61 protein-coding genes, 3 tRNA genes and 1 riboswitch (2 of these 65 running past the window's edge) are annotated in these 57,671 nt (G+C 37.9%); of the genes, 4 read left to right on the forward strand and 60 right to left on the reverse strand.

Annotation, left to right across the window (positions count from 1 at the left end):
• The 23 genes from AB5M32_RS04610 to AB5M32_RS04720 form a co-directional block, all read right to left on the reverse strand.
• Nucleotides 1-107: the beginning of an NAD(P)H-dependent glycerol-3-phosphate dehydrogenase gene (locus tag AB5M32_RS04610; RefSeq protein WP_081128057.1), read on the reverse strand. Its footprint begins 919 nt before the window's first position; 107 of the gene's 1,026 nt are visible here — the first part of the coding sequence; the start codon lies at nucleotides 105-107; the stop codon falls past the left edge of the window.
• Between the two features lie 43 nt (nucleotides 108-150).
• Entirely contained in the window at nucleotides 151-981 is an 831-nt protein-coding gene (lgt, locus tag AB5M32_RS04615) for a prolipoprotein diacylglyceryl transferase (protein WP_010718555.1), read from the reverse strand.
• 14 nt (nucleotides 982-995) lie between these two features.
• The gene (hprK, locus tag AB5M32_RS04620; RefSeq protein WP_010718556.1) at nucleotides 996-1,934 is read right to left on the reverse strand and encodes an HPr(Ser) kinase/phosphatase; all 939 of its coding nucleotides are present in this window, start codon (nucleotides 1,932-1,934) and stop codon (nucleotides 996-998) included.
• A 191-nt stretch (nucleotides 1,935-2,125) separates the two neighbouring features.
• Entirely contained in the window at nucleotides 2,126-2,476 is a 351-nt protein-coding gene (locus tag AB5M32_RS04625; RefSeq protein ID WP_010737969.1) for a phage holin family protein, read from the reverse strand.
• Entirely contained in the window at nucleotides 2,476-2,784 is a 309-nt protein-coding gene (locus AB5M32_RS04630) for a PspC domain-containing protein (RefSeq protein ID WP_010718558.1), read from the reverse strand. The genes AB5M32_RS04625 and AB5M32_RS04630 overlap by 1 nt, the downstream gene beginning before the upstream one ends.
• 216 nt (nucleotides 2,785-3,000) lie before the next feature.
• The gene (gene liaX / locus AB5M32_RS04635; protein WP_178285820.1) at nucleotides 3,001-4,572 is read right to left on the reverse strand and encodes a daptomycin-sensing surface protein LiaX; all 1,572 of its coding nucleotides are present in this window, start codon (nucleotides 4,570-4,572) and stop codon (nucleotides 3,001-3,003) included.
• 241 nt (nucleotides 4,573-4,813) lie between these two features.
• Nucleotides 4,814-5,458 carry a hypothetical protein gene (locus AB5M32_RS04640; protein ID WP_034699165.1) on the reverse strand — a complete coding sequence of 215 codons (645 nt, stop codon included), beginning with the start codon at nucleotides 5,456-5,458 and terminating at the stop codon, nucleotides 4,814-4,816.
• Nucleotides 5,459-5,714: 256 nt separating this feature from the next.
• A complete protein-coding gene (gene phoU / locus AB5M32_RS04645) occupies nucleotides 5,715-6,392 on the reverse strand; it encodes a phosphate signaling complex protein PhoU (RefSeq protein ID WP_010718561.1) in 678 nt (225 codons plus the stop codon).
• Nucleotides 6,393-6,404: 12 nt separating this feature from the next.
• Nucleotides 6,405-7,163 carry a phosphate ABC transporter ATP-binding protein PstB gene (pstB, locus tag AB5M32_RS04650; protein ID WP_010718562.1) on the reverse strand — a complete coding sequence of 253 codons (759 nt, stop codon included), beginning with the start codon at nucleotides 7,161-7,163 and terminating at the stop codon, nucleotides 6,405-6,407.
• Between the two features lie 15 nt (nucleotides 7,164-7,178).
• Nucleotides 7,179-7,985: a phosphate ABC transporter ATP-binding protein PstB gene (gene pstB / locus AB5M32_RS04655; protein ID WP_010718563.1), complete on the reverse strand. Its 807-nt coding sequence runs from the start codon at nucleotides 7,983-7,985 to the stop codon at nucleotides 7,179-7,181.
• 14 nt (nucleotides 7,986-7,999) lie between these two features.
• Entirely contained in the window at nucleotides 8,000-8,884 is an 885-nt protein-coding gene (gene pstA, locus AB5M32_RS04660; RefSeq protein ID WP_010718564.1) for a phosphate ABC transporter permease PstA, read from the reverse strand.
• Nucleotides 8,884-9,804 (reverse strand): phosphate ABC transporter permease subunit PstC, encoded by a 921-nt coding sequence (pstC, locus tag AB5M32_RS04665; protein ID WP_010718565.1) that lies wholly within the window; start codon nucleotides 9,802-9,804, stop codon nucleotides 8,884-8,886. The genes pstA and pstC overlap by 1 nt, the downstream gene beginning before the upstream one ends.
• Before the next feature lie 117 nt (nucleotides 9,805-9,921).
• Nucleotides 9,922-10,776: a phosphate ABC transporter substrate-binding protein PstS gene (locus AB5M32_RS04670; RefSeq protein WP_010718566.1), complete on the reverse strand. Its 855-nt coding sequence runs from the start codon at nucleotides 10,774-10,776 to the stop codon at nucleotides 9,922-9,924.
• Nucleotides 10,777-11,125: 349 nt separating this feature from the next.
• The gene (gene cls / locus AB5M32_RS04675; protein WP_178285818.1) at nucleotides 11,126-12,574 is read right to left on the reverse strand and encodes a cardiolipin synthase; all 1,449 of its coding nucleotides are present in this window, start codon (nucleotides 12,572-12,574) and stop codon (nucleotides 11,126-11,128) included.
• A 348-nt stretch (nucleotides 12,575-12,922) separates the two neighbouring features.
• The gene (gene ftsX, locus AB5M32_RS04680) at nucleotides 12,923-13,807 is read right to left on the reverse strand and encodes a permease-like cell division protein FtsX (protein ID WP_278250225.1); all 885 of its coding nucleotides are present in this window, start codon (nucleotides 13,805-13,807) and stop codon (nucleotides 12,923-12,925) included.
• Nucleotides 13,800-14,486, reverse strand: a complete 687-nt coding sequence (ftsE, locus tag AB5M32_RS04685) for a cell division ATP-binding protein FtsE (protein WP_010718569.1) — start codon at nucleotides 14,484-14,486, stop codon at nucleotides 13,800-13,802. The genes ftsX and ftsE overlap by 8 nt, the downstream gene beginning before the upstream one ends.
• Before the next feature lie 104 nt (nucleotides 14,487-14,590).
• A protein-coding gene (gene prfB / locus AB5M32_RS04690) for a peptide chain release factor 2 (RefSeq protein WP_178243920.1) occupies nucleotides 14,591-15,689 on the reverse strand; the annotation gives its coding sequence in 2 pieces (ribosomal slippage) (nucleotides 14,591-15,616 and nucleotides 15,618-15,689; 1,098 coding nt in all).
• A gap of 145 nt (nucleotides 15,690-15,834) precedes the next feature.
• On the reverse strand, nucleotides 15,835-18,369 hold the full coding sequence (gene secA, locus AB5M32_RS04695; protein ID WP_178285816.1) for a preprotein translocase subunit SecA: 2,535 nt from the start codon (nucleotides 18,367-18,369) through the stop codon (nucleotides 15,835-15,837).
• A 215-nt stretch (nucleotides 18,370-18,584) separates the two neighbouring features.
• On the reverse strand, nucleotides 18,585-19,145 hold the full coding sequence (gene raiA, locus AB5M32_RS04700; RefSeq protein ID WP_010718572.1) for a ribosome-associated translation inhibitor RaiA: 561 nt from the start codon (nucleotides 19,143-19,145) through the stop codon (nucleotides 18,585-18,587).
• Nucleotides 19,146-19,278: 133 nt separating this feature from the next.
• Complete coding sequence (locus AB5M32_RS04705; RefSeq protein ID WP_178285814.1) at nucleotides 19,279-19,968, reverse strand: ComF family protein; 690 nt, start codon at nucleotides 19,966-19,968, stop codon at nucleotides 19,279-19,281.
• Nucleotides 19,955-21,331: a DEAD/DEAH box helicase gene (locus AB5M32_RS04710; RefSeq protein WP_178285812.1), complete on the reverse strand. Its 1,377-nt coding sequence runs from the start codon at nucleotides 21,329-21,331 to the stop codon at nucleotides 19,955-19,957. Before AB5M32_RS04710 ends, AB5M32_RS04705 begins: the two co-directional genes overlap by 14 nt.
• Nucleotides 21,332-21,507: 176 nt before the next feature.
• Nucleotides 21,508-21,831, reverse strand: coding sequence for a PTS sugar transporter subunit IIB (locus tag AB5M32_RS04715; protein WP_010718577.1), 324 nt, complete (start codon nucleotides 21,829-21,831; stop codon nucleotides 21,508-21,510).
• 95 nt (nucleotides 21,832-21,926) lie between these two features.
• On the reverse strand, nucleotides 21,927-22,214 hold the full coding sequence (locus AB5M32_RS04720; RefSeq protein ID WP_368024349.1) for a hypothetical protein: 288 nt from the start codon (nucleotides 22,212-22,214) through the stop codon (nucleotides 21,927-21,929).
• Nucleotides 22,215-22,348: 134 nt separating this feature from the next.
• On the opposite strand from AB5M32_RS04720, the gene AB5M32_RS04725 reads away from it, so the two are divergent.
• The gene (locus AB5M32_RS04725) at nucleotides 22,349-22,990 is read left to right on the forward strand and encodes a YigZ family protein (RefSeq protein WP_178287256.1); all 642 of its coding nucleotides are present in this window, start codon (nucleotides 22,349-22,351) and stop codon (nucleotides 22,988-22,990) included.
• Nucleotides 22,991-23,087: 97 nt separating this feature from the next.
• Here the strand turns inward: AB5M32_RS04725 and AB5M32_RS04730 are convergent, their stop codons facing one another.
• From AB5M32_RS04730 to AB5M32_RS04860, 27 genes are all read right to left on the reverse strand, one after another.
• Nucleotides 23,088-23,795 (reverse strand): GntR family transcriptional regulator, encoded by a 708-nt coding sequence (locus AB5M32_RS04730; protein WP_010718580.1) that lies wholly within the window; start codon nucleotides 23,793-23,795, stop codon nucleotides 23,088-23,090.
• Nucleotides 23,796-24,051: 256 nt separating this feature from the next.
• Nucleotides 24,052-24,222 carry a hypothetical protein gene (locus AB5M32_RS04735; protein ID WP_010718581.1) on the reverse strand — a complete coding sequence of 57 codons (171 nt, stop codon included), beginning with the start codon at nucleotides 24,220-24,222 and terminating at the stop codon, nucleotides 24,052-24,054.
• 120 nt (nucleotides 24,223-24,342) lie between these two features.
• Nucleotides 24,343-24,414 (reverse strand) — tRNA-Gln (locus AB5M32_RS04740).
• A 6-nt stretch (nucleotides 24,415-24,420) separates the two neighbouring features.
• Nucleotides 24,421-24,501, reverse strand: a tRNA-Tyr gene (locus tag AB5M32_RS04745).
• Nucleotides 24,502-24,588: 87 nt separating this feature from the next.
• A complete protein-coding gene (locus AB5M32_RS04750; RefSeq protein ID WP_010718582.1) occupies nucleotides 24,589-24,822 on the reverse strand; it encodes a DUF2969 domain-containing protein in 234 nt (77 codons plus the stop codon).
• A gap of 83 nt (nucleotides 24,823-24,905) precedes the next feature.
• Nucleotides 24,906-25,793, reverse strand: coding sequence for an ROK family protein (locus tag AB5M32_RS04755; protein ID WP_025480524.1), 888 nt, complete (start codon nucleotides 25,791-25,793; stop codon nucleotides 24,906-24,908).
• An 80-nt stretch (nucleotides 25,794-25,873) separates the two neighbouring features.
• Nucleotides 25,874-26,371: a GNAT family N-acetyltransferase gene (locus AB5M32_RS04760; protein ID WP_368024350.1), complete on the reverse strand. Its 498-nt coding sequence runs from the start codon at nucleotides 26,369-26,371 to the stop codon at nucleotides 25,874-25,876.
• Nucleotides 26,358-26,627 carry a membrane protein insertion efficiency factor YidD gene (yidD, locus tag AB5M32_RS04765; protein WP_010718585.1) on the reverse strand — a complete coding sequence of 90 codons (270 nt, stop codon included), beginning with the start codon at nucleotides 26,625-26,627 and terminating at the stop codon, nucleotides 26,358-26,360. The genes AB5M32_RS04760 and yidD overlap by 14 nt, the downstream gene beginning before the upstream one ends.
• Nucleotides 26,628-26,807: 180 nt before the next feature.
• Nucleotides 26,808-26,984 carry a DNA-directed RNA polymerase subunit beta gene (locus tag AB5M32_RS04770; protein WP_010718586.1) on the reverse strand — a complete coding sequence of 59 codons (177 nt, stop codon included), beginning with the start codon at nucleotides 26,982-26,984 and terminating at the stop codon, nucleotides 26,808-26,810.
• A gap of 12 nt (nucleotides 26,985-26,996) precedes the next feature.
• Nucleotides 26,997-28,298 (reverse strand): UDP-N-acetylglucosamine 1-carboxyvinyltransferase, encoded by a 1,302-nt coding sequence (murA, locus tag AB5M32_RS04775; RefSeq protein ID WP_010718587.1) that lies wholly within the window; start codon nucleotides 28,296-28,298, stop codon nucleotides 26,997-26,999.
• A gap of 104 nt (nucleotides 28,299-28,402) precedes the next feature.
• Entirely contained in the window at nucleotides 28,403-28,636 is a 234-nt protein-coding gene (locus tag AB5M32_RS04780; RefSeq protein WP_010718588.1) for a DUF1146 family protein, read from the reverse strand.
• 448 nt (nucleotides 28,637-29,084) lie between these two features.
• Nucleotides 29,085-29,936, reverse strand: a complete 852-nt coding sequence (locus AB5M32_RS04785) for a hypothetical protein (RefSeq protein ID WP_242697129.1) — start codon at nucleotides 29,934-29,936, stop codon at nucleotides 29,085-29,087.
• A 144-nt stretch (nucleotides 29,937-30,080) separates the two neighbouring features.
• Nucleotides 30,081-31,589 (reverse strand): hypothetical protein, encoded by a 1,509-nt coding sequence (locus tag AB5M32_RS04790; protein ID WP_256736321.1) that lies wholly within the window; start codon nucleotides 31,587-31,589, stop codon nucleotides 30,081-30,083.
• Between the two features lie 218 nt (nucleotides 31,590-31,807).
• Entirely contained in the window at nucleotides 31,808-32,230 is a 423-nt protein-coding gene (locus tag AB5M32_RS04795) for a F0F1 ATP synthase subunit epsilon (RefSeq protein WP_010718593.1), read from the reverse strand.
• A gap of 13 nt (nucleotides 32,231-32,243) precedes the next feature.
• The gene (gene atpD / locus AB5M32_RS04800; protein WP_010718594.1) at nucleotides 32,244-33,650 is read right to left on the reverse strand and encodes a F0F1 ATP synthase subunit beta; all 1,407 of its coding nucleotides are present in this window, start codon (nucleotides 33,648-33,650) and stop codon (nucleotides 32,244-32,246) included.
• A 22-nt stretch (nucleotides 33,651-33,672) separates the two neighbouring features.
• Nucleotides 33,673-34,575: a F0F1 ATP synthase subunit gamma gene (locus AB5M32_RS04805; RefSeq protein ID WP_010737986.1), complete on the reverse strand. Its 903-nt coding sequence runs from the start codon at nucleotides 34,573-34,575 to the stop codon at nucleotides 33,673-33,675.
• Between the two features lie 13 nt (nucleotides 34,576-34,588).
• Nucleotides 34,589-36,145, reverse strand: coding sequence for a F0F1 ATP synthase subunit alpha (gene atpA, locus AB5M32_RS04810; protein ID WP_010718596.1), 1,557 nt, complete (start codon nucleotides 36,143-36,145; stop codon nucleotides 34,589-34,591).
• Nucleotides 36,146-36,167: 22 nt separating this feature from the next.
• Entirely contained in the window at nucleotides 36,168-36,710 is a 543-nt protein-coding gene (atpH, locus tag AB5M32_RS04815) for an ATP synthase F1 subunit delta (protein WP_034699144.1), read from the reverse strand.
• On the reverse strand, nucleotides 36,697-37,221 hold the full coding sequence (gene atpF / locus AB5M32_RS04820) for a F0F1 ATP synthase subunit B (protein WP_010718598.1): 525 nt from the start codon (nucleotides 37,219-37,221) through the stop codon (nucleotides 36,697-36,699). Before atpF ends, atpH begins: the two co-directional genes overlap by 14 nt.
• Nucleotides 37,222-37,430: 209 nt before the next feature.
• Nucleotides 37,431-37,646, reverse strand: coding sequence for an ATP synthase F0 subunit C (gene atpE / locus AB5M32_RS04825; protein WP_010718599.1), 216 nt, complete (start codon nucleotides 37,644-37,646; stop codon nucleotides 37,431-37,433).
• Between the two features lie 50 nt (nucleotides 37,647-37,696).
• Nucleotides 37,697-38,416, reverse strand: coding sequence for a F0F1 ATP synthase subunit A (atpB, locus tag AB5M32_RS04830; protein ID WP_010718600.1), 720 nt, complete (start codon nucleotides 38,414-38,416; stop codon nucleotides 37,697-37,699).
• A 300-nt stretch (nucleotides 38,417-38,716) separates the two neighbouring features.
• Nucleotides 38,717-39,181 (reverse strand): SsrA-binding protein SmpB, encoded by a 465-nt coding sequence (gene smpB / locus AB5M32_RS04835; RefSeq protein WP_010718601.1) that lies wholly within the window; start codon nucleotides 39,179-39,181, stop codon nucleotides 38,717-38,719.
• Between the two features lie 39 nt (nucleotides 39,182-39,220).
• A complete protein-coding gene (gene rnr, locus AB5M32_RS04840; RefSeq protein WP_178285808.1) occupies nucleotides 39,221-41,587 on the reverse strand; it encodes a ribonuclease R in 2,367 nt (788 codons plus the stop codon).
• A gap of 2 nt (nucleotides 41,588-41,589) precedes the next feature.
• Nucleotides 41,590-42,339 (reverse strand): carboxylesterase, encoded by a 750-nt coding sequence (locus AB5M32_RS04845; protein ID WP_178285806.1) that lies wholly within the window; start codon nucleotides 42,337-42,339, stop codon nucleotides 41,590-41,592.
• Nucleotides 42,340-42,559: 220 nt separating this feature from the next.
• A complete protein-coding gene (gene secG, locus AB5M32_RS04850) occupies nucleotides 42,560-42,796 on the reverse strand; it encodes a preprotein translocase subunit SecG (RefSeq protein ID WP_010718604.1) in 237 nt (78 codons plus the stop codon).
• A 279-nt stretch (nucleotides 42,797-43,075) separates the two neighbouring features.
• Nucleotides 43,076-43,351, reverse strand: coding sequence for a GNAT family N-acetyltransferase (locus AB5M32_RS04855; RefSeq protein ID WP_010718605.1), 276 nt, complete (start codon nucleotides 43,349-43,351; stop codon nucleotides 43,076-43,078).
• A 71-nt stretch (nucleotides 43,352-43,422) separates the two neighbouring features.
• The gene (locus AB5M32_RS04860) at nucleotides 43,423-44,418 is read right to left on the reverse strand and encodes an alpha/beta hydrolase (RefSeq protein WP_010718606.1); all 996 of its coding nucleotides are present in this window, start codon (nucleotides 44,416-44,418) and stop codon (nucleotides 43,423-43,425) included.
• Between the two features lie 213 nt (nucleotides 44,419-44,631).
• A riboswitch (PreQ1 riboswitch) is annotated at nucleotides 44,632-44,676 on the forward strand.
• A 23-nt stretch (nucleotides 44,677-44,699) separates the two neighbouring features.
• On the opposite strand from AB5M32_RS04860, the gene AB5M32_RS04865 reads away from it, so the two are divergent.
• Entirely contained in the window at nucleotides 44,700-45,674 is a 975-nt protein-coding gene (locus AB5M32_RS04865) for a nucleoside hydrolase (RefSeq protein WP_094940502.1), read from the forward strand.
• Nucleotides 45,675-45,679: 5 nt separating this feature from the next.
• Nucleotides 45,680-46,246, forward strand: a complete 567-nt coding sequence (locus AB5M32_RS04870; protein WP_010737992.1) for an ECF transporter S component — start codon at nucleotides 45,680-45,682, stop codon at nucleotides 46,244-46,246.
• A gap of 167 nt (nucleotides 46,247-46,413) precedes the next feature.
• Here AB5M32_RS04870 and AB5M32_RS04875 read toward each other — a convergent pair whose 3' ends face one another.
• From AB5M32_RS04875 to rpoN, 8 genes are all read right to left on the reverse strand, one after another.
• Nucleotides 46,414-47,550 carry an ArgE/DapE family deacylase gene (locus AB5M32_RS04875; protein WP_178285805.1) on the reverse strand — a complete coding sequence of 379 codons (1,137 nt, stop codon included), beginning with the start codon at nucleotides 47,548-47,550 and terminating at the stop codon, nucleotides 46,414-46,416.
• Nucleotides 47,551-47,722: 172 nt separating this feature from the next.
• Nucleotides 47,723-48,748, reverse strand: a complete 1,026-nt coding sequence (locus tag AB5M32_RS04880) for an alpha/beta hydrolase (protein ID WP_178285804.1) — start codon at nucleotides 48,746-48,748, stop codon at nucleotides 47,723-47,725.
• Between the two features lie 259 nt (nucleotides 48,749-49,007).
• Nucleotides 49,008-50,306: a phosphopyruvate hydratase gene (gene eno, locus AB5M32_RS04885; protein ID WP_010718611.1), complete on the reverse strand. Its 1,299-nt coding sequence runs from the start codon at nucleotides 50,304-50,306 to the stop codon at nucleotides 49,008-49,010.
• 115 nt (nucleotides 50,307-50,421) lie between these two features.
• Nucleotides 50,422-51,177, reverse strand: coding sequence for a triose-phosphate isomerase (tpiA, locus tag AB5M32_RS04890; RefSeq protein WP_010718612.1), 756 nt, complete (start codon nucleotides 51,175-51,177; stop codon nucleotides 50,422-50,424).
• A 155-nt stretch (nucleotides 51,178-51,332) separates the two neighbouring features.
• A complete protein-coding gene (gene pgk / locus AB5M32_RS04895; RefSeq protein WP_010718613.1) occupies nucleotides 51,333-52,523 on the reverse strand; it encodes a phosphoglycerate kinase in 1,191 nt (396 codons plus the stop codon).
• Between the two features lie 110 nt (nucleotides 52,524-52,633).
• Entirely contained in the window at nucleotides 52,634-53,635 is a 1,002-nt protein-coding gene (gene gap, locus AB5M32_RS04900; RefSeq protein WP_010718614.1) for a type I glyceraldehyde-3-phosphate dehydrogenase, read from the reverse strand.
• Between the two features lie 40 nt (nucleotides 53,636-53,675).
• Nucleotides 53,676-54,767, reverse strand: a complete 1,092-nt coding sequence (locus AB5M32_RS04905; protein WP_172595671.1) for a sugar-binding transcriptional regulator — start codon at nucleotides 54,765-54,767, stop codon at nucleotides 53,676-53,678.
• A 152-nt stretch (nucleotides 54,768-54,919) separates the two neighbouring features.
• Complete coding sequence (gene rpoN / locus AB5M32_RS04910) at nucleotides 54,920-56,251, reverse strand: RNA polymerase factor sigma-54 (protein WP_010718616.1); 1,332 nt, start codon at nucleotides 56,249-56,251, stop codon at nucleotides 54,920-54,922.
• 59 nt (nucleotides 56,252-56,310) lie between these two features.
• Here rpoN and AB5M32_RS04915 point away from each other — a divergent pair.
• Nucleotides 56,311-56,382 (forward strand) — tRNA-Arg (locus AB5M32_RS04915).
• Nucleotides 56,383-56,596: 214 nt separating this feature from the next.
• Here AB5M32_RS04915 and AB5M32_RS04920 read toward each other — a convergent pair.
• Nucleotides 56,597-57,208, reverse strand: coding sequence for a hypothetical protein (locus AB5M32_RS04920; RefSeq protein ID WP_178285803.1), 612 nt, complete (start codon nucleotides 57,206-57,208; stop codon nucleotides 56,597-56,599).
• Between the two features lie 354 nt (nucleotides 57,209-57,562).
• Nucleotides 57,563-57,671, reverse strand: the final stretch of a protein-coding gene (locus AB5M32_RS04925) for a GrdB-related putative oxidoreductase (protein ID WP_178285802.1). Its footprint extends 410 nt past the window's final position; only the last 109 of its 519 coding nucleotides appear in the window; its start codon lies beyond the right edge, outside the window; the stop codon is at nucleotides 57,563-57,565.

The following is a 57,671-nucleotide window of genomic DNA, read 5'->3' on the forward strand; positions in this document are numbered from 1 at the left end:
GATTGACGATGTCCCCATAGGCGAACATCATGTCCATTTTCAGCAAGAACTTGCGCAAGAGCTGTCCCCCATGAGCCAGCTCCTAAGACTGCCACCCTATATTTCATTTTACCACTCCTGCTATTTTTTTCATTTTTTTAGCTCTGTAAATTAGATAATCATTTGATTTTTACCAAAAGTGCGATCGTAATCTGGTAGATTTCCTTTTTTTCTACGCCAGATAAACAGAATAATTGTCCCAACGAATAAAAAGGCTGACAACAATTGGGAGATACGAATAACACCTAAGAAGTATAAACTATCTGTCCGTAATCCTTCGATAAAAAAGCGCCCGAAGCTGTACCACATCACATAAACAAGTAAAACTTCTCCTTTTTTCAGTAAATGCTTTTTGTTTCTTAAAAATAGGAGTAGGATAAAGCCAATCAAACTCCAAACGGATTCATATAAAAAGGTTGGTTGACGATAAAATCCTTCAATGTACATATTATCAATTATGAATCTTGGGATATGAAGATTTTCTAAAAAGATTCTCGTCGTGACAGGGCCATAAGCTTCATGATTCATAAAATTTCCCCAGCGCCCAATTGCTTGAGCGAGTAGGACACTTGGTGCTGCTATATCTAAAAATGTCCACATGGAAATAAAGTGGTATTTGGTAAAGAAGTATAAAGTAATGGCACCTGCGATTAATCCACCATAAATAGCTAACCCGCCAGAACGGATATTGAATATTTGAATAGGATCAGCTATATATTGTGGTAAATCAAATAAAATATAGTACAACCGTGCGCCAATAATTGAAAGTGGCAATCCCCACAACATAAAATCAGTGACATCCTCAGATTTTAAGCCAACTCGTACGGCTTCACGGCTACTTAGCCACATGGCAATAATTATTCCCGATACAATGATCAAAGCATACCAATAGATTGGTATTCCTAAAAGATTGAACGCTACCCGATCGATTTGCGCTATCATGTTTCCACTCCTTGCTATTGTGCCCCTGAATTTTCTTCGATCAGACGACTTAATCTTTCTTCAAACGTTTTTGTTGCATCAAATCCCATCGTTTTTGCTCGGAAATTCATTGCTGCGACTTCGATGATGATGGCCACGTTTCGTCCAGTTTTGACAGGTATTTTTATTTGTGGAATCCCCACTTCTGCAATTTCCACAGAAGTATCTTCAGAACCTAGTCGATCATATTTTTTGTCCTTCGCCCAGGCTTCTAAATAAACGGCTAACTGCACTTGCATTGAACCACGGACAGCACTTGCTCCAAACAAGTTCATGACATCAATGATTCCGATCCCTCTGATTTCTATCAAGTGTTCTAAGATTTTTGGTGGTTCACCAATGACTGTCAGTTCATCTTGTTGATAAACATCTACTCGGTCATCAGCAATCAGGCGATGACCACGTTTGATTAATTCTAATGCGGTTTCACTCTTACCAATTCCGCTATCCCCTTGAATGAGTACACCTAACCCATAAACATCGACTAGCACACCATGAACGCTCGTTCTAGGAGCTAAACGTCCATCTAAATAACTAGATAATTCTCCAAGCAAACGGGATGTGGAGATTGGTGAACGTAAGACAGCCATACCGTATTCGTTGGCTGCTTGAATCATTTCTTCAGAAGCTGGAAGCCCCCGAGAAATAATGAATGCTGGCATATCCTCACTGCACAATCTTCTCATGATCATCAGTCTTTCTTCCGGCATCATCCGTTCAGCAAAGCTAATCTCTTTGCTCCCAAATAATTGTAAACGATCATGTGAATAATAATTAAAATAACCGGTCAATTCTAAACCAGGTCTTGAGATGTCACCAGTTACGATAACACGCTCCAAACTCTTTTCATCACCAGTCACTATTTCTAATGATAATTTTTCTACTAATTGGCTTACTTTTACAACTTCTGCCATTCGTGCTACCTCATTTCTATTAGAGTGTTCCTTCCCATTTTATCATTGTCTGACAAAAAGTACTACCAAATAAAAAAAACGTTTTTATTTTAAATTCACTTTTTTTATAAAACAAAGAAAAAAGGTACAACCAGGGAATTTAAAACATTTCCCATGGATGTACCCTTTTAGTCATTATCGATTGTTCACGTTTACCTTCTACTATTGTGTTCACTGACAATCATATTCACCACTGACATGATCACAGCAATCAAAAAAGCTGAACCAAAGGAAGCAAAATTAAAATTAGATGCTCCAACAAAAAAGGAAGTCATCTTCAAGATTGCCGCATTGATGACAAATGTGAACAAGCCCAGTGTCACTAAAGTGAATGGTAGTGATAAAATTGTTAGAATAGGTTTAATGAACATATTCAAGATGGACAATACGAAACTTGCTAAAATAGCTGTCCAAATACTATCTACATAAATCATCGTCGGAAAAATCACTGCCAGAGAGATGAACGTCAACGTATTCACGATGAGGCGCTGAAGATAAGACATTAGAAGTCACTCCATTCGTCATCATTGACCTTTTCCGCCTCTTTACGTTTTTTTGTTTGTTCATGATGATAATTATTATTTTGATAATATTGGTTTTCATGCCCATAACGAGTCTGTTTGTTTCGTCCAGAAGGGATGAGCAAAGCCAATAAAATATATAAGATAACTGGACTTCCAAATGCCACTAAGCTTAGGAATACATAGATCACACGAACTACCGTTGGATCAATTCCAAGATATTCTGCGATCCCAGCTAATGTACCAGTCAAAACAATATTTTTATTTGATTTTGTCAATTTTCTTTTCATTTTACTTTCACCTCTGTTCTATTCATTTTAATGGAAGAAAAAGAGTGTGACAATAGATAAACTGTTCATTCTCACTACACTTTTTCTCCAAAGATTTTTGCTTTTCCTCGTTAAAGGAACGAATGACCAAGTATCATCGTTTAATAGTGAACGTACATCCCACTTATCAATCCTGCTTTCGATTGTTAGAATAAGCTAACTCACCGGTTGATTACTTTATTGATCCGTATCTTTCAAATAAATACTACCAGTCGTAGTCGATAATTGGATTCTAGCTACTTCATTTTCAGAGAGACGACGGAACTGTAGTAATTGATTGGTCCGTTCTTTTTTTTCACGGATTACTTCATAATCAGTCAGGCGGCTGTTGATGCTGCCTAAACTTGTTTTCGCATTACCTTCCATGCCAATTCCTGTTGGTAAAGCTACTTTGACATTGCCATTGACTGAACTTGCTTCAATTTTTTTCAAATGTTCTTCTTTCATTGTCAACCGTACATCCCCATTAACGAGAGAAACGGAAAGATTTTCAGGGGTTGTTCCTACAGTGACCGTACCATTCACTGTTTCGATGATCGAATCTAAGATTGCACCTGATTGAACATCGATATTCCCATTAACACCTTCAATTTCAAGCATGGTTGCTTGTAATTTTTGAATGGCGATATTTCCATTTGTCGATTTGGTGTACACATCTTTACCTTCTAAGTCGTTAATCGTAATATTCCCATTTAACAATTTGATTGCTGTATGGTCATATACTCGTTTTGGTAAATAAAAGACTAGATCCGCACGTACACGTTTATTTGGAATTTGGAATGAGACATGCTCATCATTGACTTCAATTTGACTACGTTCTAAGAATGCCTCGAATGGTTCTGCATTCATTTTACCGTATAATTTGATTTTAGCTTCAACTTTCACATCTTCACTTTCCCAAGTTTTCAATGTGACATTTCCGTTTGCAGCTTTGATATCAAGAATACTTGCTGCAGGTGCTTCATAATAAAATTCGTGTTCAAATTTTGTCGTTGCGATACCTGGTACACGTAGATTGACATCTTTCCATTCCATGTTTTCATTAACTGTTTCCGATACCGTTTGGAATGTCTTCCGCAAAAACTTGCCTAGCTGAGAACCAGCTTCAGACATTTTTTCTCCAACTTGGTTCAATGTATCGTTGGCTTGTTCTTTCCAGTCATCCGGTAACTCAAATTTATCAGCAATTGTTTCTTTCTTTTCTGTCCATTGGTTTTTGCGAATATCTTTTAATTCTGCTTCTAATTTCAATTGTTCTTCTGTTAATTGTTCACTCGCAGCTTCTAATTCCTTGATCTCAGATTCAAGAGTCTTTCTTTGGAGAAGCTCATCTTCTGTTAGTTCATCCAATTCTTCTTTGGTATTCAGCTGCATCAATGTTTCCTGTTTGTCATTGCGTGCCGCCTTATTTTGTGCTAACTTTTCATTCACTTCGTCTAAATGAGCCGACGTTTGATTGGCTTGTGTTGCTAACTCATCTAAGATACGTTCCAAATTTTCTTGATCTTCTTTTTCATTTTGTTTTGGATCGGCATTAAAATGGATTTCTTCTGATGTGCCATTTTCCAATTCATCGATCAATTGAGTTGCTTGATCTTTTTCTTTATGACTAGCAGTTACTTTATCTGCTTCTTTTGCGATTTGCTTTTCATCTTTCTCAGTTGCCATGCTTTCTAATAAATCTAAGCCCTCTTCAGTGGAAAGGATCCCTTTTTTAACTAAGTCTAAAATACGTTCTCTTTCTTTCATGGAAATTGCCTCCTTAAGCAAATATAGTTTGCAAGCTTTTCCTTACATTCATATTATGCACGGAATGGAAGAAAAAGTCATAGGACTTAAGTTGTAACTTTTTCTCCAACTTGAGTTACTGAACGATTTACTTCCCATTGAACCAGCCAATAATGCTTTAAAAACAATATTTCTTTCCCTTTTTATGGCAAGAAATATTGTTTTCTAATTTTTTATGAATTATGTATGAATATTATAGATATTAAAAAAGCAATTGGATAAATGACCATAAATAGCGTATAACACGAAACAGGATAACTAGTAAAAATATATTTCCGACAATAAAACGTCCCATATTCCCAATGCTTTCTTTTAAATTACTAAATGTAAACCGACGCAAAAAACGTGGCATTGAATGATAGCCGTTTCGCTTCAAACGAAACTTTTCTTCATAGGTTAGTTCAAGCATATCATAATAAACAATTTGAAGTGGTTCACGCGGAAAAAAGGACTTGGAGAATCCAACCATCAATGTATACTGTTTATTCCTTGACGGCAAATTACGCATACCAGTTTTGTTAATCCTGACACTCTTGTCTTCAAGATCATTATAACTATACTCTGCTTCTTGGATCTTAACGATTTTTGCTTCTGGTTGATTTATCTCTAGATATTTTTGATAGACCTCTGGAAATTTTTGCTTTTGCAGATAAAGATAAATACCTCCCCCAGCAATGATTATCATCAGTAAAACATTATAAAGCAAATGTTCCTGAAAGATGCCTGTATAAGCCAGAACAATCACGAGTACGAATGCTAAGATTAGAATTCGCTTCCAATAATAACTTTGATACATTCTTTTGATTGTGCGCTCATAATAAGCAAAATCTTGCTCAACAAATTTCATCTTCTTTCACTCCTTTTCATCTCTATGCTCTTATTATAATTGAACGAGTTGAAAAAACAAAGACTAGTCGCTGAATTTCGATTATACAAATGACAATTAGTCTTGACCTTTTTCTCTCAGAGAAGTCAGCAATATTCACTCTAAGTCTTCAAGTTACAAAAAAACCGAAGAATTCCTAGGATATTTCCTATTTTGGAATTTTTCGGCTTATTTCTTATAACTCACACGTTGATCGTTACTTTCCAATCTTCAAGAGTTAGAAAATTTCGTTATGATTTGAGTTTAATTCGGTGATTTTTCCTGTAGCTAGATACACGATCCATTCACAAATATTCGTTACATAATCGCCAATCCGTTCTAAGTAGCTGGCAACATTTAGATAATCTGTCCCACTGATGACTGTTTCTGGATCAGACTGCATATTTTTGATCGTTGCATTGTAGATGCGATTGAAATAATCATTGACCCGTTGATCCATATTTGCGATCGTTCGAGCATCTTTTTCATCTGTTTTGACGTAAGCAACCAACACATTGTCCACCATTTTTTTGACATAATCAGACATATCAGAGATTTCTTTTTCGATCTCTGGGATTCTGGTTTGACCTTTCACACGAATCGTTGATTTGGCAACTGAAACCGCATGATCTGCCATTCGTTCCAAATCAGAACTAGCTTTCATTACGGTAATAATCATCCGTAAGTCTGTAGTCACTGGTTGTTGCAAAGCAATCATTTCAAAACTTTTTTTCTCTAAACGTGTTTCCATGTCGTTGATTTTAATATCATTTTCGATCACTTCTTGAGCAAGTGCTTTATCATGTTTGATATAAGAACGAACTGATTTATGCACTGCACTACTTACCATCATCCCCATCTCATAAAATTGATTATGAAGGTTAAGTAGTTCTTCTTCAAACTGTGTACGTAACATTTCGTTTCCTCCTTATCCAAATCGCCCTGAGATATAGTCTTCCGTTTCTTGTTTTTCTGGAGTCATAAAGATTTTTTTCGTATCATTGAACTCAATTAAATTCCCATCTAAGAAAAAGGCTGTTTTATCAGAAATCCGTGAAGCTTGTGACATATTATGCGTAACTATAATCATAGTATATCTTTCCTTTAATTCCAAGAGCATGCTTTCAATTTTCCCAGTAGAAACAGGATCAAGCGCACTAGTTGGCTCATCTAACAAAATAATTTCTGGATTGACGGCTAACACTCTTGCAATGCATACCCGTTGTTGTTGACCACCTGATAAGGATAAGGCACTTTTATGCAGTTTGTCTTTGACATCATCCCACACAGATGCAGCCTTTAAACTTTCTTCGACTACTTGATCAAGGACTTTTTTATCTTTTTCGCCTTTTAGTTTTAACCCATAGATCACATTTTCGTAAATCGAAAAGGGAAAAGGATTTGGTTGTTGGAAGACCATTCCGATTTCTTTACGCAATTCAACAATGTCCGTTTTAGGGCCATAGATATCTTTTCCTTTATACAGGACACTTCCAGTGATCGTCACACTCGGTATCAAATCATTCATTCGATTCAATGAGCGTAGATAAGTTGATTTACCACAGCCAGAAGGACCAATCATCGCTGTGATTTCGCCTTGATTGAAGCTTAGATCGATTCCTTTTAACGCTTCTTTTTTTCCATAATATAAGTGAAGATCTTTTGATGAGATAATTTCTTTTGTCATAACGAATCCTCCGTCTTACCCAAAATGACCCGATACATAATCTTCGGTCGCTTTAATTTTTGGTCTAGTAAATATCTTATTCGTTTTATCGTATTCGATCGCTTTTCCTAAGTAGAAAAAGGCAGTATAGTCACTGATACGAGCTGCTTGTTGCATGTTATGGGTCACAATGATGATCGTGTAATCATCTTTTAGATTCACCAATGTTTCTTCTACTGTCCCAGTAGAAATCGGATCAAGTGCGCTGGCTGGTTCATCTAATAACAAGATATCCGGTTTCATCGCAATCGCACGTGCAATACATAAACGTTGTTGTTGACCACCTGACAAGGCTAAAGCACTTTTATCCAGGCTATCTTTTACTTGATCCCATAATGCGGCTTGTTTCAAGCTGGTCTCAACGATCTCATCTAATTTCTTCTTGTTCTTTTCGCCATGTTGCTTCAATGCAAACGTGATATTTTCATAGATTGATTTACTAAATGGATTTGGTCGTTGGAAAACCATTCCGATTCGCTTACGCATCTCATAGACATCAATTTGTGGCGCATTGATATCGACATCTTTGTACATGATTTTACCAGTTACCTTAGTATTTGCGATCCCATCATTCATCCGATTCAACGAACGTAAATAAGTAGACTTACCACAGCCAGAAGGACCGATTAAAGCTGTGATCTTATTCTTTTCAAATTCCAGATCAACACCTTTGATCGCTTCGTTGTCACCGTACCAAACATGAAGATCATCTGTATAAAGGGCGATTTCTTTTTCCTGACCCATTGTGATGATATTTCTTTCATTCCAATTATATTCTTTCATCTTACTTCTTCTCCTTAAGCTGAAGTCATTTTCCGGTATAAACGTTTACCAATCGCACGAGCACCAAAATTGAATAGTAATACTGCGATAATTAAGACCGCTGATGCTCCAGCAGATACTGATACGCCATCTGGCATCGTTCCTTCCGTATTGATTTTCCAAATATGAACAGCTAGTGTTTCAGCTTGACGGAAAATACTGATTGGACTAGAGACACTCAATGGATTCCAGTTTGAGAAATCAAGTGCAGGCGCGCTTTGCCCAGCTGTATAGATCAAAGCTGCTGCTTCCCCAAAAATTCTCCCTGAGCTTAAAATGACTCCTGTTAAAATCCCTGGAGTTGCCTCAGGTACAACTACACGAATCACTGTTTCCCAACGTGACAAACCTAATGCAAGCCCTGCCTCACGCTGTGTGTAATGCACCGCTTGTAAAGATTCTTCTACCGTTCTCGTCAATAGAGGTAAGTTAAAAACTGTTAAAGCTAGTGCCCCAGAGATAATGGAGAAGCCATACTGGAATTGGATAACAAAAACTAAAAAGCCAAACAAACCAACAACTACAGATGGTAATGAGCTTAATATTTCAATTGAAGTACGGATAACATCAGTCAACCAGTTTTTACCAGCATATTCAGAAAGGTAAATACCGGCCCCTAAAGAAAGCGGAAAACTGATGATCATCGTGATCAATAATAAATAAATCGAGTTAAATAATTGGATACCGATTCCGCCGCCTACTTGATAGGCTTTTGATGGTTCAGTTAAAAATGACCAAGAGATATGAGGAATTCCTCGAACTAAAATATATAAAAGTAACGCAGCTAAGATCAATACAATAATTCCCGATATTGCATAAAGGACTCCTGTTGCGATTTTATCAGAGCGTTTTGCGTTCATTATTTCAATGCCCCTTTCTTACCAATCATTCGGATCACGATATTAAAGATTAATGACATCAATAGCAAGATCAAAGCTAATGACCATAACACGTTGTTTTCAATTGTTCCCATGATCGTATTTCCGATCCCCATTGTTAAAATCGATGTCAATGTTGAAGCAGGAGTTGTTAATCCTGTTGGCATCAAGGCAGCATTCCCGATGACCATTTGGATCGCTAATGCTTCACCAAATGCACGTGCCATACCAAATACAACGGCTGTCAAGATTCCCGGTACAGCAGCTCGTAAAACGACTTTATAGATCGTTTGCCAACGTGTAGCTCCTAAAGCTAATGACGCTTCACGATAATGACGCGGCACAGCTTTTAAGGCATCGACTGTCATAGTCGTCACAGTTGGTAAGATCATGACAAACAAAACAAATGTCCCAGCTAAAATACCAAAACCAGTTCCGCCAAAAATGTTTCGGATAAATGGTACGATGACTGATAATCCAATAAAACCATAAACAACAGATGGAATACCAACTAATAGTTCAATGACTGGTTGTAAGATTTTTGTGCCATTTTTTGGAGATATCTCTGTCATGAAGACCGCTGCACCGATGGCAAAAGGTGTCGCGATGATCGCAGATAAAAAAGTAACGATAAACGAACCAGCGATCATTGGTAATGCCCCGACCATCGGTTTACCATCCGCACCAATTTGTCCAGGATTCCAATTCGTTCCAAACAAGAAATCAAATACGTTGATCTTATCAACGAAAAAGGTCGCTAATCCTTTACTTGCAACAAAATAAAAAATGGCTACTACTACTAGAACGATCAAGGCGATACATAAGAAGCTGATGAATTTACCACGCTGCTCCATTTTTGAACGTTTTGATTTTGTTAATAATACTTTTTTCACATCTTCCACAGATGATTCCCCCCCAGTAAGGTTTAACATACTTATACAGTGTACAAAGCGAACATCAATTTGAGTTTAATAACATGTAAAATTTATGCGAAGTTTGTAAAGATTGTGTAAAGATGATTATTTTACAATATTTCCTTCCCAATCACGTTCTACTTGCATACGTGAAACCGGAATATAACCTAATTCACCTACGATATTATTTTGAACTTCTTCTGATAGCATGTAGTTTAAAAACTCTTTCGTTAACTGTTTTGGTTGATTTTTTGTATACATATGTTCATAAGCCCAAATGATCCATTTATTGGTCGTAACGTTGTCATCAGTTGGCTCTACACCATCAATACTCAAAGTAGCCACATCGTTGGTTACATATGAGAAAGCGACATAACTAATTGCTCCTGGAGTATCTGCAACGATTTGTCGCACCATTCCGCTTGAATCTTGTTCTTGCGCACGAATCGCCGTTTCTCCATCAAGGACCCATTTTTCAAAAGTACTACGTGTCCCACTTCCTGATGCACGATTTAAAATAACCACTGGTTGGTCTTTCCCGCCAAGTTCTTTCCAGTTGGTGATTTCACCCGTAAATAACTTCCGTAAGTTTTCCATTGAGATGTCTTTAACGCCCACTTCCTTGTTAACGATCGGTGTGATCCCAACTACAGCCACCCGATGATCAACTAAAGCAGATGCATCGATTCCAGATTTTTCCTCCGCAAATAAATCAGAATTCCCGATATCTACTGCTCCAGATTGGACTTGAGATAATCCAGTTCCACTTCCTCCTCCTTGGACATTGATGAATTTCCCAGGGTTTGCAGCCTGAAAAGATTCAGCGACTGTTTCAACTAATGGTTGCAATGCGGAAGACCCGACAGCTGTAATGGATTCTCCTCGATCGATCCATTTTGAACAACCTGATAAAAGAATAGTTAATCCTATTATTGGTAAAAGTAATTTTAATTTTTTCATTTAGAAATCTCCTTCAGTCCTAAAGTAAGTTCATTTTAACATTTAACAAAATACTTGAAAACGAATTAAAATTATAAAATAACAAAAATAATGATTATTAATAAAAAAACACTATCTCATTAGGTTATTCTATGCTATACTGGCTTTGAAATGTGTCTCTTTATCAAACATTATCTAACTTATTTCTTGCTTTCCCCAAAAACAAGAAGTACCCCAAAGTTAGTTTTGTTCCTGTGAGACGCTTTCTCCATTTCTGACAGTTTACAGAAATGGCCCCGACAGAAAAAGGACATGAGCTGACGTCTTAGACGCCTCCCTCATGTCCTTTTTGATTAGCTGGAAGTAGCAATTATAATAATGGCGAGATCAATCGTGCCAAACCTTCTTTTAATTTGATGATAAATCCTCGATTTTCATAGCGTTCTTTGGTTAACAGTTGTGACTTTCTTGAATCAGCAAAGAAAGCTTTTCTTACGTGAGTCGCCATTCCTTCATCATAGATCAACGCATTCACTTCAAAATCTAATTTGAATGAACGGACATCAATATTTGCTGAACCAATTGAAACTATTCCACTGTCAATGATCATGGTCTTAGCATGGATAAACCCATTTTCATAGGTTTCGATCACTGCACCATATTCGATTAGTTCTGCTGCAAAAGAATAAGTTGCCCAATAGACTAACGGATGATCAGGTTTATTGGGAATCTGAATCTGAACTTTGACACCAGAAAGCAAGGCTAATTTCAATGCTTCATGAATGGATTCATCTGGGATATAGTAAGGCGTTTGAATCAATATTTCTTTTTTTGCTAATGAAATCATTTTTAAATAAGTCAATTTGATTTGTTCATGCTCAGAATCTGGGCCACTTGTGACGATTTGAAGTGCTAAAGTGCCTACAGAATCAATTTTTGGGAAAAATTTTGGTGCATAGCTGACTTCTTTCACGTGCTGCGAGTTCCAATCCATCAAAAAACGATTTTGTAGCGTATAAACTGCTTCCCCATAGATTCGCAAATGATTGTCTCGCCAATAACCAAACTTTGAAACTTCTCCTAAATATTCGTTTCCTACATTAAATCCACCAGTATAACCAATTTTCCCATCAATGACAACGATTTTCCGATGGTTTCGATAATTGATTCGTGGATTGATATAAGGGACAAATAGTGGAAAGAAAAAAGCGACTTCACCACCAGCTACCTGTAATTCGTGGAAAAATTTTGCATTTACTTGGGTAGACCCCCAAGCATCTAATAATACACGGACTTTGACCCCTCTTTGAGCTGCTTCAGTCAGCGCGTCACGCACTTCCTTACCCAGAGCATCGCCCCGATAAATATAATATTGTAGATGGATATGATCTTTTGCCTGCTTGATGTCTTCAATCAATGCATCAAATTTTTCTCGTCCATCCGTAAATAAAGTCACTTCATTTCCAGTTGTGTACAATGTACTTTCAAACACTGTCAGCATATAGATTAGTTGCTTGACATCAACTTGTCCTGTTGGTGGATACGGATAAAGTCCTCGCATCAAGGCTTGTTTGTCTTCTTCAATTTCCAAGTTCTTCCCGATTTTCCCTTGGATCTTCAAATCAAAGATCTTGTCTTGTGAAATACCTCTGCCAAAAAAGATATATAAAAGAAAACCGACAATCGGAATAAACATTAATACTAACAACCATGCCCATGTCTGAGCGGTTTCTTTTCGTTCACGAAAAACAATGACAATTGATAATAAGATATTCGCAATTAAGATGATCGTAAAAAAATTATCAACAACTACTCTCATGGCTCACCTCTTCACTTTTACACCTACTTAAGAATAGCCGAGATGTTTTTTAAAGTAAAGTGAAAGTATCAGACAGATAATGATCTCAATGAATTAAAATACCTACTGCTGAACCGATATGACCTCCTATTGATCATTACTTGATATTATTTTTTTATTTTATATTATGAGGTAAAAAAAATCATAGCGTTTTACAAAATGGTCACTCTTATCATAACTAAAAAAGCAGACAGAAAAATGAATTTCTGTCTGCTGATTCATTGAATCATCCTTTTAAACTTTAAAGTTGTTGGATCTTCTTGAAACAACTCGTTCCATCCTTTCATATGGTGAAACGATGGAAATGAATTAAAACTTCAAGAATCTTCTCATCGAAATAATTGATCCTAATGAACCGATAATGATTCCGATCCCAGCCATCAAAGCGTTGATTTTCCACACGATATCCTGTGGTTGGATCAAGGAATAGTGGGAGCGCAATAATGAAGGGTTAAGCATTCGGAATACTTCTTGGTACCCAAATGTAATCAGCAATACCGGAATAATTGCACCGATCAAACCAATCCAGCCACCTTCTAAAAAGAATGGCCAACGAATGTAGCCGTTTTTGGCACCAACTAATCGCATGATTTGAATTTCTTTTTGGCGAGATAAGATCGTGATTCTGATTGTATTTGAAATCAAAAACATTGCAATAAACAATAATAATGCTGCTGCAGCTAAGCCCCATGTTCGAACGGTTCCTGCAAGCTTAAGAATTTTATCTGAAGACGTTCCACCGTAATCCGCGCGAGAAACATTCGCTAATTTTCCGGCTTCTTGAGATACTTGTTTCGTATAAGAAGGTTCTGACGTTTGAACGACATAAACATCATATAACGGGTTGTTATCTCCTTCAAATAAACTCCATGAATTCCCCATAGCATCCTGGATCTTTTTCAACTCTTGGTCTTTACTTGAGAATTTGACACTTTTGACGTGATCAATCTCTTTTAATTGTTTTTCAAGAGTCTTCATATCTTTTTCATTCGTGCCAATATCAACGAAAACAGAAACATCTACGTTACCTTCGATATCTTCGGCTAGTTTCGTTGCATTCATGATCACAGCCATGAACACCCCAACTAATGTTAATGTGATCGTCACGGCACTCACTGAAGCGACAGTCATCCAGCCGTTACGCTTTAAACTCTTGATACTCTCTAATAAATGTCGGAAAAAGGTTCTAATCATCGTATCCATATTCCCCTTCCGCTTGGTCACGTATGATTCGTCCATTTTCGATGGCGATCACTCGATGACGAATTGTATTCACGATCGTACTGTTATGGGTTGCCATAACGACCGTTGTCCCTTGAGCATTGATTCGGTCCAATAACTTCATGATCTCCCAAGAATTCTCCGGATCTAGATTTCCTGTAGGTTCGTCAGCAATCAATACTTTCGGCGTATTTACGATTGCACGGGCAATCGATACCCGTTGCTGTTCCCCACCAGATAGCTCACTTGGAAAAACACGCACTTTATGTTTCAAACCAACAAGATCTAACACTTCCATCACACGTTTTTTGATATCTCGTGGTTTTCTACCGATTACTTGCATCGCATAAGCGACATTTTCGTAAACTGTTTTTCTCGGCAACAGTTTGTAGTCTTGGAAAACTACCCCGATTTCTCTGCGTAAGTAAGGAACATCTTTGTTTTTGATTGCCATTAAATCATGACCAGCAACATTTAAGGTTCCTTTTGACGCTTTTTCTTCTCGATACATCAATTTGATGAATGTAGATTTCCCAGCCCCTGATGGACCAACTACATAAACGAACTCTCCTTGATCGATAACAACCGATAAATTTCGGATTGCAGTCGTACCATTTGAGTACTTTTTCATGACATCCTTCATTTCAATCATGGCGTTCTCTCCATATCTTTTCTCAGTCTCTCACCATTATAGCATGGTAATGTTTCATCTTGCTTTCAAAATCTTACAATTTTATTTCAATTAAAGTCAACTATTTAGAGGTGCATTTTTAAATATCCGTCAATAAATAAGTCTAAATCGCCATCCATTACAGCTTGAACATTACCAGTTTCTACGTTTGTCCGGTGATCTTTTACCATTGAATATGGATGGAAGACATAGGAACGAATTTGTGAACCCCAACCAATTTCTTTTTGCTCCCCACGCAATGCTGCAGCTTCTTGTTCTTTCTTTTCAACCTCAAGTTGATACAATTTCGCTTTCAACATGCTCATTGCTTGTTCTCGGTTTTTTAATTGTGAACGCTGCGCTTGACTAGCTACGACCGTTCCTGTTGGAAGATGAGTGATCCGAACGGCAGACTCTGTTTTATTGATATGTTGTCCTCCAGCACCGCTTGCTCGGTACGTATCGATCTTCAAGTCATCTGGGTTGATCGCAACATCAATCGTTTCATCTAGTTCTGGCATCACATCGACCGAACAAAACGAAGTGTGGCGCCGTTTGGCTGAATCAAAAGGGGAGATCCGAACAAGCCGGTGTACACCTTTTTCCGATTTTAAATAGCCATATGCATTATGCCCTTTGATCAGTAAAGTCACACTTTTTATTCCTGCTTCATCCCCTGCTTGGTAATCCAATGTTTCCACTTGGTAGCCATGTTGTTCTGCCCAACGTGTATACATGCGTAACAACATACTTCCCCAGTCTTGGGATTCTGTACCCCCTGCTCCAGGATGAAGTTCGACGATTGCATGGTTGCGATCATATGGACCATCTAAAAGCATGGCTAATTCATACGTCTTCATTTTTTCGTCTAATAGTTGGATTCTGTCTTCAGCTTCTTGTTGCATTTGTGCATCTGGTTCTTCTTGCAACATTTCTACCATTAGGGCTAACTCTTCTAATTCTTCAGCTAACGCATTGAATTGATCATACGTTTCTTTATTTGTGTTGTTTTCATTGATCACTTTTTGTGCTGCTTCGCTATCATCCCAAAAACCAGGCTCTGCCATTTTGGCTTCAGCTTCAGCGATGTCTTCTTCCAACCGATCTAAGTCAAAGAGACCTCCTGAAACTTGTGACCTTTTCTTCCATCTCAGCTAATAAGTTACGGATTTCTGAAATCTCCATAAACTTCCCTCTTTCTATCTACATTATTTTATGTTTTATTCAACCACTTTAGTTTAACAGAAACGCTTCATAACAGAAAGAAGGTGAGTCGATTCTTAATCAAAAAGAACCGATCTCACCAATCTTATCTGCTAGCTGTCAAAAATTAGTTCTCATCTTTTCCATGACAGTTTTTATATTTTTTCCCGCTACCACATGGACAAGGATCATTTCTGCCTACTTTGTTCACGTGAACCGGTTGTTTTTTGGCACTTGTGTTGCTATTTTCTTTTGCATCACCGGTAGTTGGTTGAACTGCTTCGCCGGTTGGCACTTGCTCCCGTTGAACATTTTGACGAATCTCAGCTTTCATAAAGAGACGAGTCACTTCATATTCGATCGCTCCAACCATCTCTTCAAACATCTTGTATCCTTCTGTTTGATACTCAACCAATGGATTGTTTTGTCCATATGCTCTAAGACCGATTGATTGGCGTAATTGATCCATAGCATCGATATGATCGGTCCATTTCGAATCCACTACTCGTAGAATGACTACTTTTTCAAATTCTAGTAATTGTTCAGGTCCGTTGAGCTGGTTAGCTTTCGTATTAAATACTTCTTGTGCTAACTCATTTAAATATTCTTTGATCTGTTGCGGTTCTTTCCCTTTAAGATCATCGATTAAGATACTGTCTTCATGGACTAATGTACTACCCGCAAAATCAACGATTCCTTCAAGGTTCCAGTTGTCTTTTTCTAGTTGTGTGTGCGCATCTACTACCCGACTGATCGTACGTTTGATCATATTCATCATTGGTTTAGACAAACTTGTTTCTTCCATGATGACTTCTTGACGTTGTTTGTAGATAACTTCGCGTTGTTCTCGCATTACATCATCGTATTGTAAGACATTTTTACGAGTATCGTAGTTATTTCCTTCGACACGTTTTTGTGCTGATTCCACTTGTTTTGTCAGCATCTTACTTTGGATCACTGCATCCTCTTCACCGATTTTCATGCGATCTAAGAATGCTTTGATCCGTTCAGAACCAAATCGTTTCATCAGATCATCTTCCAATGAAAGATAGAATTGAGACATCCCTGGGTCTCCTTGACGTCCAGCCCTACCACGTAATTGGTTATCGATACGACGTGATTCATGACGTTCTGTCCCGATAACAGCTAGTCCGCCTAGTTCTCTGACACCAAGTCCCAACTTGATATCTGTACCACGTCCAGCCATATTCGTTGCAATCGTCACCGCACCTTTTTGACCAGCATTCATGATGATTTCCGCTTCTTTGAAGTGGTTTTTTGCATTCAATACTTCATGTGGGATACGTTCACGATTCAACATATCAGACAATAATTCTGAAGTTTCTACTGCTACCGTTCCGACAAGAACAGGTTGTCCTTTGCGGTAACGTTCTTTGATGTCTTGCACCACCGCTTGGAACTTGCTAGTCAATGTTGGATATAACAAATCAGGTCGGTCGTCACGAATGACTGGACGATTTGTTGGGATTTGACAAACTTGAATATTATAGATTTCCCGAAACTCTTCTTCTTCTGTTTTTGCTGTACCAGTCATACCTGACAGTTTCTTATACATTCGGAAATAGTTCTGGAACGTGATTGTCGCCATCGTTTTCGTTTCGTCTTCGATCTCTACGCCTTCTTTTGCTTCAATCGCCTGATGTAATCCATCAGAGTAGCGGCGTCCATCCATGATACGACCAGTAAATTGGTCAACGATCAAGACTTTTCCATCTTGGACCACATAATCAATATCCAAGATCATGATATAATTGGCACGCAATGCTTGATCCAGATGGTGGGTTAAGGCAGTATTTTCGATATCATATAGATTTTCTAAGCCAAATGTTTCTTCGGCTTTCTCGATCCCCGCTTCAGTCAAGCTGATCGTTTTCGATTGCACATCGATTTTATAATCTTCTTCTTCTTTCAAACGTTTCACAAAATTATCTGTTCTTGTATATAAAGCTGTTGATTTTTCAGCTTGACCTGAAATAATCAACGGTGTTCTTGCTTCGTCGATCAAGATCGAATCGACTTCATCGACAATCGCATAATTCAATGGTCTTTGAACCATTTGATGACGATAAACGACCATGTTGTCTCTTAGATAGTCGAAACCTAATTCATTATTGGTACTATAGGTAATATCACAATTGTAAGCATCTCGTTTTTCGTCCGCTGATTTTGAATTGATATTCAAGCCAACTGTTAAACCTAAAAAGTTATATAATTCGCCCATTTCAGAGGAGTCACGAGTAGCCAGGTATTCATTGACAGTAACGACGTGAACGCCTTCTCCCGTCAATGCATTCAAATAAACCGGCATTGTCGCTGTTAGAGTTTTCCCTTCACCAGTACGCATCTCTGGGATATTTCCATCGTGAAGAACGATCCCCCCCATCAATTGTACATGGTAAGGATAAAGTCCCAGCACTCGTTTGGCAGCTTCACGAACTACCGCAAAGGCTTCCGGTAATAATTGATCTAAAGTTTCCCCATTTTGATAGCGAGCTTTAAACTCAGCTGTTTTTGCTTGTAATTGTTCATCTGTTAATGCTGCCATTTCGTCAGCATGATCTTCTACTTTTTTAGCAATACGATCTAAACGTTTTAGTTCTTTTTTATCATTTTCGATAATCGAACGAATAAAATTGGCCATGCGTTGTATAATCTCCTTTTTACATATATTATCCAGATTATGTAGATTCTAGTTTCTATTTTATCATTAGTTCTAGATAATTGAAATATCTTAACACAATTAATGTAATATATTCACAATTAATTCACAATTTCTGACGTAGACAAAAAAGAAGCTGTGGCAAACCGTGAAGGGTTTGCCACAAGCTTTTTACTGCTTTTTCTAATTGTTATTTATCAGTCGGTTTCAATCAAACCGTATTTGCCATCTTTACGACGGTAAACGATACTTGTACCATTGGTTTCTGCATCTTCAAAAATAAAGAAATTATGACCAAGCATGTTCATTTGTAGAACAGCCTCTTCACTGTCCATTGGTTTCAGTGATAAACGTTTCGTGCGGACAATGTCTAATTCAGAATCATTTTCATGATCGGCATCGTCAGCTTCGTTATTGAATAATACCGCTGCATCGGCTGTGTTCATACCGGTTTCGCGAGATTTACGGTTAATTTTTGTTTTGAATTTGCGGATTTGTCGTTCCAATTTGTCAACTACCAAATCAATACTTGCATAAAGATCAGGTGATGTTTCTTCGGCACGCAATACAAGATAAGGTAATGGAATAGTTACTTCCACTTTCGCTGTTTTTTCAGTATAAACTTTTAAATTTACATGTGCTGTAGCATCGGGTGCATCACTGAAATAGCGTTCAAGTTTTCCTACTTTTTTCTCAACGTAGTCACGAATCGCTTCAGTTACTTCGATATTTTCACCGCGTACATTGTATCTAAACATAAAAATTACCCCTTTCGTCTACCACAATCAAGAAGGAGAAGGACCACTCTTTCCCTCTTCTTACTACCATTATATCGAACTCTAATCCATTTGCAAACTAAATCGCTATCAAGGACATTCGTTTTTCATTTATTTATCGAGCTAGCGAAAAGGTGCGGATTTTTTCAGGAGCATGTGGCAATAAACAAGAAGCAGCATGGAAAAGGGTTTGCCCCGTCGTATAGACATCGTCTACCAACAATACTTTTTTCCCTTTGATGATCGTTGGAACAACAGCTAATTTGAAAGGTTGGGTAGTTTTTAAACGTTCCTGACGTGTTTTTTGGGATTGTGGAAGTGAATGATCAGAGCGAGTCAGCAGTTGACTATAAGGTATTTTAGCTACTCTCAACATTTCAATGACCTGATTAAACCCACGTTCTTTTAAACGTGCAGCGGCTAGTGGGATTGGACAGATTTGATAATCGCTAAATTCTTGTTGTATTATTTGCAACTGTTTAGCAAATGTACCTGCCAGTCGGACATCTCCCATAAATTTATAGCGCTTTAACCATTCTTTGAAGGCTGAATCATAGTAAAAACAAGCATGATGACTGAAATCATAATTGGGATAGGCGTTTTTCCAGGCAATACAATCTTCACAATACGTAATATCACCAGGCAGTTCTTTCTGGCAAGTTCGACAGCTTTGCTGTTTATTTATCGGACGAAACAAATTTGAACAGTCCTCACAAATCTGAGGAAGAATCTTTCCCAACCCAAGAATCTCGCTGATCTTCAAATTTCGGATGACTTGTTTTTGACAATAACTACAACGATTCATGTGTTTTTTCTCCTCTAGGCTCACTATTTTTCATAGCAAGCTGCTTTTTTCCTTGACGATTCATTTCTTTAATCTCACGACAGGCTAATTTGATAGCTTTTGTCAGTTCTTCATAGAAAAAATAGACTTGGCTATTGGTAAAATCTCCCTTTCGATCGGCTCGACCAGCGATTTGTACAAGGGAAGATTTAGTAAAAACACGGTGATCAGCGCCTAACACGATCACTGACACATTCGCAAATGTTACCCCACGTTCCAAAATCATTGTAGTAAGTAACACATCATATTGTTGCTTTCTCATTTGCTGAACTTTTTCTGAACGGTTTGGATCTTTTGCGGATGCATCGGTAATACGGTACATGGGTAAACAACGCTTTAACAGTGAGGCTAATCGATTCATCAAGGCAATCGACGGACAAAATAATAAGACATGATTTTGTTGGAGCAGCATGTTTAGACACTTCAAAAGTGGTCGAAGTTTTTTTTCTTTCAAACATTTATTTGGCCAGTCATTCCAAAAAAACAAATGTGGTTCAGGCAATAACCGTTGATGGAAGCGAAGTGGCAATTGATGGATCAAAAAGGTTGAACGGATTTTTTTCAGTAGCTGCTCATTAGGTGTCGCACTTAAATAGATAAATGTTCCTTTTGGTTTAATTGCAGTTTCAACAGCATAAGCTAACCCAGGATCTCCTGCAAAAGGGAACGCATCCACCTCATCGACGACTAACAGATCAAACGCCTGATAAAAACGATACAGCTGATGCGTAGTCGCAATCACGAATGGACTAAAGCGATAGGCTTCTTTCTTTTTTCCATGAAGCAGGACAATGTCTTCTTCTGGAAAAACGCCACAAAAACGCAGGTAAAGTTCGTTACACACATCAACCCTAGGTGAAACTAATGCGACTCGTCCACCTTTTTCTAACGTTTTTATGACCTTTTCATAAAGCATCTCAGTCTTTCCCGCTCCTGTCACAGCCCAAATCATGTGCTGTTTTCCCGAGACATCAGTGACCAAGTTCGTAGAAATCGCTTGTTGAGTTGGCGTTAACTTTCCTGTCCAAGTAAAACAGACATTTCTTTTCGGCAACTCAGGTTGTTCAAATAAAAATAATTCTTGTGTGTTGTCACAACGACCTAAAAAAAGACAAACAGGACAAAAGAAGATCGGTTGATTTTTCTCTATTTTACCTATTTTTGTTCGCTTGTTGCACCGATTACATTTTAGCCAATTCCCTTGTAAATGAATGGCGGCTAGTTTCTGATAGCGAATCTGTTCAAAACGATCATCGAACCATTCTAACAAGTCTCTCGTAAGTAATCGTCTACCATATAAACTGCATAAACTACTTTTTTTCATCTAATCCCCTAAAAGAAGATACGCTACATCAGTCCATTCTTCAAAAAATTTGAGAATAAATGGTTATTTGAAACGGTTGGTATAAAAAATAAGTCAAAAAATCCAGCGAATAGGCGCCCTATTCGCTGGATTTTTCGGCTTGTTTCCGATATGAACATCTTAGTATGCTCTGTCCTTTATTTGTTTTCAATTAAATGGATGGCTTGTTGTAATACTTTTTCGCCATTCATCAACCCATAATCTGCCATATTGATAATATCTAATGGGATTCCTTTTGGCTCTAGACGTTTTTCAAAATCAGCTTTCATGAAGCGGACTTGTGGACCCAACAGCAAAACATCAACTTCTTTAGAAGCTAGCTGATTATCGGCATCAGAAGCTGATACGGCAAAAATATCCGTATCAATTCCTTGTTCTTCAGCAGCTTTTTGCATTTTTGTTACAAGTAAACTGGTACTCATCCCAGCAGAACATACGAGCATGATTGTTTTTTTAGTCATTTTACTCTCTCCATTCTTTTAACTTTTGCAAACGATTTCTTTTTTGCTTGTGTGATTATTATACAAAAAAGCAAGATAATGTCAACGTTTTCTTATCAGTCGAATAGCCAACTCGATTTAACTAATTGATTGAACACAACATATTCTTTTTTTAAATTGATCACCACAACCTCGTAGCCAGCATTGATCCAGCCATATGCTCCTTTTTCTGGGTGCTTATAATCATTTGCCCACCAATCAGTGCTTTGTCTAGCTGATTTAGGGAGCCCATAACTTGGAAAAAGAAGTTCGTCGATCTGTGTAAATGTTAAAGTAACCTGTGATCCCCCGTTATTTTTTAAATATTGGGTGATGTCGTCATATTTTTTTATGCGTTCTTTCATCCCCATCTCACCTTTCTTTCTTCTATTATCCCATAGACTCTCTTCATTACTCAAGTATTATAAGTGTTGAAACTAAAGGAATAATTCATTATACTTTGACTATTATCAACTACTTGTAAGGAGGAAGCATCACGCTGAATAGTTATAGAACCATCCAAGCAGACGGTCAAGCAGAAATCGAAGTCAAAAAATCTCGTTTTATTTGCTCTATGAAACGAATTGAAACGGAAGCAGAAGCTAAAGCGTTTATTCAGGCAATGAAAAAAGAGCATTGGAAAGCAAACCATAACTGTAGTGCTTTCGTTCTCGGTGAAAAAAATGAAATTCAACGCAGTAGTGATGACGGTGAGCCTAGTGGTACGGCAGGTGTCCCAATGCTGGAAGTACTAAAAAAAAATGAATTGATCAATGTGGTCGCTGTCGTCACACGCTATTTTGGTGGGACAAAATTAGGTACCGGTGGTTTGATTCGTGCCTATACACAGGCTGTTTCTCACGCACTAATTGAAATCGGGATCGTTGAAGGAACACAACAGCAAGAAATAGCTGTCCATATCACCTATCCGCAATTAGGTAAATTAGAAAATATGCTTGAGTTGAAACATATTCCTATAAAAGAAACGATCTACACAGACAAAGTCACGGTTCACTGCTTGATTATAGAAACAGAAGTTACGGCATTTAAAACAGCAGTCGTTGAATTATTGAATGGACAGGTGGAATTTACAGATGGTCCAATTTCCTATCATGAACAACTGGTAGAAGCTAACCAGTAATCACTCTATCCGCTGATCTCGAAATCAAAAAAGAAAGAGCCTAGGACAAAACTTGTCTCAGGCTCTTCTTTATTTGGACTGTTTCGTGTCTCTCTCTTTATTTCTCTAAATAAAATTCAAAACGATTTCCTACATATTGCGTACGAACATATTCAAATGGGGTACCGTCATCAAAATAAGAAGTTTGGCGTAAACGTAACACAGCATCTCCTTTTTTTACTTCTAAATATTCTGCAATTTTTTCTGAAGCAAGAATGGCTGTGATTGTTTGATTAGCTGCCCCGATCTTATGCCCACTTTTCTCTTCGAGTACCCGATAAAGAGAATTGGTAATTTCAGATTTACTATAGTCTGCAATAATCTTTTGCGGGATACTGGCTACTTCAAAACAGATTGGTATATCATCAGCATAACGAATTCGTTCCATACGAAGAATCGTTTCGTCTTTTTCCAGTTGCAGCTTCTCCATTTCACTAGAACTTGGGGAAGTTAAAAAATAAGAGATTGTCCGACTAGAGGGTACTCGATTCTGTGATTCCATAATTTCAGTAAAACTGGTCGCACCCGACATCTTTTCTTGGACTTTTTCTCTTGCTACATATGTACCTGAGCCAATTTTTCTTTCCAAAATCCCTTCATCAGCCAGGTTTTGAATGGCTTGACGTAAAGTCATTCGACTAACATTGAATTTCACTGCCAATTCTCTTTCAGAAGGAAGGCGATCACCGATTTTCCAAATACCTTGTTCGATTTCACTTTTGATCTGATCATGGATTTGTATATAGACTGGTAGTTGATTCGACATAACGTATATCCGCCCTTTCATTTCCTTTATTATAACTGGTATATACCTGGTTCACAACTGAAAAGGAAAAAGTTTCTTTTGCTCGACTAATTGTCGATCAATCATTTGCCAACCCGATTATTTTATCCAAAAGTTTATGTAAGTAAATGTGTGTCCTTCCTCTTTAATCCAAGTGGAAGGATTGAAAATCATTTTGTAAAATAACAAAATCTCCAAAAGACAGCAAAATCACTGTTTTTTAGAGATTGTGTTATTCTTAACGGTTTTTTGAAAGCCATTTTTTTGTGTGATTGGTTGGACGCTTTGATTTCACTTGTATCGCTTTTTCTGATTTTTTCGGTAACCGGACTTCTACCTGATACTTTTCCGACTTAATCAAATCATAGATTTTCTCTGCAGTCTCATCTACTTTTTCTTTCCACTTCATTTTACTGCCCCCTTTTTTTGATCTATCTACTATTCACTCTAGCCTATTTCTTGATAATCTTCAAGAAACAAGCTGTTCTCACACAAAAAAAGAGTGATCTTAATAGATCACTCCGTACTACTGGGGTAGCTGGATTCGAACCAACGCATGAGGGAGTCAAAGTCCCTTGCCTTACCGCTTGGCTATACCCCAATGAAATGGAGGAGAGTGGATTCGAACCACTGAACCCTAAGGAACGGATTTACAGTCCGTCGCGTTTAGCCACTTCGCTACTCCTCCGAAAGGTTTGTATCAACCTGACTTAGTTATAATACCTAATTTTCCAGATTTTTGCAACCCCTTATTGAAAATTTTTTTGATATTTTTTTATTCGTGTAGATTCCAGTGACGAATAACTGTTTCTATCGCGTTTTCAAGACTCTTTTCTTTCCCAAAATCTTCTTCACCAAAAAAAATTTCAAATTCTTTTGGTCCATAAGCCAAAATTTCCCCAATCATTTTTTTACCAATAAATAACTGAGTCACATCATAAGTTGTTCCTTTGATTTGTTTTTTGACTTCTTCGATACGTACTTCAATATCTTTATTTTTTTTTGACATCTTTTTCCACCTCCATGATAGTTTATCATATTCAATCATGGAATGCCTACCATATGTCTAAAAGTTTTGTTCAACGCTATGCATCATTGAACTAAACCTTCACGTTGAGCGGTGAAATTGGCAGCTGCTCCAATCAAGTTTGCATCATTTCGATAATCACATAATAAAATTTTAGGATCAAAGTCATTTAGTTCTAAATCTGTAGTTAATTGTTTCATTCGTTGATTGATTTCTGTTAATAACCCTGCTTTTGCAGAGATCCCCCCACCAATCACGATGACTTCAGGATCAATCGAAAATTGGATACTAAACAAACCTTTTGTTAAATAATTATAAAAATTATCTACCTCTTCTTTTGCTAGTTCATCCCCTTGTTCTGCTCGTTCAAAGACTTCTTTTCCGCTATAAGTCGTACGTGAAACTCCCAAACGGTCACAGTAACGCCAAGCCATTTGAACTGCTGTACCAAGCTTACTAAATGTTTGATTGCCTTCTAAGAACATCAAGCCAAATTCTCCCCCGTACAAATGAGCGCCTTTATTTAGTTGTCCTTGGGTAAAGATTGCCCCACCTACTCCAGTCCCAAGTACAACAAATGCTACATGTTGATATTCTTTCGCTGCGCCTTCATAATACTCAGCCATTCCAGCACAATTAGCATCATTTTCGATCGTCACTGGTAAATGGAAGAGTTCTTCCAGTTCATGAAAAATATTGAATCCGTGGATATAAGGAATGGCACTAATCCCTTCAATCAGCTGTTTCTCCTGATTCACTACTCCAGGTGCGCTGATTGCTACGCCTTCAATCGCCTTCTGTTTTACAAACGTTTGGAATACCTGTTTTAAATGCGCTTTCATTTCTTCCCATGTCTTAGGAGTCGGAAATTGGCTGGTGTCTTCAAGCGCTTGTCCATTCCAATAGCCATATTTTACTGCGGAACCACCAAAATCAAAAACTAAAATACCCATCATTTATTTGTCTCCTTTTCTCATACTGTTTTTATTTTAAGTCAAGCCACAGTATTTTGAAAGCCTTTTTATGGATGAGTTCAAATTTTCTTTGCTAGAGTTACTTGATCTCGTAAACGTTGGCCATTTTCATAGATTGGCTGTTTATAATTTTTGACAAAATAATCTTTTTCTCTAGAAATTTCCAGGAAGCCGATTTTTTTATACAGTTGTAAAGCTGCTGATGACGTACTCCCCGTCCGAATAATGACTTGTTGTTGAGTGGTTTTTAACTTTTTCATTTCTTTTAGTGTATGGGTAAGCAACGCGTAGCCGATTCCTTGACCTTGAACTTTTGGAGCTACAGCTAAATTCATTATTTCAAACACTAATTTATTTGTGAGAAAAACGATCACTCCCTGAATGTCGTTTTCTGCTTTCCATATAAAACCAGCCCCTTGATCAATGTATCGTTGGATGTTTTCCTCTTCAGGATCTGCATCCAACAATAATGACCAAGGTAAAGTTGATTGATCTAGTGTGACGATACTTTTTTCTCCAGAATGCTCGGTCTTACCTGACTGTTTACTTTTCATCATAATTAGGCATCTCTTTATCTTTCTTATTACGTGTCAATTGACAATTTAAAGGCACGTAATCGATTCCGCCCTTTACGAATGGATGGCAACGCAAAATGCGTGCTGTCCCCATCAGCGTTCCTTTAAATGCACCGTGTACTTGAATCGCACGTATCATATAGTTTGAACAAGTGGGATAGTACCGACAGCTAGGTGGGAAAGCAGGAGAAATAAACCGTTGATAAAAACGGACAATAGCCACTAAGATTTTTTTCATCTCATCACCTCATTATTAAAGCTTTGCTCCTCATTCTCCTATTCATGACAAACGACTGTTCAAAGGAGCAATAATCTGCCAAACAGTGGAATGACTCACAATAAAAAAGGACTTCTCAAAAGCGAAAATTCGTTTTAAGAAATCCTTTGTTTGCTTACACTATCATTTTCACACAACTCTTTATCTGAAAAAATCTTGGATGTGCAGCCACAAACTTGGTTGAAAAACCTTAAACGGATTTCCACCACCGATAACCCCGTATCCAATCATTGTTCCAGCTATAAATAAAAGAATCAGTAATAGTATGACAACTAAAATCTTCACCAATGTGATTAAAATATACCGTTGGCTACTCATTTTATCACGTCCTTAAACAGTGACTTGAGCTGTTTTATCAGCGGGCGTTTGATCGATTGCCACACGTTCCACATCTGCACCTAAGTTTTGCAATTTAATATGGAATTGATAATAACCACGATCTAAGTATTTAAGATTGCGAACGCGTGTTATGCCATTTGCTTTTAAACCAGCAAGTACTAATGCTGCAGCAGCTCGTAAATCTGTTGCATAAACTTCAGCACCTTGTAATTCATGATTCCCGTCCATAATCGCTACGTTTCCATCAATCTTCACATGGGCGTTCATACGGCGCATTTCTTCTAAATGTTGGAAGCGATTCTCAAAAACTGTTTCAGTCACCATGCTCGTTCCCTCAGCGACTAACTGAATAGCAGTCATTTGGGCTTGCATGTCTGTCGGAAAACCAGGATGAGGCATTGTTTTGACGTCAGTTGGTAAAATATGTTTTGGACCAACAACTCGAATGCCGCCTTCTTCTTCAGTGATCGTTGCACCCATTTCAATTAATTTAGAAATCAACGGACGATTATGTTCTGAGATTGCATCTGCGATCAAGACATTTCCTTCAGTCATCGCTGCTGCTACCATAAAGGTACCTGCTTCGATCCGGTCTTGAACAATTGCGTGTTTCACTGCATGCAGATGATCGACTCCTTCGATACGCATCGTTTCCGTACCAGCACCATAGATATTTGCGCCCATTTTATTTAAAATATTTGCAAGATCTACAATTTCAGGTTCTCGAGCGACGTTTTCGATGATCGTTGTTCCTTTAGCTTTTACTGCTGCCATCATGATATTTTGAGTGGCTCCAACACTTGGAAAATCTAAATAGATCGTGTTACCGATCAATTCATCCGCAATAGCTTCGATGTAGCCATTTTTTTGAATGATTTTCGCACCCAATGCTTGGAATCCTTTAAGATGTAAATCAATTGGACGTTTCCCAATCGCACATCCCCCTGGCATGGCAACTTTTGCATGACCATTTCTAGCAAGTAATGGTCCCATTACAACGATAGAAGCACGCATTTGACTCACATATTCATATGGCGCTTCGATTTCTAATTGTCTTGACGCATCAAGCGTTACTTGATTATTGTCTTCATCAAACACTACATCTACGTTTAAATGACGAATCACTTGATTCATAGTGAAGACGTCAGAAAGAATTGGAACGTTGTCTAAAACGGTTGTTCCTTCTTCAGCCAACAAACTAGCAGCTAAAATAGGTAGAACAGCATTTTTAGCTCCTTCGATTTTTACTGTTCCATTCAATTGTTTGCCACCTTTGACGATGATCTCTTCCATGTTGTTCCCCCCAAAAAATTCCAATGAGCTATAAAGACTCAAAATCTTTTCTATTATATCATTTCTTTTATTAAAATAGTACCTTTTTTTATAGTACCTTTTTTTTACTGCAGGCTAACGAAAAGATTTCGACACAATGCAATAATTTCTAAGAAGAAATTACTGGCAGTATATCCTAAAAAAATAGAGAAGAATACAATCGCCATTCGAATTTGCGTATCATGCATTTTTTTAAAAAACATCTCAATTCGCAGTGACCGCAACGACCAGAAAGCCAGATAAATAAAAGCTAAATGACTCACGATTCGAATAATTGCATCAATTCCGTATACTTGCATAGTGACGTCCCTTCAAAATTATACTTTTTTTAATAACTAACAAAATGATGATACCATAAATTGGAAAAATAGAGAAATTATTGGTTGTAAAAAGATGGAATTTGTTGGCTAAACGAGACGAGAATTTTCAAGAACTTTACATTCAAATGATGACTCTGTTTCAATACCTTATTTTTATAAACTATTTTAACTACTATTTCACATGCTTTTTTGATGAAAGTTGTTCCTTATTTGCTTATGTACTCATATCATTATAATAGAATTTACCATTGATAATTAAACGATTATTTAATATAAATATATGCCCTCTCTTATAGTGTAGGAACAAAAAATCCTTTGTTTAATTTCTTGATGATCGTACAATCAAGTCTATTTCTTTTTTTGCCATCTTCTTTGCTTGTACTTTAAGGTCAGCTAAGTTATTTGTTATTGTTTCATTTAAATTCTTTTATCTACATATTCGTTGGTTGATTGTTTCTGGCTTCACTTGATTTTCTTTAAAGGATGGTTGTTCTGCTACTTTTAGCTCAAATAATTTATTTTTTATTTCATTTAGATACTTTTGTCTACATATTCGTTGGTTGATTGTTTCTGGTTTCACTTGATTCTTTTGAAAGGGTGGTTGTTCATTCAACGTTTGCCAACTTTTTGGTTTATAACTTTCCCATTCATTTGGAGATGTTTTCCAAGGTGCAGGCACTTCATATCCATCTTCAAAAAAATGTACCTTTCCTTCAAAATCTTTCCAATTGCGAAAGAGATAGCGAATTTCTTTAGGAGTGAAAGCCTTTTTATCTTTTTTTTCTATAATACGTTTCATATCTAAACCATCAATACAATAATAAATGGTTACATTTTCATTATCTCTTGCACTGTCTAATCCAATTTTACAACCTCTAACAATCAGCTGTCCTGTATATTTGCAATTTTTCTTACATAGATGTTCTATATTTTTTTCCGTAGCTTCATGTAGCCCAGGATTAAAATTGATTACTTTATTTTTTTCAGTATCTTGTGTGCGTTGAAAATAGTAAGACCATAAAGGCCACCAATCTTTAAATGGTGAAATATATTTTTTCCAATTTATTGAAAAATCTTTTAAGTATTCAAGATTCATCGGATTTTTTGGGTGATCATATGTAATCGATGAAAAATGATTATTGTACTCTCTGATATCACAGGGACCTTGTCCTTCAGTATCACTTGAATAGAATCCTTTTTTTCTAATTTTTTCAATCTGTTTCTGTAAGTTTTCCGCTTTTAGTGATAAGCCATAAAATAGAATTATTTCCTGTTTCATCGTTCATTTTCCTTCCCATAAGTTTATTTATTTTTAGTTTTCAAGGTAAATAATAGCAGCAATAATCGTCCTCCTTTGAACTTTTTTCTTTTGTCCTAGTCCGATTTAACAAAAAAAATAGTCATACTACGAAAATTAAAACACTCAACGTTCTTCCATAGCGGGAGATTGATTGTTTCTAATCGGTTGTTTTTTTAACTGAGTTCTCTGATCCATAATTGTCTTGTTTTTTTGTTCTGCTGTTTCAAACTCAGCTTTTCTAGCGAGATTTAATTTTATTCGTTCCTTCAAATAAGCAATGTTTTGATCAGTACTAGTATTAAAAAATTGATTTGTTTGATCAGTAGGAATCGATTTATCTTGTATTATTGCATCATAAAATGGCTTTTGGATTTTCTCATTTGGCTGCGGGTGAAACTTATAAATTGGTGGGAGATATTGCTGATAATTTAACTGCCATGTTCGCTTGATGACATCAATTTGGCTACATGGTATTTTCTTTGATATTTCATTTATGTTTATTACGCCGTATTTATCTATCTGTTCTTTTAATTCAGCATCCAGCCTTGACAATTTATATTGCATTGGCATAGTCCATTCAGAATATGTCAAAAGAATCCTATCTATTGAAGTTTCCTTCTGAGAACCATTCAGATGAGATGCGTGTGCTTGTTTTAGGAGAACTTTTAAGTGATTCTTAGCTAAAATTGTAATATCATTGTTGTTCAATCGTACCATTTGTCTAATATTTTCAAATGATAAATTTTTCCTTCCGTGAAATACTTCCGTTAATAATTGCCGTGCTTTTTCTTCAGACTCTACTTTTATTTTATTATTCTCAGCAGTTACATCTATATTATTCTCAATTAAAATGTTTTTTACAGTTTGACAACTCATCTCATGTTTTTTAGCTAATTGCAAAAAAAATAGTTTATGTCTTTGCTCCAACAAACACTTCACTGATTCAACAAGGGCTTGTTCCTTTTTACTTTGAGTGCTTGTCTGCCCATTCTCCAATGGTTGTTGTGTTGAACACCTGAACTCGCTATTACTTTCTATTGGCACGTTTGTATCTTGTACAAATTCCTTAGTTTCATATAAAGACTCTTGGGCTTTGGTAGACAGCGTTGTTGATTGGGAAGTGTTTCTGATCCCCAACATTTCTTCTATTTCTAGTAACCGTTCGACATCTAATGAGTACTCCAAATGATTTTCCAGTTCGTTCTCTGGAGCAACTTTTTGTTTCTTATATGGGGGAACTTGTACTTTGTTATTCTGTTCTGACACTGCATGACTATCTTGGTTTTGTGTCATTTTCAGTTCATTTTCGTTAATAATGTTTTGCAACGTTCTCTTTCTTTGAATTGTTTCCGATCGCGAGTGTTGTTGCTCAGCAAGATTACCTGTATTATTTTCCGATAGAGGTGGACCAAAATGATGTCTGTTAGATGGAAACTCCTCTTTTTCTTGTTTTTCTGATTCAAGGCTCTTCTTTAAAAGATAGTCCCTAAATTCTTGTAATTGTTTATGTAACGAAACTGTTTGATCATCCGTAAGATTGCCTACTATTTCTGAGTAAGATAGCGATTTTTGTTGCGTATGTGTTTCTTCTTTTGTGTCTTCTGTGGAAAACCGTTGAACCTTTTTCGGCATTATGATACCTCCTTTTTTACTGCAATTAGTTTACCATAGTATCATAATGATGAAAGTTCCATATTTTTATGTAACAAAGAAGTAATTGTTCTTTACTTTTTATGTTTAGAATATAACTACCAATAAAAAAACGATAAAAAAAATCCAAAATTCTAAGGAATCTCCTTAAGAATCTTGGATTTTTTAAGGCCTACTTGTTAGGTCCTCATTCGTTGCTTTTAAGAATGTTTTGAAACCTTGATTCGGTTGATCGCACGATGCAAAGCAACTGTCGCACGTTTCAATTCATTCGTATCTTCTTTTTCTTTTGCTTCTGCGATTTGTCGCTCAGCACGTTGTTTGGCTCTTTCTGCCCGAGAAACGTCAATATCTCTTTCACGTTCTGCACTATCGGCAACGATTGAAACAACATTGTCACGAACTTCCATGATTCCGCCATTGACAGCAATCCAATCGACGTGGGTATCTGAGTCTGTTCTCTTCACACGGACTTCATCAATTGTTAATGGAACGATGATCGGCGCATGTTTAGGTAAAATACCAAGTTCCCCCGCTGTAGTACGTGCTACTACGATCGCTGCATGGTGATCATAGACCAAACCGTCAGGAGTCACCACATTCACAGTTAAATATTGATCCATGGGGCACCCCTTTCTAGTAGCCTAGCTTTTTCGCTTTTTCTACGACGTCTTCTATTCTACCAACACTTCGGAATGCTTCTTCAGGAAGATCATCGTATTTACCTTCTAAGATTTCACGGAAACCTTTGACTGTTTCTTCAACTGGTACATAAGAACCAGGAAGACCTGTAAATTGTTCCGCTACGTTAAAGTTTTGTGACAAGAAGAATTGCACTCTACGTGCACGTGAAACTAAAACTTTTTCTTGATCAGATAATTCATCCATCCCTAAGATCGCAATGATATCTTGTAATTCACGGTAACGTTGTAAGACATGTTGGACTTCAGTCGCTACTTTATAATGTTCTTCACCAACGATTTCAGGTGCCAAAGCACTTGAAGATGAAGCCAATGGGTCCACGGCTGGATAGATCCCTTGTTCTGTCAATTTACGCTCTAAGTTTGTTGTAGCATCTAAGTGGGCAAATGCTGTTGCTGGCGCTGGGTCAGTATAGTCATCGGCTGGTACATAGATTGCTTGGATCGAAGTGATCGAACCTTTTTTCGTTGATGTGATACGTTCTTGTAATTGACCCATTTCAGTTGCTAACGTTGGTTGGTAACCAACGGCAGAAGGCATACGACCTAAAAGGGCAGATACTTCTGAACCAGCTTGGGTGAAACGGAAAATATTATCAATAAACAATAGCACGTCTTGACCTTCTACATCACGGAAGTATTCAGCGATCGTCAAACCAGTCAAAGCTACCCGCATCCGAGCACCTGGTGGTTCGTTCATTTGTCCGAACACCATCGCTGTTTTTTCGATAACGCCTGAATCTTTCATTTCATAGTAAAGGTCATTTCCTTCACGAGTACGTTCCCCAACACCGGTAAATACAGAAATACCACCATGTTCTTGGGCAATATTATGGATCAATTCTTGGATCAATACCGTTTTACCTACACCGGCACCACCGAATAATCCAACTTTCCCACCTTTTAAGTAAGGTGCTAACAAATCGATAACTTTGATCCCAGTTTCAAGGATCTCCGTACTAGTACTTAATTCATCAAAGCTTGGTGCTTTTTTATGAATCTCACTACGTTCTGCATCTTCTGGGAAAGATGATCCTAAATCGATCGTATCTCCTAAAACGTTGAATACACGTCCTAGTGTATCTTTCCCTACTGGAACAGAAATGGCTTTACCAGTATCGATAACTTCCATACCACGTTGTAAACCATCTGTTGATTCCATGGCAATGGTACGGATCACTCCGTCCCCTAATTCTAATGCTGTTTCAAGAACAACTTTTGATTTTTTCTCATCATTTTTATAAACAACTAATGCGTTGTTGATATCTGGTAAGGATTGGTCTAAAGAAAATTCCACGTCGACAACGGGACCGATTACTTGAACAATCTTGCCTGAACTCATCTTTTTTCCTCCAATCTCAATACTATTCTAGCGCCGAAGCTCCGGCAACAATTTCGGTAATTTCTTGGGTAATAGCCCCTTGTCTTGCACGGTTATAAGATACCGTCAAATCATCAATGATCGTTGCAGCATTATCCGTTGCTGTCTTCATGGCAGTCATGCCGGCAGCGTGTTCTGCTGTCTTCGCATCAACGATTGCACCATAGATTAAGCTTTCCGCATATTGAGGCAATAACTGCGCCAAGATTTCTTCTTTTGAAGGTTCAAAAATGTATTCTTGGTCAAAAGTAGTTGCTTCTTCTGGATCTAAATCTGAAATTGGCAGCATTTTTTCTACACGAAATTGGCTAGTTAGTGAATTGATATGATGATTGTAGCATACGTACAATTCATCAAATACTTCATTTTGATACATCGTTGTTGCCATACCTACGATTTTACGCACTTCATCAAAACTTGGTTGGTCCGATAAATTACGTAATTCGTAAGCCAAATTAATTCCTCTAGCTTTGAAGAAATCTGCACCTGTACCTCCGATTGCGATCATCACATAATCGTCAGGAGATTTATGGTCTTCTTCTAAAATAGACATTGTTTGCTTTAAAATCGAACTGTTATAGCCACCAACTAAACCACCATCAGCGGTAATCACGATGTACCCCGTTTTCTTTACCGGACGGCTGATTAACATACTATTGTAATTGATATCTCCACGAGGATTATCAGAAGCAATATCATTTAGTTGAGTAGCTGTCAAATGAGTGACGATTTCTCTGACTTTATTTGCATAAATCTGAAACTTCTGAGAAGAAGCTTCAGATTTTGTCAGTTTAGAAGCGGACACCATTTGCATTGCTCGAGTGATTTGACTCGTTTTCTTCGTTGAAGCAATCCGAGTCTTGATTTCATTTAATGAAGCGCCCATTCATCTCACCTCACTATGCATTTTGAATGGATTTCAATTTGTCTTCTGTTGAAGAAGTGTTTCCTTTTGTCGCTAAGAAAATATCTTTGTATTCTTGGATCGCTTGATTCAATCGTTCTTCTTCTGGAAGATCTTTCGTTGTACGGATCGTTTCAAAGATATCTGCATGATTCGTATCTAGATATTCAAATAATTCATGTTCAAAATCTAAGATGCTGTCAACTGGAATACTATCTAAGAATCCATGTGTCAAAGCATATAAGATAACTACTTGTTTTTCAACAGCTAGTGGTGCATGAAGTTTTTGTTTCAAGATCTCAACTGTACGACGTCCACGATTCAATTTCGCTTGAGTCGCAGCATCTAAATCAGAACCAAATTGGGTAAATGCTTCTAATTCACGGTAACTTGCTAAGTCAAGACGTAATGTTCCTGCCACTTTTTTCATTGCTTTGATTTGAGCAGAACCACCTACACGGGAAACGGATAACCCAGCATCAACGGCTGGACGAGTTCCGGCGTAGAACAAGTCACTTTCTAAGAAGATTTGTCCGTCAGTGATTGAAATAACGTTTGTTGGAATATAAGCAGAGATATCTCCAGCTTGTGTTTCAACAAATGGTAAAGCAGTCATTGAACCGCCACCTAAATCATCACTTAGTTTTGCCGCACGTTCTAATAAACGTGAGTGCAAGTAGAAAACATCCCCTGGATAAGCTTCACGACCTGGAGGACGGCGTAATAGCAATGAAAGTTCACGATAAGCAACAGCTTGTTTTGATAAGTCATCAAAGATAATCAATACATGTTTGCCGTTGTACATGAATTCTTCACCCATTGCAGTTCCTGCATAAGGCGCAATATAAAGTAATGGCGCAGGTTGTGATGCACCCGCATTGACTACGATCGTGTAATCCATTGCTCCATATTTTTTCAAAGTTTCTACTTGTGTACGCACAGTAGAATCCTTTTGACCGATCGCCACATAGATACAGATCATATCTTGACCTTTTTGGTTAAGGATCGTATCGATTGCGATAGATGTTTTACCCGTTTTACGGTCACCAATAACTAATTCACGTTGGCCACGTCCGATTGGAACTAAAGCATCGATGGCTTTTAGACCTGTTTGCATTGGTTCATTGACAGATTTACGTTGCATAACGCCTGGTGCCATTGCTTCGACTGGACGAGCTTTATCTGTAACGATTTCTCCTAAACCATCGATTGGTTGACCTAGCGGATTAACGACACGTCCGATCAAGGCGTCCCCAACTGGAACTTCCATGATTTTACCTGTTCGTTTTACTTTGTCTCCTTCACGAATGGATTCGAAATCCCCAAGGATAATGATACCTACATCATTTGATTCTAAGTTTTGCGCCATTCCGTATGAGCCGTTTGAAAATTCAAGCAACTCACCACTCATCGCATTTTCTAAACCGTGTGCACGAGCAATCCCGTCACCGACATAAGTCACGGTACCGATTTCTTCGACTGAAAGCACGTTTTGATAATTTTCAATTTGTTCTTTGATCAAGGCACTAATTTCTTCTGCTTTGATAGCCATTCGATTCACCTACCTCTTTGTACTATCTATTTAATTGATTACGCATTTTTTCTAATTGCGTGCGAATGCTTCCGTCGATCACTCGATGGTTGGCTTCAACAATTGCCCCACCAATAATAGAAGAATCAACGATTTGCTTCAATTCAACTGTTTGATAGTCCATTGTTTTTGCAACATTCATTTCTAGTTTTTGTAATTGTTCATCAGAAAGTGGTACTGCTGTTTTTACACTACCTAAAAGTAGTCCTTTGTAATCGTTGTAGCGATGTTCGTATTCATCGATCATAAACGATAATTCAGACATCCGATTATAACTATAGACCACTTCTAAAAAGTTTTTCACGATACCGTCAAACCCACTGACAAGTTTATCCATAATGATTCGTTTTTCGTGAGGTTCTAAGCGGACGTCACTAAGTACGTTGCCTAATCCAGGTACTTCACTATAGATTTGGCGTAAGCTTAGTAATTCTTGGTAAATTTCTTCTGCGCTATTTGAATCGATCGCCAGTTCAAATAGTGCTTTACCGTAGCGTCTGCCGACAGTATATTTATCTAGTTTCATTTGAAGAACCTAGACCTTCGATATATTGATTGATTAAAGATTCATGCATTTCTGGAGACAATTCTTTGTTCAAGATTTTAGCCGCGATTTGAAGAGAAAGATCTGCTACATCATCTTTTACAGAGTTTAAAGCTGTATCACGTTCTAACATGATATCAGTTTGCGCTTTGCTTTTTAGACGTGCAACTTCTTCTTGCGTTTCCTTCAAAATATTTTGACGGCTTAATTCTCCACTTTCTTTCGCATTTTTAATGATATCAGCTGCATCAGAGCGAGACGCTAACAATTGTTGTTCGCGTTCTTGTTCCATTTTTGCTGAATTGATGCGAGATTTTTCGGCAGAATCTAAATCATTGGCGATCTTATCTTCACGTTTTTTCAAAATATCGCTGATTGGTCCCCAAGCAAAATGTTTCAATAGAAACATTAGTATCAAAAATGAGCCGCTGACAACGATGATATTACCTAACATCGGATTACCAACTTCTGCAATTGCCAATTGATTCAGCATAGGCTAGCCTTCCTTTCTTTAAGGTGTATCTCATGGATGATGAAGGAATCCTGACTTCAATGATTGAAACAGCCTCCTCAACGCCTTTTGTTCTAGTATTATGATGAAACAACTCAATTATTTTGAAAATAATCAGGTTGTTTTTTTTCAGTTTTTGACAATTAAAAGAGGATTAGTGACAGTAGTCCTATCCTCAAACAGTTAATTGATTAAACAGCAAAGACTAGAATCAAGGCAATAACCACACCTAGAATAGGAACAGCTTCAACTAAGGCTACCCCGATGAACATTGTTGTACGTAATTGACCAGACATTTCAGGTTGGCGTGCCATTGATTCGATTGTTTTAGAGATTACTTGACCATTACCATAACCAGCTCCGATAGCTGCTCCCATGATTGCGATTGCTGCTGCGATATAATTCATAATTTATTTCCTCCTAAATATAGATAAATAGTAGTTTGTTAAAAACGATGTTACTCTTCTACTTCAATCTTATGGCTCATATATACCATCGATAAAGTGACAAAGACAAATGCTTGGATGCTTCCGATAAACAATGAGAATGCGATCCAGACCATCTCTAAAGGAATTGCTAACGGTAATGAGAACCAACCTAAATTATTCATCATATTGGCAATCAAGGTAAGTAAAACTTCCCCCGCGTAGATATTCCCGTAAAGACGCAAAGCAAGTGTTAATAGGTTCGTAAATTCTTCGATCAGCTTCATTGGAAACATGAAACTATATGGTTTCAAGAACGAATTTACAAAATACCCTTTAAATCCAAGCTTTTTCACCCCGAATAAATGAGTAAGTGTGATCATTATAAATGCCAAAGTTAAAGTAACAAACGGGTCTGCTGTCGGACTTTTCCAAAGTGTTGTTTCGCTAGGTAAGACGATTTTCGTTATTAAACCTATATTATTTGCCACGAAGACAAACAAGAACAATGTAAAAGCCAACAAATGAAAATTATTCAATTCTTTTCTAGGCAGATTATCTGTTACGATCCCTCGGGTAAAGTCAATGACCCATTCCAGCGCATTTTGTTTCCCCGTTGGTTTCATCTTAAGATTTCTTGTAAAGAAGTAAACTAAGAAGAAGACAATCAAACAGGTCAATAACACCATCATACAAACAGTACCATCAAACCAAACCGGTCCAATATGGAACGTTAGCGAGCGTTCATCCAATCCATTTCACCTCTTTTCCCTGAATTTCACATAAAATCAAATTCATGTGTACATCTGGTTTTTCTAAATCGTTTTCTAACCAAACGGTATCATACCACCATGAAACAGAAAATTCAAAACATTTTCATGAAAATAAGACAATTTTTTATTTCAGTCAAAAAAGTTTGCTTTTTCCTAGAAATCATCGTGGCGTTTTACAAGAAAAAACCTGTGATATCATGCTTTATCAGATTAAATGCTAACAAATTTTATCATTAAGTAAACCTAAAAGCACCGAATATGCGAAAAAGGATAATGAAATTATCTAGAGAAATTTTTTAATGTTCGATCAATTTGACGATCCACATCTTTTCGTTTTAGATCTTCTCGCTTGTCATAAGATTTCTTCCCTTTCGCAAGACCAATCAAAACTTTGGCATACCCATCACGAATATATACTTTTAAGGGTACGATCGTGACCCCGGTATTTTTTGTTTCAGTCTCTAGCCGTGAAATCTGTTTTTTGTGTAATAGTAACTTTCTTGTTCGTAACGGATCATGGTTAAAAATATTGCCTTGTTCATAGGGACTGATATGAACGTTATGCAAAAATGCTTCACCGTTTCGAATACGGACAAATCCATCTTTCAAATTGATTCGGCTGTTTCGGATCGATTTGATTTCTGTTCCTTGCAGCACCATTCCTGCTTCCATCGTATCGATAATCGAATAATCATGGCGAGCCTTTTTATTTTGGGCGATTAACTTTCCGTCGCCTTTTGGCATATGACATTCCTCCAAACTGGTATTCATAGTGGTTATTGGTTATTTTTTCTTTTTCTTCTTAATTCCCTTATAAAAAGGTTTTTTCCCTTTTTTATTAGATGGTCCTTTTCCTTTTTTCCGCTCATTTGAATAGGAATTTTTCTTTCCATTCCGTTCAGTATGAGATTTTGATGAACGCTTTTGATGACGATTAGAAGGACGATTTTTGTTTGACGTTTTTGGACGTTCTAATGGAACGATTTCTTCTGCATCAATCAATTCAAAGTCGATTGCACGTTCTTCCGGATCTGCTTTGATGACTTTTACCCGCACTTTTTGACCGATTTTAAAAGTTAACCCTGTTCGTTCGCCTACTAATGCTAAATGATTCTCAATAAAGTGGAAATAGTCTTGTTTCAACTCATTGATATGGATCAACCCTTCAATCGTATTGGGTAATTCGATAAACAACCCAAATTTAACAACTGAACTGATGATCCCTTCAAATTCCTCTCCTACTTTATCCATCATGTATTCAGCTTTCTTCATTGCATCTACTTCACGCTCTGCCTCGACTGCACGACGTTCCATCTTCGAACTATGCTCCGCAATTTCGGGTAGCTCATTTTCCCAATAAGTTTGATTTGCTTCACTTGGGTCTTGTCCATACGAGCGAATTAAGCGATGGACGATCAAATCTGGATAACGTCTGATAGGCGAAGTGAAATGCGTATAATATTCCGCAGCTAATCCATAGTGCCCAAAATTATCTTCTGAATAACGTGCTTGTTGCATACTTCTCAACAGCATCGTATTGATAACAGCTGATTCCGGCTTGTCTTCAACGTTTTCAATGACTTTTTGAAGATCTTTAGGTGTGATCGTTCCTTTTGTTCCACGAACGACGATTCCTAGTGCGGAAGCAAAATCAAAGAAACGTTGCATCTTTTCTTCTTTAGGTTGCTCGTGAATCCGATAAATGAATGGAAAGTTGCGTTTATTAAAATGTTCCGCCACCGTTTCATTTGCCGCCAACATGAAAGATTCGATCAACCGTTCGCCTACGCCACGGCTTCGCAATAAGATATCAGTTGGTTGTCCATCTGGTTCTACGAGTATTTTTGCTTCACGGTCTTCAAAAGAAATCGCTCCTCGACGAATCCGCATTTCTTCTAAAATCTGATGTAGCTCTTGCATCTCTTGAAACATCGGCACTAATTGCTTATACCGTTCCATTACCTGCTCATCTTGTTCTTCTAAAATCTGATTGACCGCTGTATAGGTCATTCGTTCCGTCGTTTGGATGACACTTGGGAAAATATCATGAGATACCACCTGACCATTTGGATCAATCTCCATCTCACAACTCATTGTTAGTCTTGGTACGTGAGGGTTCAATGAACAAATCCCGTTTGATAATCTTTGTGGGATCATTGGAATGACACGGTCGGTTAAATACACACTCGTTCCTCGTTCGTAAGCTTCACGATCTAACTGGCTTCCTTCGGTCACATAATTGGAAACATCTGCAATGTGTACACCTAAGAAATAATTACCGTTGGCTAATTTTTTCACAGTAACGGCATCATCCAAATCTTTGGCATCTTCTCCGTCAATCGTCACGATCAATTGTTCACGTAAGTCTCTCCGGCCAACTAGGTCTTTTTCATCGATCGTATCTGGCACTTGATCAGCTTCTGCCAAGACATCATCCGGAAATTTTGTCGGAATCCCGTTTGAGACAACAATCGATAGGATATCCATGCCAGGATCATTTTTATGGCCGATGACTTGTTTGACAATACCTTCTAAACTGGTCGCATAGTTTTTCTCAGGATAATGGGTCAGCTCAACCATTACGATACTCCCATCAACTGGTCGAATCCCTTCAGCTGCTGCATAAACTTTAAACTGATTCAATTTTTTGTCTTTTGGGATAACCACCCCATAAAGATCCGTTTCACTTATCTCTTCCTCTGTGTAAGCTACAAATTCCCCAGCTAATTGCGTAGTTGCTCGTTTGCGGATCTCAACTACTTTACCTTCTGCTCCACGATCCATCGCAGTATCGGCCGTTTTTATGATATCGATCGCTACCGTATCGCCATCCATGGCATACCCAGTTGCTTCTTTAGGAATATAGATATCATCTTCTTCTGGATCAATCGTCACAAAGCCGAATCCTCTTTCATTGGCCCGAAACGTTCCTTCGATCAATACTGGTTTTAATGGTAGCTTCACTTTTCCTTTTTTGGTAAAGACCACACTTTGTTCTCGTTCCATTTGAGCGATCGTCTGAACGAGTAGCTTGAAATCTTCACTTTTTTGCAAGCCCAATCCTTGGGCGATTTCTTCCATTGAAAAGCTTTTTTTGCGCTCGCTCTCAATAAAAAAAATAATTTTTTCTTTCAATGTTTCTTTTGTCATTTTCATTCCTCATTCCAAGGTAAATTCTCTAGAAACTCCAACACATCTTTTTCCAGTAATTTTCTAGACTCTCCAACGGTGATCACATGTTTGCTGTTGGGATACCATTGAAGGGTCACTCTTTTATCGGCTAATTTTTTTGCTGTTTCGTAGACTCCAGCTGGATCAATCATTTCATCTTGACCGGCTTGGGCTAAAAAAACAGGTGCTTGGATGTCACTAAGTTTTCCTTCTGTAATTGCTGCTTGGTTTTGTATCTTTGCTAATTGCTGATAAACATTTGGTCGAAGCGCAGCGACAGTTTCTTCGATTTCCTGTTCAGATTCCCCTGCAAGTTTTAGCACATAACGTTCATATCGCTCAAAATTTTCTGGCACATGATTTTCAACTGGTGAAATCGGCGAGCAGAAACATCCGCCACCAATGATCTCTGGCTGTTCTGCTAATGCTCGAACAGCGAAGATTCCTCCCATTGATAATCCAAAAACGGCAACTTGGGAAAAACCTTCTGCTTTTAAAAAGTGGATGGCTTGTTTCGTATCTTCCCACCATGTTTCCGTTTTTTGCGCTAAAATGTCTTGTGGAGCTAGCGTTCCATGTCCAGTAAATAATGGAGCATAGACAGTATATTCTGACTTTTCCAAATATCGAGCCAGCATGCGCACATCATTCGGACTTCCAGAATAGGCATGTAAGAGTAGCACAGCTTTCTTGCTATGTTTTGCATAAAGGGGTTTTGGTAGACTTTTCATTAGGTTCACCTCGTTCTTCTCATTTTAACATAGATTGGCGATCCCTTAGGACAAAACCGCTCTTTTGGCAAATAAAAAAGAGCCGCGACGTCAATCACTGCTCTGCATGAAAGGAATTCTTTTTTCGCTCATTCAAATCAACTACTTAAAAAATTAAGCCGAAATTTTTTGAACGAAAAAACGATTCATAATTATTTCGACTAATCGTTAAATCAACTTTTTATTTAGAAGATAAAAAGGCTAGTACAAATAATAAAATCATCCAAATGGCACCCATTACCGCTGTCGAACGTTGCATGACTGCTTCAAAACCACGTGCTTTTTGTTTACCGAATAATTGATCCGCTCCGCCAGTAAATGCACTTGCTGCACTGTTTTGTTTACTTGGTTGCATCATGATTGCAATGACCATTACAATCGATAACACGATCACGATTCCTAAAATTACATTATACATTAAGCAGCCTCCTTTCCGTAAAATATCATCTATTTTACTTTATCATATAAAAAAAACTCTGACAACCTTCTCTTGCGAATGGGGCTTCAATTTTAGATAACATTTAGTATTAGCACTTATTCATGGGCAAAGACTGAAAAGATGAAAAAACCGAAAGAATAACAACGTTAATAGCCGGTTGCTACAATTTCGGTTTCTCTAATTTAAAAAAAGTTCATTTAGCGGATAGATCCACTTTTTGTCATTTCATTCATTGACGATCGTACGAAAACGAGTCGATTATTTACGAAGCACATCTTGATATTCTGGTTTTCTTTCAAATTCTTTCTTCGCATATGGACACAATGGAATAATTTTTTTACCTTCTCTTCGAGCTAGTTCTACGCCATTAAGCACCAATTTTTCTGCTAATTTTTGTCCACGATACTCTGGTTCTACAAATGTATGATCAATGATCATGATGTCTGGTCCTGCATCCGACCAAGTCATTTCCCCGATTTCTTTTGCTTCATCATTCAATAATACGAAACGATTTTTTTCTTCTTTGATTTCCATTTTCGCCACTCCCCGTATTGACCAAATAATTTGTTCTCCTTGATTCTAACAGTCTAGTTCTCAGCAAACAATTATTTATACTCGGAATAACCTGATTCTCTCCAATCGATTCGCTGTTCGATAAATGAGAAAACAACCGTCCAATATTTGGTGGGATCTTTCACGGCTGCTTCTAAATGTTGGGCTTCTGGGATCAGAAAAAGATCATTTTCACCAGCTGTTGCATTTTGGATCGTATATGCGGCACTGACTGGAACGAACTGATCCTCTTCCCCATGAATGATCAATACTGGCAGATGGTTACTGCCCAACTGACGGGTTGCTGACGCCTGTTTCAAAGAATAACCAGCATATTTCTTTGCATAGCGATTTGCATGGCGCATGATCATTTTTTTAGGAAGAAAGGTTAGTTTGCTCAACATGTAGCGAAACTCCGCATAGACGGAAACAAACCCGCTATCCAGGATAAACCCTCGAACTGCAGGAGGTAGTTTTTCCCCACTAGCCATCATGATAGCAGAGGCACCCATTGAACTCCCATGTAAAATAATGTTAGCATCTGGCTGCATCTGTAAAATATAGTTGATCCAGATAATCAAGTCTAAACGATCCAACCAACCCATTCCGATGATTTCTCCTTCACTCTTGCCGTGAGCACGCAAATCAGGAATCAAGACGTTAAACCCTGCTTCTGCATATTTCTTTCCAATATAAGACATATCTGTTTTCCCATCACTTCGATAGTCATGGACACAAACAACCCATTTTTTGTTGGGAGAGGAACTTTGAAAGATTCGTCCTAATAGTTTTAACCCATCATGACTTTTGACTTCGATTTCTTTGCCTTTATTCCAAAAGCCCTCAGCTTCTGTTTCCGCAAGTTGCCGCTGCTTTTCCACGATCGTAAAAGCCGATGGGTCCATCAACTGATGACCTGTTTTCTCATACCAATCATACCCTCTTTGTAAACCCGATTGAATTAATTTTTGCGCATAGTAAGAAGAAAGTCCACGATAAATGACTGCGCCTAAAATGAGAACTATAAGAATAAGATACATGACAATCACTTATCTTCCCCGCTTTCCATAAATATTTTTTCTATTATCAATCCGTATAGCCTTCTATTCCATTGTACCATTTTCTAAAAAAACTGCTCAAGTTTTCACCCTAGGCTTCATTGAAATTTAAAACCAATCAAATAGGAATAAAAAATAAGATAACATTTACATTTTATTTAAAAGCCAGTATACTGATTCCGTGCATTTTAATCAAGGAGTATCCTTGGACTGGTTCGGAAACTTCCCAGAATAAAAAACTAAGTATCTCTACAGAAAGGAGATTGGAAATAATGCGAAAAGTAATTATTGACTGCGATCCTGGAATCGATGACACTTTAGCATTGATGTTAGCCATCAAGTCCCCCGAAATCGAGGTGGTTGCGATCACGACGGTCTGCGGTAATGTACCTGTGACAATCGGTAGCCAAAATGTTTTCAAATGTTTGAAACGTTGCGGACGCTTAGACATCCCCGTCTATCAAGGGCAAACACAACCGTTGAAACAGCCGTTTATTAGCGCACAAGACACTCATGGGATGGACGGATTAGGCGAGACAAACTTTGCTCAAGTACCAGAAAAACAAATAGAAGAAAAATCAGCAGTCGATTTTTTGGCGGAATACTTTTCTAAAGAAACAAACACCTCGATCATTGCACTTGGCCCTTTGACCAATATTGCTCGTGCTTTGATGAAAAATCCACATTTAGGGAAACATTTCGAGCGATTTATTTCAATGGGTGGCACCTACAAAAGCCACGGAAACTGTTCACCAGTTGCTGAGTACAATTATTGGTGCGATCCTGATGCAGCTGCCTTTGTGTTTGAAAATTTAGGGAACACGATTGAAATGGTCGGTTTAGATGTTACGAGAGAAATCGTTTTGACACCTACCTTATTAGAATATTGTTGTCAGCTCAATCCTGAGGAAGGAGAATTTCTAAAAGCGATCACTCGTTTTTATTTTGATTTTCACTGGCAACAAGAAAGAATCCTAGGGTGCGTCATCAATGATCCTCTGGCCGTTGCCTACTTTATCGACGAAAGCATTTGTCAGGGATTTACTAGTTATACCGCTGTTGAAACGCAAGGAATCAGCCGTGGGCAAACACTAGTCGATCGCTTTGATTTTTGGCAAAAAGCACCAAACAGCACCATTATGACAGAAGTTGATACTCATCTATTTTTTCGGAAGTTTTTGACCGTTCTTTTAAATGCACAAGAAGAAACGATTAAAAAAGATCTGGAAAGATTAAAGATGGGATGAAAAACATGCGCAAAAAAAGAATCACCACACAGACGATTACGATCGTCGCTTTATGTATCGGAATCAATTATATCGGCGGAACCATTGCATTATGGCTACGATTACCGATCTATCTTGATTCGATCGGTACCATATTCGCTGGGACTTTGTTAGGTCCGGTATTTGGGTTACTCACTGGCTTGGCCAGCGGGGTATTAAGTGGTGTTACCACCGATATCTTCTCGTTGTATTATTCACCTGTTCAAATGGTAACAGGTTTACTTGCTGGAGTGATTTTCCATCAACGATTCACTCGAAGTAAGAACCGCTGGACCTTAGTTTTCTGGGCACTTGTCTTATCACTGCCTGGAACCATCCTTTCTTCCCTAATCACTGTAAAACTCTTTGGGGGAGTCACTTCTTCTGGTTCAAGCATGATCGTTCAGTTCCTCCATGGAATTGGGTTCAATCAAACAATGAGCGTGATTCTCGTTCAAGCGGGTACCGATTACCTCGACCGCCTGCTCTCAGTAGTCGTCGTCACCCTTGTCGTCTTGGCATTGCCGAAAAGGGTTGTGAACAGAGCGATTTGAGCTGCGTAGTTGTGATGAGCTGGAGTAAATATACGTGCGAATAGAAGTCGGTTACTTCAATTAGTAAATCAAAAAAAAGCAAAACAAATTTTCATGTTTTGCTTTTTTTTTGATTTAATTGAAGGATCTATTTTGTACTTTTTTGTACTTTGAACCAAAATAGGCTGTTATGCTAAATAAGACAAGATGATTGCTTGATATGTGTCAATCATATCCAAGTAATTATCGATTTCTACATACTCGTCTATTTGATGAGGCAAGTTTACGACTCCGGGACCGAATACCACAAAATCGAAGGAGTGAGCGGATTTAGTAAATTCAGCTGCATCTGTCGTTGCTGCTGCACCTACTAGGGGCAATGGTTGCTTGAACTGTTTTTGAATATGGTGGATCAACGAAGAATCAGGATTTGCTTTCACAGGAATCTTATTGTAGTCGATCGTCAATTCTAAGTGATAGTTCGTTCCTTCATTCAATTCATCCACGATCTTTTGTAATAAATCAATGATTTGATCGTTTGGAAATTCAGGGATTGAGCGGATATTTCCTTGTAATTGCGCCTGACTTGGAATACTGTTGACTTGATTTCCTCCGTTGATCACTGTAACGTTATGAATCGTTTTTCCTAACGCTGAATTTTGGAAATCATTCGCTAAAGCATCCATTTGCTCGTTTGCACGCGTAATAAATTCATTTAAATGGTTGATCGCATTGTAGCCTTCTTGAGGCATTGAGCTGTGGGCTTCTTTACCATGAGAAACAACGGTGTAGTTTATTGAACCCATGTGAGTATACATCAAATTGTAATTGGTTGGTTCACCAATGATCAATCCGTCTAAATCGTCGACATAACCTGCTTTTGTCAGTTGTTCACTACCTAATTCTCCGACTTCTTCCCCTACTGTCGCTAATAATTTGATTGTCCCGTTAAACGGTTTCCCGGACTCTTTCAATTCAATCATCGCAATCACCATAGCGGCTAGCCCACTTTTCATATCGGTAGCACCACGTCCATACAAACGATTACCTTTTATTTCTGCTGCAAAAGGCGGATAGGTCCAATTCGATTCGTCTCCTGCAGACACAACATCCATGTGACCAGACAAACCTAATACTCTTCCTTGACCATTGTGATACGTCGCCACCAAGTTATCACGCCCCTCAGTGTGAGAAATGATTTCTCCTTGGATTCCATGTTGATTCAATAATTGATTTAAGTAGGCGGCTACTTCCCCTTCTTTCCCATTCACTGACTTGATTCGGATCATTTCTTGTAAAATAGCTATTTTTTCTTCATTTCCCATCCTGTCCCACACTCCTGCTGTTTCTTTCTATTTTACTGAAACAGTGTATCATTTTCAATCATTCATCCATTCTCAGTCGATTAGCTAGCAACAGCCATTGACACTCCTATGTCTAAAGACACCGAAGCACCCCAAAATAGAAGGAGCTATTTCGGGATGCTTCGGCAATTCGTTATTGAGCTGTTGTAGATCGAAAACAGTTTTCAATGAACCGCTCCGTCTGCTCATAACAAGTTTTTGATTCTGGCAATGTATAATTAAATTGATATTCATGACTGATTTCTTTTTTCTGGTCTTTATAAAATAGTTCGTCTACAGGAACGTCTAACTCTTTTAATTTATTTGCGAAAGCAATCCCTTGATCTTGAAATGAATACGCATTTCCATCTGTGATATACGTAGGCGGGAAGTCTTTTGACACTTGATCAACTAAACTAGCTTGATATAAGCGTTCGTCTGTTTGCCAATCTTTCGTTCCAATCAAAGACCAAGCTACCGTTTTAACGAAGAAATGCATCAATCGATCACTCGATTGCTGTTTTGCTGTTTGTTGCAAGTCAACTGGTCCACAGTAAGAAATGGCTCCTTTGATCGCTGTTGGATCAATCATTTGTTTCATCTTCATTTCTTTTGCATACTGTTGATTTGTTTGGATAGTAACATACTGTAAGGCAATCTGAGCGCCTGCACTATCGCCACCAAAAATCAGCTTTGAAAGATCCAACTTATGATTGTTCTCTTTTTTTAATTGTTGGACTAATTCATTGACTTGTACTACTTGATTGGGATACTGAGAGCTAGGTGCCGGTTCATAGTTCATAGCAACAACTGCGATGTGCGTATCTGAAGCTAATCTTGTTGCAAATTCTTTTACACCTGCTTTATCCCCGCTCACATAGCCTCCACCGTGAACCCAGATCAACGTGGGTAAAGGTCCCTCACTGCCTTTAGGATAATAGATATCGTAGTTGTTTTTTTTGAATTGTGATTGATAAGAACGATCAGTGAGCGAACTGGTGGAATCTTTTGCTTGTTCATACGTTTCTTTATCTGTGATCGTTACAGCATTGCTAAACAGATGTCGGATCACATAAGCACCCGGTCTCGGTGAAACTTGAAAAGCAATCACGACCAATAAAATGGTACTGAGAAGCAAAATACCGAACCATTTGAACCCTTTTAAAATTTTTGCTTTCATACACTTTCCCCATTATTCTTTTTTTTCCTTTTATCATAATATCTTAGCAATAATTAAATCGTTTGTAAACGTGACAAAAAACGATTATGTAATTCAGTTTTTGTTAGGATAAACTCTAAATTTTTTCTGCAAAAAAAGACCTTTCTCCTATCTTCAAGATAAGAGAAAGGTACTTTTTAATAACTTTAGAATGAAGTAGACCAGCACAGCTATATAATCGACGCTCTACTATCGTCGTACTTATTTGATCGTCCTAAAATTATTTGTTTTTTAAGTTGTAGAAAGATTTCAAACCTTTGTATTCAGCAACTTCGCCTAATTGGTCTTCGATACGTAGTAATTGGTTGTATTTAGCAATACGGTCAGTACGTGATAGAGAACCAGTTTTGATTTGACCAGCGTTTGTTGCAACAGCAATATCAGAGATTGTTGAATCTTCTGTTTCACCTGAACGGTGAGAAACAACTGCTGTGTAGCCAGCTTCTTTAGCCATTTCGATTGCTTCAAAAGTTTCTGTCAAAGTACCGATTTGGTTAACTTTGATTAGGATTGAGTTAGCGATTCCTTTTTCAATACCTTCAGATAATTTTTGAGTGTTTGTTACGAACAAGTCGTCACCAACTAATTGAACTTTGTCGCCTAATACGTCAGTTAATTTCTTGAATCCGTCCCAGTCGTTTTCGTCTAATCCGTCTTCGATTGAGATGATTGGATATTTAGAAACTAATTCTTCGTAGAATTTGATCATTTCGTCAGTTGTTTTTTCGCCTTCGCCTGAATCAGCTAATACGTAAACACCTTTTTCTTTGTCGTAGAATTCTGAAGAAGCAGCATCCATAGCAAGAACAACGTCTTTACCAGGTACATAGCCAGCTTTTTCGATTGCTTCGATGATTACTTCAAAACCTTCTTCGTTTGAACCAAGGTTAGGAGCGAATCCACCTTCGTCACCAACAGAAGTAGCTAATCCACGAGATTTCAAGATTGCTGCTAATGCGTGGAATACTTCAGCACCCATACGTAGAGCTTCTTTGAATGTTGGAGCGCCAACAGGCATGATCATGAATTCTTGGAAGTCGATTGAGTTATCCGCATGTGATCCACCGTTGATGATGTTCATCATTGGAGTTGGTAAAACTTTTGTATTGAATCCGCCTAGGTAGTGGTATAAAGGTACTTCTAGGTAGTCAGCAGCTGCACGAGCAACAGCGATAGATACACCTAAAATTGCGTTCGCACCTAATTTACCTTTGTTAGGAGTTCCGTCTAAAGCGATCATAGCTTTATCGATTGCCATTTGGTCACGTACATCGTAGCCAATGATTGCTTCAGCAATGATGTTGTTTACGTTGTCAACAGCTTTAGTTACACCTTTACCGCCATAACGAGCTTTGTCTCCATCACGTAATTCAACGGCTTCGTATTCACCAGTTGAAGCACCTGAAGGAACCATTCCACGGCCAAAAGCTCCGCTTTCTGTGTATACTTCTACTTCGATTGTTGGGTTACCGCGTGAGTCTAAGATCTCGCGAGCGTAAACATCAGTAATAATTGACATGTTTTGTCTCTCCTTTGAGTTTGTTTTTTCCTAAGGGATTTCCCTCATATACGATTTTAGTTAATTTTAGGCGTTAGTGCAAACATTTCTTGCATTTTTCGCAAATTTTCACTAATTATTTTACAGCGTCTAATAATGCTAAGAATGAATCAGCTTGTAAGCTTGCGCCACCAACTAATGCTCCGTCAACATTTTCTTTCGCCATATATTCAGCAATGTTTTCTGGTTTTACAGAACCACCGTATTGGATACGTACTGCATCAGATACTTCTTTGCCGTATAATTTTTCAACTGTTTGACGTACAACGCCACAGATTTCGTCAGCAATTTGTGCATCAGCTGATTTACCAGTACCGATTGCCCAGATTGGTTCATAAGCAATAACCATGTTGCTTACTTGGCCATCTGTTAATCCTTCAAGACCAGCAGTGATTTGTCCTTCGATCCATTCAGCTGTTTTTCCAGCTTCGTAAGTTTCTAAAGATTCACCACAGCAAAGAATTGGGATCATGCCGTTTGCAAAGATAGCTTTCGCTTTTTTGTTGATGTCTTCATCTGTTTCATGGAAGTATTCACGACGTTCTGAATGTCCGATGATCACATAGTCCACACCTAAGTCTGCTAAAGCAGCTGGTGAAGTTTCACCTGTGAATGCACCTGAGTTTTCCCAGTAGCAGTTTTGTGCTGAGATTTTTAATTCTGTTCCTTCAGCTGAAGCCATTAGTTCTTGTAAGAACAAAGCAGGTGATCCGATAACAGAATCAACTTTTTCATTTGAAGGGATGTTGTTTTTTACTGCTTCAGCAAATTCTTTTGCTTCAGATGCAGTTTTGTTCATTTTCCAGTTACCAGCGATAATTGGTTTACGCATGACAGTATGCACTCCTTTAAAATTATGAGTCGTGGAACTCTCCTCCACGTATAAAAAGAAAAAGCTGCTTTTTGGTTAAGTTTATTTGAGTTTGAATCAATTCACTGTTGCAAAAAGCAGCTGTCTTCATCTAAATCAGATACAACGAACGATGCTTATTTATCGTTGATTGCAGCTAAACCAGGTAGTTCTTTACCTTCTAGTAATTCTAAGCTTGCGCCGCCACCTGTTGAGATATGTGTGAATTTGTCAGCAAAACCTAATTGTTCTGCAGCTGCTGCTGAGTCACCACCACCGATGATTGTTGTTGCATCTTCAAGGTTAGCGATTGCTTCACAAACACCGATTGTACCTTTAGCAAAGTTACTCATTTCGAACACACCCATTGGTCCGTTCCAAACAACTGTTTTTGCACCTTGTAATGTATCAGCAAATAATTTCACTGATGCAGGGCCGATGTCTAAAGCCATCAATCCTTCAGGGATATCGCCTTCGATTACTTGTGTTTCAACATCGTTTGAGAACTCTGGAGCACAAACGTTATCGATTGGCAAGACTAATTTGTCGCCAGCTTTTTCGATCAATTCTTTTGCTAATTCAACTTTATCAGCTTCTACTAAAGAGTTACCGATTTTGATTCCTTTAGCTTCGTAGAATGTGTAAGTCATTCCGCCACCGATCAAGATTTTGTCTGCTTTAGGAATCAAGTTTTCGATTACACCGATTTTATCAGAAACTTTTGCGCCACCTAAGATTGCGATCATAGGGCGTTTTGGTTCTTCAACGGCTTCACCGATAAATTTGATTTCTTTTTCCATCAAGAATCCAGCAACTGTTGGGATACCAGTTGAAGCAATTCCGACGTTTGAAGCATGCGCACGGTGAGCTGTACCGAAAGCATCATTGACAAATACATCACCTAATGAAGCCCAGTATTTACCTAGGTCTGCATCATTTTTGCTTTCTTTTTTGCCATCAATGTCTTCAAAACGAGTGTTTTCAAAAACAACCACGTCGCCATCTTTCATGCCATTGATTGCTGCTTCTAATTCTGCACCACGAGTTTCAGGAACGAAAGTTACTTCTTTTCCTAATAGTTCGCCTAAACGTTTTGCAACTGGAGCTAAAGATTTACCTTCTTTATCTTCTTCCGTTTTTACACGTCCTAAGTGAGAGAAAAGAATTGCTTTTCCGCCTTGTTCTAATACGTAGTTGATTGTTGGTAATGCTGCTTTGATACGTGTGTCATCTGTGATCACGCCATCTTTCAAAGGAACATTAAAGTCAACACGGACAAGAACTTTTTTATCTTTTAAATCAATATCTTTCACTGTTTTCTTAGCCATTTTATTTCCTCCTAAATAAACTTACTATCAAAAAAAGCGGAAGAAGCGCGATTGCTTCCCCGCTTTTAAGTGTACATGCTTATAAATTACACTTGTACGTTTGGTCTATCTTATAAGTTAGCGAAGTATTCTAAAGTACGTACTAATTGTGCAGTGTAAGACATTTCGTTGTCATACCAAGCAACAGTTTTAACTAATTGTTTGTCGCCAACAGTCATTACTTTAGTTTGTGTAGCGTCAAATAATGAACCGAAAGTCATACCAACGATATCAGAAGAAACGATTTCGTCTGTGTTGTATCCGTAAGATTCGTTTGAAGCTTCTTTCATTGCTGCGTTGATTTCGTCAACAGTTACTTCTTTTTCAAGAACTGTAACTAATTCAGTTAATGAACCTGTTGGTACAGGAACACGTTGAGCAGCTCCGTCTAATTTACCGTTCAATTCAGGGATTACTAAACCGATAGCTTTAGCAGCACCTGTTGAGTTAGGAACGATGTTTGCAGCAGCAGCGCGTGCACGGCGGAAGTCACCTTTAGGATGAGGTCCGTCTAGAGTCATTTGGTCACCTGTGTAAGCGTGGATAGTTGTCATTAATCCTTCAACAACACCAAATTTGTCGTTTAATGTTTTAGCCATAGGAGCTAAACAGTTAGTAGTACATGAAGCACCTGAGATAACTGTTTCTTTACCAGTTAATGTTTCGTGGTTTGTGTTATAAACGATTGTTGGAACGTCATTTCCACCAGGAGCTGAGATAACAACACGTTTAGCACCAGCTGTTAAATGTTTTTCAGCAGCTGCTTTTGAAGTGAAGAAACCAGTACATTCTAGAACGATGTCAACACCTAGTTCGCCCCAAGGTAATTCTTCAGGGTTACGGTTAGCTAAAACTTTAACTTCTTTTCCGTTAACGTTGAATGAACCTTCGTGAACTTCAACTGTTCCGTTGAAACGTCCTTGAGTTGTGTCATATTTTAACAAGTGTGCTAACATTTTAGCATCTGTTAAGTCGTTGATTGCTACTACTTCGATTCCATCTACATCTTGGATACGACGGAATGCTAGACGTCCGATACGTCCAAAACCATTAATACCTACTTTAACTGTCATTTAAGATTTCCTCCTTATGAAAATCAAAAAAATATTTATTTTAAAGGGATACCCCTTTTAAAATCTCTTTTGCTGCAGCTTCATCAGTGATGAGCCACGTTTGTTTTGGTGCATTTTTCATATAGGCGCGAATCGCTTTTGCTTTTGACTTTCCCCCAGCAATCGCAAGAATGATGGGTACATTTGCCAAATCTTTCAATTCGATTCCGATGCGAGGAACTTTATATACGACTTCGCCATTTTCATTGAAAAAATAGCCGAAAGATTCCGCCACCGCATTCGCCTGTTTCAGCATGACTAATTCCTTTTCAGTCATTTTCCGACGTGCTGCCATATGGAGTGCGCGTCCAATACTATGAATAACACAATTTGCCTGACTAATCAAGTTTAACACTTCTTGAATAGAGGGTTCATTGAGCAAGGAATTGTACGTTGCTAAACTTAATTGTTCTGGAACATACAATGCACGATGATTTCCACTTGCTTTTGTAGCCATTCTAGCACTTACGGAATTTGCTTGTACAGTCACAGCCTCTCCGATACCACCACGAGCTGGCACAAATAGATTATGTCGCTGATTGTTTTCCAAATTTGTCAGTTGTTCAGCTACTACAGCCATCGTTGTTCCGCCCATTACAGCAATGATATTATTGCCCTCCGGTAGTAACAAATCTAAAGCTTCATTTAATGCTTCACCAAAAGCATCCGCCACTTTAGGCTGTTCTTCACTGTTTCCTGATACCACGATACAACGTTGATTCCCAAAATACTCAGCCAGTTTTTTTTCTGTCTGATGCATTCCTAAAAGTTGATCCATGAAGTTCTCAAGGCTTTGATAAACTTCTTCTCCTTTTTTGGTCAAAGTCATACCGCTTTTAGAGGTGTTGATCAAATCTAACTGTTTCAATAGATCCGTTTCTGTTCGTAATACGCGTTCTGTGATGCCCATACTCTCTGATAAACTACGACGACCTATTGGCTGCATCCAATAAATATTACGTAAAATTTTATATCTTTCCTGTAAAACCTCGATAATATCCGGTGCAACAGATTCAATCATTTTCAATTCATCAAGCATAGCGATCTCCTTAGTTGGACGATATTTGTCCAATGTAGACTCAAAACGACCCATGTACGATAAAAAAAGAAAAGCGACTTTCCTACTACTAAGTATTTAAAAGGAAAATCTCAACCTCACGAATGTAAGTCTAACAGTTTTACCCGTTTTTTTCAATAAAAAAAGACTAGAAAAAACTTTTCATTTTTTTCTAGTCGAGATTCACATTATCTATCATAACGTTTTCTTTTCGATGAACTTGGGATTCCCAGCAGGTCACGATATTTTGCAACCGTCCTTCTTGAAATCAATATTTCATCTTTTTTTAATAATTCTACGATCTTTTGATCAGAAAGTGGTTTGATTTTGTCTTCTTGATCTACAAGTTCTTGGATTTTCTTTTGTGCAGTATCAGCTGAGAGATCGGTCTCAGTATCTGTCCCACTTTGCTGTAGTCTAGTTGTAAAGAATTTCTTAAGCTCGAAAACCCCAAATTCAGTTTCCAAGTATTTTCCATTGACGGCACGGCTGACAGTGGATTCATGTACTTCCAACTCTTTTGCCACTTCTTTTAATGTCAGCGGTTTAATTGGTCGTTCTTTATTTGTGAAAAAGGCTTGTTGATGGGAAACAATGATTTGAGCCACACGTAAAATCGTATCCCCACGTTGTAGAATCGTTTTTTTCAACCAGTCAAACTCTTGTTTCCGTTCTTTCAAATACGCTTGCGTTTCTTTGTCTGCTCTTTTAAGCATCTGATTAAAATAATGTTCTTGGAAACGAACGTCTGGTTGATTTCCTCGTCTAGAAAGGACAGACACTTTTTGGTCCTTATCAACCATCACTTTGACATCAGGAATGATATATAATTCACTGCTTCGATCAAAAATTCGACCAGGGCTTGGACTTAGTGTTTGGATGTAATCAAAGATTCGTTGTACTTCACTAAGTTCGATTGAAAAGCGTTGGGCGATCTCTTTCCATTTGCGATCAACCAGCAACTCAAAACACTCTTCCAAAACGATATACGCTAACTCTGGTGCAAAGTCATCTCTTTCCGTTTGTAACATCAAACACTCTTGTAAACTTCGTGCCCCCACACCTGCTGGCTCAAGTTGTTGGACCAGTGTCAGTGCATCAAGGATCTCAATCGAAGTAGCATTTGTTTGTTCTTGTGCCTCTTTTAAATCAATCGTCAAAAATCCATTTAAATCAATGTACTCGACTAAATAAAGAACTAACTGACGTAAGAAGGTCTGCCGATAGTTCAAATGGATCTGTTCGATCAATGATTCAAATAAGGAAACACTGGTATCGGGAATTTGATTTAAGTAGTTGGTTTCTTCATTATCATTGGCTGATCTGATCTTCTGATAGTCAGATTGCCATTCTGGTTCCACTACTTCTATCAATGGATTTTCTAATGCTTGATTTTCAACAAATGCCAAGAGCTCTTCACTGTTATATTGCAATACCTGGATGGACTGTTGCAGATGTTGTGTCATGGCTAATTTTTGTGTTTGCTGTTGTTTTTGTGAAAAGTTTTGTTGAAATTTCATTTTTTTGTCCATTCCCCTTGTAATTTTTTTTTAGTTTCGTTACAATTGTGTCTGTACTTGCGTCCTTAGTGTAGTGGATATCACGTAAGATTCCGGTTCTTGAGACGGGGGTTCGATTCCCTCAGGACGCGTCTATTGCTATCTTAGCATATTTGGGAATGTTTTGCTTTCTAAATTTAAAAGATAAAAAGCTGATCCGCATGTATGGATCAGCTTTTTTCGTTATTTTTTGTGTAAACTAAGTTTTACGAGCCACCCATATCTCTCCCATCACTTTTCTTTAACCATTCACTATTATTCAGCAATAGTTAGCGATCGCTGTCCACTTCCTTCCCCGCCTGCAAATCAAAAAGTGATTCGGAGTTCACTATAACTGTATTGGTAATGGCTCCCGGCATCCTTTGTAGTAAACCTTAGATCTAGCGCACTGGCTACACCACTCGTTGATCCGTTTTGCCATGAAGTCGTACCTTGTTTAAAGAAGTCACCATTCACGATATAATAGATACGATTGGCTTCTTCTAAGTTGACATAGACAGTTCCGGAAAAGGCTTTTGCCACTTCCTGGTCTTCTCTAACCAAATTTATTGCTATTATTCGTTTAATCGCTCTAAAATGACCACTTTCACTCGTTTCACAATAAAACCGCATCGTTGGCTTGTACGTCTTATTCACCGTCACAGTATGCGACAGTACTCGAAAGGTTGCTCTATTTCGAGTAACTGTGTGAACAATCTTGTCCGAAGATTCGAGTTTTTGCCTTGCTTTTGTTGATGAAAGCTGAAGATCGTTTGTGAGTTGCTCAATCATTTGATCATAAGTCATTACTTTGGAAAATGTTGCATGTGTTTCTACATTAGACTTGCTTGTAGTTGCCGCTATTTCTTGGGGATGAGAAATCAAAAATAGGAGTATAGAGCTAACAAACAAGGTCATGAGTATCTTTACTTTGTTCATACATCACCACTTTTCTTCAATTAAGAATAAATCGCTTACAATAAATAGTTTATTGGACGATCCATTGAGATTCAAGTCTATTTTTCACTCTACTTTTTAATAAAGAGAAGGAGCAAGTTGGCAAACGATGAAATTCAGTTAGCTAATTGATTGAATCTTTCTACCCAAACATTGATCAAAGCCTTACGTGTTGCTCATCTCCCCTGATCCTGCTTGTGGCAAATTATTCTTTGCAACCTTCTTCACACAAAAAGCCAATCAAAACATACGTAATGATTGGCTTTTTTCCGTCATCTATCGAAACAGCTTTTCAACTTAAGAAAAGTCATTATGCTCCGTTTATTCACTTTTGATTCAAAAGATCATTTCTTGTTCTGAGGAAGTTCGTTCTTCCCCTTTCGCTAACTGTGTCACGATTGTTGCCATATTTTTATAGGATTGATTTAGTCCGATCCCACCTTTT

Origin of the sequence: Enterococcus sp. C57 (assembly GCF_040887305.1) — a bacterium.
Classification (GTDB): domain Bacteria; phylum Bacillota; class Bacilli; order Lactobacillales; family Enterococcaceae; genus Enterococcus_B; species Enterococcus_B hirae.

Bases quoted from the DNA above. Each gene is read 5' to 3' on its own strand.
- lgt (WP_010718555.1), bottom strand. From the start codon at position 981: ATGATAGCGCAAATCGATCGGGTAGCGTTCAATCTTTTAGGAATACCA.
- hprK (WP_010718556.1), bottom strand. From the start codon at position 1,934: ATGGCAGAAGTTGTAAAAGTAAGCCAATTAGTAGAAAAATTATCATTA.
- AB5M32_RS04625 (WP_010737969.1), bottom strand. From the start codon at position 2,476: ATGTCTTATCTTCAGCGCCTCATCGTGAATACGTTGACGTTCATCTCT.
- AB5M32_RS04630 (WP_010718558.1), bottom strand. From the start codon at position 2,784: ATGAAAAGAAAATTGACAAAATCAAATAAAAATATTGTTTTGACTGGT.
- liaX (WP_178285820.1), bottom strand. From the start codon at position 4,572: ATGAAAGAAAGAGAACGTATTTTAGACTTAGTTAAAAAAGGGATCCTT.
- AB5M32_RS04640 (WP_034699165.1), bottom strand. From the start codon at position 5,458: ATGAAATTTGTTGAGCAAGATTTTGCTTATTATGAGCGCACAATCAAA.
- phoU (WP_010718561.1), bottom strand. From the start codon at position 6,392: ATGTTACGTACACAGTTTGAAGAAGAACTACTTAACCTTCATAATCAA.
- pstB (WP_010718562.1), bottom strand. From the start codon at position 7,163: ATGACAAAAGAAATTATCTCATCAAAAGATCTTCACTTATATTATGGA.
- pstB (WP_010718563.1), bottom strand. From the start codon at position 7,985: ATGAAAGAATATAATTGGAATGAAAGAAATATCATCACAATGGGTCAG.
- pstA (WP_010718564.1), bottom strand. From the start codon at position 8,884: ATGAACGCAAAACGCTCTGATAAAATCGCAACAGGAGTCCTTTATGCA.
- AB5M32_RS04670 (WP_010718566.1), bottom strand. From the start codon at position 10,776: ATGAAAAAATTAAAATTACTTTTACCAATAATAGGATTAACTATTCTT.
- cls (WP_178285818.1), bottom strand. From the start codon at position 12,574: ATGAGAGTAGTTGTTGATAATTTTTTTACGATCATCTTAATTGCGAAT.
- ftsX (WP_278250225.1), bottom strand. From the start codon at position 13,807: ATGATTAGAACCTTTTTCCGACATTTATTAGAGAGTATCAAGAGTTTA.
- ftsE (WP_010718569.1), bottom strand. From the start codon at position 14,486: ATGATTGAAATGAAGGATGTCATGAAAAAGTACTCAAATGGTACGACT.
- secA (WP_178285816.1), bottom strand. From the start codon at position 18,369: ATGGCCAATTTTATTCGTTCGATTATCGAAAATGATAAAAAAGAACTA.
- raiA (WP_010718572.1), bottom strand. From the start codon at position 19,145: ATGTTTAGATACAATGTACGCGGTGAAAATATCGAAGTAACTGAAGCG.
- AB5M32_RS04705 (WP_178285814.1), bottom strand. From the start codon at position 19,968: ATGAATCGTTGTAGTTATTGTCAAAAACAAGTCATCCGAAATTTGAAG.
- AB5M32_RS04710 (WP_178285812.1), bottom strand. From the start codon at position 21,331: ATGAAAAAAAGTAGTTTATGCAGTTTATATGGTAGACGATTACTTACG.
- AB5M32_RS04715 (WP_010718577.1), bottom strand. From the start codon at position 21,831: ATGACTAAAAAAACAATCATGCTCGTATGTTCTGCTGGGATGAGTACC.
- AB5M32_RS04720 (WP_368024349.1), bottom strand. From the start codon at position 22,214: ATGAAAGAACGCATAAAAAAATATGACGACATCACCCAATATTTAAAA.
- AB5M32_RS04730 (WP_010718580.1), bottom strand. From the start codon at position 23,795: ATGTCGAATCAACTACCAGTCTATATACAAATCCATGATCAGATCAAA.
- AB5M32_RS04735 (WP_010718581.1), bottom strand. From the start codon at position 24,222: ATGAAGTGGAAAGAAAAAGTAGATGAGACTGCAGAGAAAATCTATGAT.
- AB5M32_RS04750 (WP_010718582.1), bottom strand. From the start codon at position 24,822: ATGTCAAAAAAAAATAAAGATATTGAAGTACGTATCGAAGAAGTCAAA.
- AB5M32_RS04755 (WP_025480524.1), bottom strand. From the start codon at position 25,793: ATGGGTATTTTAGTTTTTGATTTTGGTGGTTCCGCAGTAAAATATGGC.
- AB5M32_RS04760 (WP_368024350.1), bottom strand. From the start codon at position 26,371: ATGATGAAAAGTAAACAGTCAGGTAAGACCGAGCATTCTGGAGAAAAA.
- yidD (WP_010718585.1), bottom strand. From the start codon at position 26,627: ATGAAAAAAATCTTAGTGGCTATTGTCCGTTTTTATCAACGGTTTATT.
- AB5M32_RS04770 (WP_010718586.1), bottom strand. From the start codon at position 26,984: ATGAGTAGCCAACGGTATATTTTAATCACATTGGTGAAGATTTTAGTT.
- murA (WP_010718587.1), bottom strand. From the start codon at position 28,298: ATGGAAGAGATCATCGTCAAAGGTGGCAAACAATTGAATGGAACAGTA.
- AB5M32_RS04780 (WP_010718588.1), bottom strand. From the start codon at position 28,636: ATGCAAGTATACGGAATTGATGCAATTATTCGAATCGTGAGTCATTTA.
- AB5M32_RS04785 (WP_242697129.1), bottom strand. From the start codon at position 29,936: ATGAAACAGGAAATAATTCTATTTTATGGCTTATCACTAAAAGCGGAA.
- AB5M32_RS04790 (WP_256736321.1), bottom strand. From the start codon at position 31,589: ATGCCGAAAAAGGTTCAACGGTTTTCCACAGAAGACACAAAAGAAGAA.
- AB5M32_RS04795 (WP_010718593.1), bottom strand. From the start codon at position 32,230: ATGGATCAATATTTAACTGTGAATGTGGTGACTCCTGACGGTTTGGTC.
- atpD (WP_010718594.1), bottom strand. From the start codon at position 33,650: ATGAGTTCAGGCAAGATTGTTCAAGTAATCGGTCCCGTTGTCGACGTG.
- AB5M32_RS04805 (WP_010737986.1), bottom strand. From the start codon at position 34,575: ATGGGCGCTTCATTAAATGAAATCAAGACTCGGATTGCTTCAACGAAG.
- atpA (WP_010718596.1), bottom strand. From the start codon at position 36,145: ATGGCTATCAAAGCAGAAGAAATTAGTGCCTTGATCAAAGAACAAATT.
- atpH (WP_034699144.1), bottom strand. From the start codon at position 36,710: ATGAAACTAGATAAATATACTGTCGGCAGACGCTACGGTAAAGCACTA.
- atpF (WP_010718598.1), bottom strand. From the start codon at position 37,221: ATGCTGAATCAATTGGCAATTGCAGAAGTTGGTAATCCGATGTTAGGT.
- atpE (WP_010718599.1), bottom strand. From the start codon at position 37,646: ATGAATTATATCGCAGCAGCAATCGCAATCATGGGAGCAGCTATCGGA.
- smpB (WP_010718601.1), bottom strand. From the start codon at position 39,181: ATGCCAAAAGGCGACGGAAAGTTAATCGCCCAAAATAAAAAGGCTCGC.
- rnr (WP_178285808.1), bottom strand. From the start codon at position 41,587: ATGACAAAAGAAACATTGAAAGAAAAAATTATTTTTTTTATTGAGAGC.
- AB5M32_RS04845 (WP_178285806.1), bottom strand. From the start codon at position 42,339: ATGAAAAGTCTACCAAAACCCCTTTATGCAAAACATAGCAAGAAAGCT.
- secG (WP_010718604.1), bottom strand. From the start codon at position 42,796: ATGTATAATGTAATTTTAGGAATCGTGATCGTGTTATCGATTGTAATG.
- AB5M32_RS04855 (WP_010718605.1), bottom strand. From the start codon at position 43,351: ATGGAAATCAAAGAAGAAAAAAATCGTTTCGTATTATTGAATGATGAA.
- AB5M32_RS04865 (WP_094940502.1), top strand. From the start codon at position 44,700: ATGCGAAAAGTAATTATTGACTGCGATCCTGGAATCGATGACACTTTA.
- AB5M32_RS04870 (WP_010737992.1), top strand. From the start codon at position 45,680: ATGCGCAAAAAAAGAATCACCACACAGACGATTACGATCGTCGCTTTA.
- AB5M32_RS04875 (WP_178285805.1), bottom strand. From the start codon at position 47,550: ATGGGAAATGAAGAAAAAATAGCTATTTTACAAGAAATGATCCGAATC.
- AB5M32_RS04880 (WP_178285804.1), bottom strand. From the start codon at position 48,748: ATGAAAGCAAAAATTTTAAAAGGGTTCAAATGGTTCGGTATTTTGCTT.
- eno (WP_010718611.1), bottom strand. From the start codon at position 50,306: ATGTCAATTATTACTGATGTTTACGCTCGCGAGATCTTAGACTCACGC.
- tpiA (WP_010718612.1), bottom strand. From the start codon at position 51,177: ATGCGTAAACCAATTATCGCTGGTAACTGGAAAATGAACAAAACTGCA.
- pgk (WP_010718613.1), bottom strand. From the start codon at position 52,523: ATGGCTAAGAAAACAGTGAAAGATATTGATTTAAAAGATAAAAAAGTT.
- gap (WP_010718614.1), bottom strand. From the start codon at position 53,635: ATGACAGTTAAAGTAGGTATTAATGGTTTTGGACGTATCGGACGTCTA.
- AB5M32_RS04905 (WP_172595671.1), bottom strand. From the start codon at position 54,767: ATGGGTCGTTTTGAGTCTACATTGGACAAATATCGTCCAACTAAGGAG.
- rpoN (WP_010718616.1), bottom strand. From the start codon at position 56,251: ATGAAATTTCAACAAAACTTTTCACAAAAACAACAGCAAACACAAAAA.
- AB5M32_RS04920 (WP_178285803.1), bottom strand. From the start codon at position 57,208: ATGAACAAAGTAAAGATACTCATGACCTTGTTTGTTAGCTCTATACTC.